This window comes from Devosia sp. 1635, from assembly GCF_013185955.1.
Taxonomy (GTDB): Bacteria; Pseudomonadota; Alphaproteobacteria; order Rhizobiales; family Devosiaceae; genus Devosia.
Map to the genome: position 1 here is coordinate 695,713 of NZ_JABAOM010000003.1, position 57,671 is coordinate 753,383.

The following is a 57,671-nucleotide window of genomic DNA, read 5'->3' on the forward strand; positions in this document are numbered from 1 at the left end:
GACGGGCGCAGCGAAGCGCAGGCGCTCGAGCGCGCGGTGCGGCGCTTTGATGTGCGCGCGCGCGATCCGTCGGTGCCGGTGGGCAAGCTGTCGGGCGGCAATCAGCAAAAGCTGATGCTGGGCAAGACCATGGAAAGCGAACCCGACATCATCATCATGGATGAGCCCACGCGCGGTATCGATGTGGGCACCAAGCAGCAGATTTATCACATCATCGCGGCGCTGGCCGCCGAGGGCAAGGCGATCATCGTCATCTCCTCGGAAATGCAGGAAGTCATCGGCCTTTCACACCGTGTCGTCGTCATGCGCAACGGGCGCATGGCCGGGGTGCTGGAAGGCGCTGAGATCACCGAGGCCGAGATCATGCGTTACGCGGCCGGCATCAAGCTGGGGGTGGAAAATGAGCGTGTCAGTGCCTGAAACCGCAAGCAAGCCGGCCAAGAGCTTCAAGATCGATCTCAAGATCCTGGGGCCGCTGCTGGCGCTGATCCTGCTGATCATTCTCGGCTACAGCCTCAACCCGCTGTTTTTGGGCGAGGGCAATGTCACCAATCTGCTGACCCGCTCGGCCTTTATCGGCATCATCGCCGTCGGCGCGACCTTTGTGATCACGGCCGGCGGCATCGATCTGTCGGTCGGCTCCATGGCCGCCTTCATTGCCGGCATGATGATCATCATCATGAACTCGGCCGTCGACAGCATGGGCGCTTCGATCTGGACCGTGCTGCTGGGCGTGGGCTGTTCGCTGATCCTGGGTTTGGGCGCCGGCTTCATCAACGGCTTTTTGACCACCAAGGCCAAGATCGAAGCCTTCATCGTCACCCTGGGCACGATGGGCATCTACCGCTCGCTCGTGACCTATTTCGCCGATGGCGGCACGCTCTCGCTCAACAGCGGCGCGCGCGAGATCTACCGGCCGGTTTATTACGATAGCTTCCTGCGCATACCCTATCCGGTCTGGGTGTTCATTATCGTCGCTGTCGTCGGCTGGATCCTGATGAACCGCACGGCCTTCGGGCGCTATTGCATGGCCATCGGCTCCAACGAGCAGGTGGCGCGCTATTCGGCGATCAAGGTCGATCGCGTCCGCACCTGGACCTATGTGCTGCAGGGCCTTTGCGTATCGCTCGCCACCATCATCTATGTGCCCCGGCTCGGCTCGGCCTCCTCGGCCACGGGCGTTCTGTGGGAGCTCGAAGCCATTGCGGCCGTGATCATAGGCGGCACCATGCTCAAGGGCGGTTACGGACGAATTGGAGGCACGGTGATCGGCGCGCTGATCCTCACCGCCATCGGCAATATCCTCAACCTCACCGATATCATCTCCAACTACCTCAATGGGGCCGTGCAGGGGGTGATCATCGTCGCCGCCGTCTACCTGCAGCGCGGCAGCTTCAAGCGCGCCATCCGCAAAAAGGCTGAATAGCGAAATTTCCCGGCCCAAGTGGGCGGGGCAAAACCGGCGCACAACGCGCCACACAAGGGAGGACTACCCATGTCTATCAAGGCATTGACCCTGGCTCTGGCCGCGACCACGGCCCTCGCGGCCCCGGCGCTCGCCCAGGACCAGGTCAAGATCGGCGTTTCCATTCCGGCGGCCACCCATGGCTGGACCGGGGGGCTCAACTACCACGCCAACGAAGCCGAAAAGCGCCTCGAAGCGCTGTATCCCAATCTCGACATTACCATCGTGACCGCCGACAGCCCTGCCGACCAGGCCGGCGATATCGAGGACATGACCTCGGTGCAGCAGATCGACGCCCTGGTCGTGCTGCCCTTCGAGTCCGACCCGTTGGTTGAGCCGGTGCGCCAGGCCAAGGAAGCGGGTGCCTTCATCACCGTGGTCGACCGTGGCCTGCCCGACGAAACCATCCAGGACGTTTATGTCGCCGGCAACAACACCGAGCTGGGCGCCACTTCGGCCGAATATTTTAAGACCCGGCTGGGCGAGGGCGACAACATCGTCATCCTGCGCGGCATCCCGACCGTGATCGATACCGAGCGCTTCGACGCCTTCATGGCCGGCATCGAAGGCTCGGGCATCACTGTGCTCGACAACGAGTTTGCCAACTGGAACCGCGATGACGGCTTTGAAGTGATGCAGGACTTCCTGTCGCGCTTCCCCGATATCGATGGCGTCTGGGCGCAGGACGACGACATCGCCATGGGCGTGGTGGAAGCCGTGCGCCAGGCGGGCCGTGAGGGCGATATGTTCATCGTCGGCGGCGCCGGGATGAAGGACGTGATCAAGGGCATCATGGATGGGGACGAGTTGATCCCGGTCGATGTGCTTTATCCACCCGCCATGATCGCCACCGCCATGGACGTGACCGTCGCCAATTTCATGTCCAACGCACCGGTGCAGGGGCAATATATCCTGAGCGCGCCGCTCGTGACCCAGGACAATGCCGAGCAGTTCTACTTCCCCGACAGCCCGTTCTGATTTTCCGAAGCAGTCTCAAGATTGTGGGGCGCTTCAGAGGCGCCCCATTTTGCTGAATCAAGCGCCGCTTAGCGGCCGGCAGCTTCTCTGGTCAAGCTTCGCCGATGTCAGAGACAATCTGCCCCGGGGCAGCGAGATCGATCGGTTGGGGGCCCAGAAGGGCAACGAGGCTGCCTTCCAGCCTCGACAGTTCATCGGCGCCGATCTGGCTTGCCCATCTTGCGCGCAGTTCTTCAAAGATCGCCTCGCCTTCACGCATCACGCCGTATCCCGCTGGGGTGACTTGCACGAGTTTGCGCCGCGCGTCCGCAGGATCGTCGGCCCGGGTGAGATAGCCGCGCTCCTCCAGCAGGGCAATGGTCTTTGCCGCTGCCTGCTTGCTCACCCCTAGTCGGCGGCCCAGATCTGAAGCGTTGGAAGCGCCAGCCGCAATGGCGCGCATGGCAAAGTCATGGGCCGGACGCACATCCTCGTAGCCGCGTCGCGCCAGTTCCGCAGTGGCCGCATCGGCCAGGAAGCGGAAGCCGCCAAGAAGCAGAAGTGCAAGATCAGCGCCGGTCCGTGCCATAGCCGGAACCTACAATTGCGCGCCGGCAATGACAACCAGGTTGCCGAACCCTAGACAACGACAACTAGGTTGTCTATGTTGGTGAAGAAAGACAACAAGGTTGTCTAGCAGAGGTCGACATGGACTTTTCTCCCGTGAGCTCAACCAATGCCGCATTCAGCCACCAACTGGTGAGATTTGACGGCACCGACATCCATTATGTTTCAGCAGGTACCGCGGGATCGCCAATCCTGCTGGTTCACGGTTTTCCGGAAACCTGGTGGGCGTTCCACAAGCTCTTGCCTCTCCTCGCCGAGCATCATCGGGTCTTTGCCGTCGACCTGCGCGGTTTTGGCGGCTCCCGCGGGGCGATGCAGGATTACGACAGCAGAGCGGTGGCCGAGGATCTACACCGGTTGGTGGCTCACCTCGATGTTGGCCCCGTGCATCTGAGCGGGCAAGACATTGCTGGCGGCGGCGTTTTCCGGCTTGCTGCGACCTATCCCGAGCATGTCGCGAGTTTCACCGGCATTGAAATGGGCTTGGCTGGATTTGGCCTTGAGGCGCTTGCCGATGTTACCCTTCACCCCGGCTCCTGGCATATCGGCGTGCTGGCCGCTCCGCAAATTCCCCAGCTGTTGCTGGCTGGGCGCGAAGAGGCATTCCTGCGGGTCATGTTCAGCTCGATGTCCGCTACCGCCGAGGCCGTGTCGGACGCCGACCTTGCCGAATTCGCCCGCAGCTATTCCCGTCCGGGCGCCTGGGAAGGTGCCGCCAAACTGTACCGATCCATGCTGCGCGAAGGGGCAGATATTCGCGCCATTGCCCAAGATAAGGCTTTGACAATGCCCGTGCTCGCAGTGGGCGCGGGTGGTGGCGAGTTCACGGCCACGACCATGGCCAAGGTCAGCGCGGGCACCGTGCGATCAGTTCTTCTCGCTGGAGTAGGGCACTACCCGGCTCTTGAAGCGCCGGAGCGGTTGGCCCAGGCGATGCTGGCTTTTGTTGCCGAAGTTGATGCCAGCAGGAGGGATATTGCCAGCGCTTATTCGTGAGATGCTGCTTTTAGCAGCAGCTCGAAATGCCCTGACTGAACACAGGCAAGGACACGCGCAAGCTAACATGTTACGAGGAAAAGAGCATCCTCCCGCCGCCCGGACCTTCCAAAGTGAATCTTACCGCCAGCTCGTCAGTGACTCATCTCGCCGGCAAGACCACGCTGCCCATCATCATTGCTGTAAGCGTTTGCCACCTCATCAACGATGTCATGCAATCCATGCTGTCGGCGATCTATCCATTGCTCAAGGTCAACTATCAGCTCGACTACATCCAGATCGGGTTGCTGACGCTGACCTTTCAATGCGTAGCGTCGCTGCTGCAGCCGGCAATCGGCATGTATACCGACAAACGCCCGTTGCCCTATTCCCTGCCCGTCGGGATGGCGGCGAGCCTATTGGGTCTGATCATCCTCGGCATGGCACAGACATACTGGTTGTTGCTGATCGGTGCCGCATTCGTGGGACTAGGCTCGGCGATCTTTCATCCTGAATCCAGCCGAGTCGCCCGCCTGGCTTCGGGCGGCCGGCATGGTTTGGCCCAATCGATGTTCCAGGTTGGTGGCAATGCCGGCTCGGCCATCGGACCATTGCTGGCCGCTTTCATCGTGCTGCCGCGCGGGCAATGGAGCATCAGCCTGTTCGCTGCCGGCGCCCTGCTCGGCATATTCATCTTGTGGCGGGTGGGCAACTGGTATGCCGAGCACCAGCGCAGCAATGCTGGCAAGGCGCCCGCAAGCAAGTCGTTGATGTTCGGTCAGCGCACCACCATGATTGCGCTGACCGTGCTGACGGTTCTGACCCTGACCAAGAATGCCTACACCGCCAGCCTATCGAGCTATTACACCTTCTTTCTCATCAACAAATTCCAGGTCGGGGTGCAGGACGCGCAGTTGCTGCTGTTCGTTTATCTCGGTGCTTCGGCTGTCGGCGTATTCCTCGGCGGACCGATCGGGGACCGGTTCGGGGCCAAGTTCGTAATCTGGTTTTCAATCCTGGGGGTGCTGCCGTTCACGCTTGCGCTGCCCTATGCCGACATGACCTGGACCGTGATCCTCACCATCATCATCGGGCTGGTGTTTTCCTCGGCCTTTTCCGCCATTGTGGTCTTTGCGCAGGAGTTGATGCCGGGCCGCATTGGGTTGATCGCGGGCATCTTTTTTGGCTTCGCGTTCGGCGCTGGCGGGATCGCTGCGGCGGCACTGGGTGCCGTCGCGGATTTCACCAGCATCCAGCACGTCTTCTGGCTCTGCTCCTTCCTGCCACTCGCCGGCTTGCTGACGGTGTTCCTGCCCGATATGGGCAAGGTCAGGTAGCTGGCGGGGGCGCCAGGTGGACAGGTTTGGGCCGGAGCTTCAGGAAGGCGAATGGCCGAAATCAAATCTGTCGTCCACCGGGATGCCGACCCTGGCTCTCAACCCTACGGGTTACTTGGCCCGCCAGATACGTATTGGCTGGACGTCGGGATGGGCAGTCGGCCAATTTCGGGCAAACTGGTCAGTTCCTAGGTTACGTCGCCCGCCCGGACCACTCGCGCTCATTCATTCTTGCGCCTCTTGGATCATGTCCGCGAGCAAAGAATAAATGAGGTCGGTATTGCCAAAGATCTCCTGCGGATTAATCAGGTCGTGCGGCAGGTGGTTGGAGAACTCCAGCCGTTCGGTTGAGACGTCCGGGTCCCGCGAGCGCCACAGATTGACCAATTGGTCGGTCAACTGGTTGTTGACGGCAACATCGGCCTCGTTGAGCACAACCGAGATGCGCGCGACTGCGGGTGGCTCCCGCGCGGCATCATGCATCACCGCCTCGCCCAGCCGCATCACCTGGGCCAAGGTGTGGGTCGATGGACGAGGGAACACATAGTCGGTCTGTGGGGCGGTCACCGGCGCCAGCGGATTGATCCAGAACATCATGTTGGGCAACAACAGGAGCAGGTTGGTCGCCGCCGTGTTGGCCCAGGGCGGCACGATATAGGGGCCAAGAAAGGGCGATACCGGGACGGCCAGGCGAATGTCGGATCGGTGCTGTGCCGCCCAGGTGACGATCGTACCTCCGGCGGATAGACCGACAACCACCACGTTATCACCCAGCCCCTGCGCCAGATCGGTTGAGCTATTAGCCAGATCCACCAGGTGCTCGGCGGTGAGAGCGGCCAGGGAAACGGTGTCGGGATCGGCCTCGCCATGGCCGAACATGCGGGGCAGATACACATTGTAGCCCAATGCAAAGACCGAGCGCGCCAGCGCCTCGCCCTGGGCGGGGCAACTGGTAAGGCCATGGAAAAAGACCACGGCAATGGTGGTCTTGCGGCCATGGGTGAGGAGTTGGGAGGAGCAGCGCTTATGAAGCGCCAGTTCGCCTTCCGCCCCCCGCACCGCGTAAAAGGCCGCGAATGCCTCTTCATAGCTTTGCGCCGGCGCGGTGGCTGATGGCCTTGCGCTTAATCCCTGCACCGGCACAGGGGTGAGGGAGAGAATGACAAAGGAGCCGGTCAGGCCGACAGCAAAGATCAGGGCGCCGACCCGGGCTGCCCGACGAAGATTCCGGGAAAGCGTCCTAACAGACCGGGACGGGCGATTTCGCGCCGCGTCGTGCGGCCTGATGAAGGCAATCAGCGCCCAGGCCAAAATCCCGCCCGCCAGCCCCAGCGCCATCGCGGCGGCAAAGCCCGTGGTCATCAGGCCAAGGCCCGCAACCCAAACCACCCATTGGATGCCGCCAGTGGCCGGAGTGTCGGAGACCACCATTTCGTTGAGGCCGAGAACGACCGGATAGGACAGGGTTGCCGCCAGTATCCCCGCTGCAGTGCCGGCGAGCGGGGAAACCCTCGTCCAACTAGGCATCAATAGCCACCAAACCAACCAGCCGCATAGGAACACCCCGGCAAGCAGCACCGGCCAGGGCACGCTCCCCGCCCTGTTGGGAACGGCTCCTCCGATGTTGAGACCGAGTAATGGGGCCAGCCCCAAGGCTAAAAGGGCGAAAAGCAGTCCGGCGGCAAGGGTCCAGGGGAGGTACCAAGCGGCGCGGCGTTGAGGAGCGTCTGTTGACATCAATAGGCTCCCCACCCGATGCAGGCAGGCAAGGCGGGGCCCATACTGAACAGTGCTGCCATGGTGCCCACGCCCAAGCTCATTTGCTATCGACCGCAATCATGTCGAGCAGGATTGGGTAGACAATGCTCACCCCGCCATGCGGTTCGCGCGGGTCAATCACATCATGGGGCAATCCGTCCGCCTGGGGCAGGAATCGCAAGTCCACTGTTCGTCCATCCTCGCGCCACTGCGCCACCAACTGCTGGGCCAGTGCGTTATTGACCGAGTGATCTGCCTCGTTGAGGAGAACACCGATGCCCTGCGCAGCGGGGGCTTCCCACGCCGCCTGGGCCGCAGTGATCCGCCCCAGGCGCATCAATTCGGCCACGGCGCGGGTAGCAAAGCGTGGATAAACATAGGGCATGCGGGGGGAGCTATAGGGCGTTTCGGGGTTCCACCAGAGCATCATATTGGGCAAGAGGAGGAGCAGGTTCGTTGCGGCCTGCGTTGCCCAAGGCGGCAAGAAGGCCGGCCCAAGAAAGGGCGCCACCGAGATTGCACCCGCCAGGGTGCTGTCGTTCTGTGTCTCGAAGGTGGTGATCGTTCCCCCTGCCGAAAGGCCGGTGATGATCACCTCGTCGCCCAGGCCCTGCGCGAGAGCAATGGCAAACTCGGCTGTATCGACGAAGTCTTCGGCGGTGACACTGGCCAATGCCAAGGTGAGCGGATCGGCTTCGCCATGTCCCGGCAGGCGGGGTACGAGGACGTTATAGCCAAGGCCGAAGAGCCGGGAAGCCAGTTCGTCGCCTTGGGCCGGGCAACTGGTCAAGCCGTGGAAATAGATCACGACCCCCGCGACCTTGTCCCCATGCGTTTGCAACTGCGAGCGGCATTCCGGCCGCAGCGGCAGAGTGGCTTCCTGCGCCTGGATGACGGCAAAGCCGGCCAGGGCCTGCGCATAGCTTTCAGCCGGGCGAGGGGGCGTGCTTGCGGCGAGCTGAGGGGTGGGCAGCACGGTCAGCCCGACAAACACGGCAACTAGTGTGACCACTGCGAAGGCGGCGCAGAAGACCAGGCCTCGAAACATCCGCCGCAACAGGCCCACTTCCCGCTTCGTTCCGCGCGTCGACGGCGCGAGGTAAACGGCAGAGCGGCGCTGCAGGAAGGCGATCAGCATGCCTGTCAGTGCCAGCGCGATGGTAGAAGCAAAGCCGGTGGTGACCAAGCCCAACGCGGACTGAACCAGAACATAGCCGAGTTGGCGCAGCAGGGACGCAAGGTCTGCGGCCACGCGCGCGTCCGAATGGAGGAACTCGGCCAGCAACAGCACGGCAGGATAGGAGAAGCAGGCCACCAGCACGCCCGCGACAGCGCCCCTGACCAAGCTGACCTGCCCCGGCCGAATAACAAGCAGCCACCAGACTAGAGAGCCACAAAGGAAGACACCGAGGAGAATATTGGCGACGGTGATTTCGCCGCTATTGCCCAAGGCTGCCGGGTTAATCCGCAACTGGGCGGAGGCGCTCGCGAGCAAGGCGGTTACAGCAAAGGCGAGGCCAGCAAGGAGGCTCCAGAGCCAGCGCTGTGCCGCCAAAGGGCGGGCAGAATTCTTTTCCACGCTCGTGCTCATGGCTTGCCTGCCGGATAGGAGGCCATGCGTTCCTTGAGTTCGGCAATGCTGGCATCGTTCCAGCCGGGCGGGTCGACGAGGGCGCGCCAGGCGTCGATGTAATCATCGATGGCGTAGTTGTGGCCATAGCCGATCGGGGAGGTCTGGGCGAGAGCCATATCCATGCCCAGTTGCAGCCAGGTGACCAGGGGATACCAGGTCAGGGCCGAGGACACCCCCGGGCCGCGCTGGCCGATCATCCAGGCCGGTTCGGTGCGATAGCTCGACCATTCGAAAAAGACGATGGGGTCGCTTGGATATTGCAGAAAGGCGATCCGCAGCGGTCCCCAAGGGGTGCCAGGGTCAGCCAATTCTGCGCCGCGATTGGCAAAGCGTACCGTCGATGCATTGCCAAAGCGGGGCCGCCATTCGGGGGAGCCGGGATCACGATTGGCGGTGGCATAGCCCCAGATGGAACTGGTGAAAGGCGGGCCTGCCCAAAGTGCACCATTATAGGGGTCGGCAAAGAGGTCAAGGATCTGCGCCGAGGCCTGGGAGCTATTGGCCCCAAGGCTGAGGCCATTGAGATAAAGCCTTGGCCGAGTATCGCGTGGTAGCTTGGTCCAGTATTGATAAACGATAGAAAAAAGGGCCTGGGCCGCCTCTGTGCCGTATTCAGGTTGAACCACTAGGGAAAGCGGACTGGTGAGATAGGAATATTGCAGCGCAACGCTGGCGACGTCCCCCGCCATCAGATATTCGAGGCTATCAATGCTGGGCGGATCCACCCAGCCCGTGCCGACCGGCATGATGACAACGAGCACGGACCGGTCGAACGCGCCCACTCGAAGCATTTCCTCCAAAGCGAGGCGGGCGCGCTCTTCAAGGGTCGCAGCCGAGCGCAGGCCGACATAGACACGCAGTGGCTGTTCGGCAGGCCGCCTGATCATGGCGGCGATAGCAGACTGGCTGGGGCCCGACTGCACATAAACCCGGCCATCCCGCCCGATCGTGTTCCAGGCCACGAGCGAAGCGGCGCTGCCTGACTGGAGCGGATTGGCGGGTGGTTCGCCAAACTGGCCCGCGACCTGGTCAAGCTGCTCAAAGAAGCGGTCCGCCGAAGCGAGGGAAAAGCGCAGCAGCACGCCATTGAACAGCACGGCGGTGACCACGCCTACTAAGGTGATACCCAAGAGGAGCGCCACCCGACGTGGCACATAGCGCTTCATCCGCCGCGCCACGGCCTGGACACTGTGGACAAGGAGGGTGCCCAGGGTAACCAGCACAACGGCGGGCAGCAGCGCTACGAGCACCACCTGAAACGGGTGGCCGCGATGCACGGGTGGCTCGCCCATGGCTGCGCGCACCGAGTTTTGCCAGGGCACGATCTGCACCAGGCTGTAAAGGACCAATGCGGCGCAAAGCACGGCGACAAGGAAGCTGACAAGGCGCGTATAGGCGCCAAAAGGGCGGCCGAGCTCGATATAGTCCCACAGCCACTGCAGCGTCGCGCCAATGGCGTAGCCGAAGGCAAAGGTGGTGCCCGAAAGCAGGCCTTGAATTGGGGGTGTTCTGGGCAGCAGCGAAGGGGTTAGCGACAAGCAGAACAGGATCACCCCAACCACAAGACCTGCTCGGGACAGATTGCGATCGATCAGGGGCAGCAGCGAGGTCGCCCGCAGGGCTTTTTCCATGGCGTCATCCCTCCACTTGCGACCCCGCTCATGGTTCCTGATGGATTGTTCCTTGCCGTCCAGATGTGATTGGCCAGCTGCGGCCGGTCAATGAATGGCTTCAAAGCGGGTGAACAGGGGTAGTGTTTGTGTCCGGCAGAATTGCTCGACCGTGGATAGAAATTTTAGCGTAATTGCTTCGCCTCAAGCTAAGCAATCGGAAGCTCAAGCCGATGTGCGCCGCAGGTAGCCGCAGAATGGGGGCCGGTCGCTGGCCCGAGTGGCAGCTTCAGCCGCACTGGTAGCGCTGGTTGGATGACAATACCCTTACACGCAACCGGAGAGATTTTCAGAAATGTTTCAAGCACTTAGTGGAACGATCGGGCTGTGTAAGGGTTGGGTTGTGCAAACAAGAGAACCACAATGAACAAGCTCCTCACTTTCATGACCGCTGCCACTCTGGCGACCACCGCCTTTGCTGGCATCGCTGCGGCGCAGAGCCCGACATCAACAGCCACGACCACAGCCACAGCTGCAACGGATCTCACCATCCGCTCCGGTCCCGGGCCGCAATATGCGTCAGTAGGCTTCATTGCCGCTGGGGAGAGCGCGACGGTGGGTGGTTGTCTGCAGGGCAGCAAGTGGTGCCAGGTCAGCTATGATGGTGCCACCGGCTGGTCCTATTCGGATTATCTTACGGCCGATCTTTCGGGCGAAGCTGTGGTGCTGACGGAGCGTTACTCCGATGTGGGGCTTGCGACCGTCACCTATGAGGATGAAGGTGCTGCTCCCGGCGGCGCGGCAGCTGGTGCAACCAGCGGTGCTATCGTTGGCGCCCTTATCGGCGGCCCCATCGGCGCGGCCATTGGTGGTGTTGTCGGTGCAGCAAGCGGCGCCACCGCCGGTGCAGTGATCGATCCGCCGGAAGTCGCTCGCACCTACATCACCTCCAACCCCAAGGAGTCAGTTTATCTGGATGGGGAGGTCGTGATCGGCGCCGGTGTTCCTGAGACGGTGACCCTGCAGGCTATCCCTGAATACACGGAATACCAGTACGTCTACATCAACGGCCAGCCCGTTCTGGTTGACCCCGCCACCCGCCAGATCGTCTACGTCGTTCGCTGATCACGCGCCGGCTGGTTCAGATAACCGGCCGGCTTCCTCTCGACTGCGCTGCCTCTCTTTTCACCTCTGGTGGTGTGTTGAACTGCTCGGGGCCGTCGCTGACTGCGGGTAAGCGGCTCAAGCGCTACAGCCTATGCGGGTTGAAAACCCAGGGGCCGCGCGGTTCCTGGTCCCGCAAATTTCAGATTCGGCAGGCGAGACCATGCGGCTTTCCCGCTACCCGAGGCCCGCTCCGAACTTGCCTGCGGCTTTGCTCTCCAACTTCAGAACAGGGCCGACCCGCGAGCGCGTTGAGACGTAAGTGTCTTCCCACGATGAACCCGGCATGCCCTCGCTGAGGCGGATCCGCGACCTGCCAATGGTCAGCTGATTGGTCAGTAAAACGGCACCAGAAGCGCGGGGGGATACTTCTGGCGCCGTTTTCTAGCTGACGCTCCAAGAATGGGCAATCCAAGAAGGCATGGGACCTTGGAAGTCAACGCTACCACCATAACCCACCTGCCGTGACCCATCGGTGATAGGCTTTGTCAGGTGTTTGTCAGGCAACAAGGGGTACAATTTCGTTATGCCAATTCGCACCCTCATTGCTGCGCTTGCTCTTTTCGCCCTGCTTGGCCAGCCAAGCTGGGCGCAAGGCAATGGAAATGGAAATGGGAATGGGAATGGGAATAGTGGAGGGGAAAGCCGGGGCAGCGACAGCGGGACTGGCGGGAACTCCGGTGGAGGGAACGGAAACGGAAATGCTGGTGACCGGGACGGCAACGGCAATAATGGCAACGGCAATAATGGCGGCGGCAATAATGGCGGCGGCAAGGGGAACGGCAATGGCAATTCGGGTAGTGCCGGGGAAGCAGGTCCGTCCAATCCGGGCAACGAAAACGCTGGGCCTGGCAACAATTCGGGCCATGGGGGAGGAGGGATTGGCAGCAACGGGCGCGCGAACGCTGGAGCGCCGGGTCAGTCGCGATCCAGGGAAGAGCCGGTTGGGGAAAGCCCGGAACGATCAGCTCTAGAAGCAGTGCGCTCCGGCAAGGCAGTTCCACTCGAAAGCTTGCTCCCCGATGTGAGGGCCAATACTGGCGGCGAGGTTATCGACGCTGAGTTGCTAACCGTGGACGGCTTCCTGCTATACGGCATCAAGGTACTGACGCCGGCTGGCCGCGTCAGCGTTCAATATTACTACGCCAATTCGGGCCGACCCGTGAGGGACCGCTGATGCGGGTGCTGATTGCCGAAGATGACGATCGGATCGCCGAGACGCTCGTTGCGGCGTTGAGCCGCGCCGGCTTTGCCGTAGAGCGCGAAAGCGATGGTGAATCGGCCTGGTTCCGCGGGGACTCCGAGGCGTTCGACGCCATCATTCTTGATCTCGGCTTGCCGCAAATGGATGGGTTGACAATACTCAAGCGCTGGCGCAACGCCGGGCGCCTGACGCCGGTACTGATCCTGACGGCGCGGGGCCAGTGGGAAGAACGCGTTGACGGCATCGAGGCGGGAGCTGATGATTACGTGGTCAAGCCCTTCCACATGATGGAGATCATCGCCCGGATCCGCTCCCTCGTTCGAAGGTCCGCGGGCCTTGCCTCCTCGCGCATTGCCTTTGGGCAATATCTGCTCGACACGCGCACCATGCAGGTCACCAATAATGGCACTCCCGTTGATCTGACGCCGCAGGAATTCAAGCTGGTTGCATACCTCGTGCACCAGCGCGGACGGGTTGTGTCGCAACTCGAGATCACCGAGCACATCTATAACCAGGATTTCGAGCGGGACTCCAATGCCATCGAAGTTCTTGTCGGGCGCGTACGCAAGCGTTTGGGCCCCAATGTGATCAAGACCAGGCGTGGCTTCGGCTATGTGCTGGGTGACGAGGGGTGAGACCCAGATCACTTCGCCTGCGCATGATGGGATTGGCCCTGATCTGGGTGGTTCTGTCCCTTCTGGGCGCAGCGCTGGCTCTGCAATTCCTCTTTACTCTCAATATCGAGCGCACCGCGCGCGCCGAAATGGCGGCAGCATTGAACCGGCTGGCGGCAGAGATCGTGCCGGAAGTGGCGACGCCCGCAATCGGCACGCCCCTGCCGGACCCGCTTTACTCAACCCCATTTAGCGGCCGATACTGGCAGATCGAGGCGCTCGACAATGGCGGGGTCACCCGGTCCAAGTCACTTTGGGACTTCGTACTGCCCACACCGCCGGTCGCCACTGGTGGCGAGCTACTGCATCATGCCGAAGGCCCAGAACAGCAGCCGCTAATCCTGCTGACCCGCAGACTGGAGCTGGAGACCTCGACCGGTGAGCGACCCTTCCTAGTCACGATTGGGGCGGACCGATCCGCCCTTGATGCCGCCAAAGTGGAATTCGCCTGGGACGCAGCCAAGGTGCTGGCCCTGCTGGGCGCCATTATCGTGCTGGCGGCCTGGGTCCATATCAAGCTGGGCCTCGCCCCGGTTCAGTCAGTGCGCCGCGGAGTGGAGGCGATCCGCCGGGGCGAGGTGGAGCGGCTGGAAGGGCCCTATCCCAGCGAGCTTGAGCCGCTGATCGATGAAGTCAATGAACTCCTCGCCACGCGCGATGCCGCTACAGAAAAGGCCCGCTCGCGGGCTTCCGACCTCGCGCACGGACTGAAAACCCCCCTTGCAGCCCTTACCGGAGTGGCCGAACGGCTGCGCAACAGGGGTAATCCCGCCGACGCGGACATGATCGAAAGCCTGACGGAGGAAATGGCCGAACGCATGGATTATCAATTGCGGCTCGCCTCCCTGCGCGTGCGAACCGCCGCCCATGCCGCCAGCGCGTCCCTGAACACCGCGGTGATCCGCACAATGACAGTGCTCAAGAAAACCGGCCACGGCGAACATCTGCACTGGGTGGCGCAACTGGGCGATGATTGTGACGTCGACATGCACCGCCAGGATCTGCTGGAGCTGGTTGGCATTACCCTCGAGAACGCGGCGAAGTGGGCCCATAGCAGGGTTTCGGTGCACAGCCGAAGGGATGGTGGTTTCGCGGTGCTCGAAATTGGCGATGATGGCCCGGGCATACCCCCCGAGCAGATTGCCCAGCTTGGCATTCGGGGCCGCCGACTGGACGAGAGCCGGCCAGGAACTGGCCTCGGCCTTGCCATGGCTGCACAGATTCTGGACCTGAATGGCGGCTCAATGCAGTTCGGCCGCGCCGATGCAGGTGGGCTTTGCGTCACACTACGAATGCCGCTTTCGCTAGCTCGACGCCGCGCAGGACCTTAAGCGGCCGCGACTGCTTCGTCTGGAGTGTAGGCGTTCTGGTTTTGATTGGCCGCTACGTCAGCTGCGGGCGCTTGCCCCAATTGGGCGCTGATGATGAGCCCTGCCGCAGCAAGGCAGCCAAGGGACAAACAGCAAAGGATCATAAATGCGGTGACCATGAGAGTGCTCGCTTGCGAATAAGGATCGGCCTGACCAAGAAGGACGAAGCCTGGTTTTATCCAGGCATGACGGAAGAACGAAGCAAACTCGCCAGCGGTTGCGTGTATTTGTTAATTGTCTATCCGTGTGTAGCCTGACAAATCGATAACCGGACCGTCATGATCATGACAGGAAGTGCGCTGCCAAAACAATACCGAAGTAGTGCGTTAATATATATCATTCGCCATCGACGATTAATCAACGAACGACACAGTGCGTTAAGCCGTATATTGTAGGCGTCTCTCCGGACGCTGTTCCACTAAGATGTGTTTGGTTATCACGCCCTGGTCGAACCTACGGCTCGAGCAGCCTGGCAATTCGGAGCGGAGCCAACTTGAGCAGCTATTCCACTGCAGGCGAGTAGTTAAGGGCATGCGTGTCCATCGCAGGCATGCAAGCGTTGACGCGTGTGCTTACAATCTAGTCTGCGCGAGCGCCGGAGAGCATCAGCCCCGGGCGTGGCAGCGCTGCAGTCATTGCCTCCTATGATCTAAGTGCAAGCCCAGGCAACGTTTCCGCACCTGTCCAGTTGACCAACACCCCTATCGGTTCAATCTGGGACATGAAAATGGCAACGGAAAAGACACTCAGCGACGCTTTCTACGAAGCTCTCAAGGATGTTTACTTCGCCGAGCGCACCTCGGTGCGGGCACTCAAGAAGGCCGCGAAAGCCGCCAAGCAGCCCGAGCTCAAGCAAGCCCTGGAAAAGCATGGCGAAGAAAGCGCAGAACAAGTCGAGCGCCTTCAGCAGGTGTTCGAAATCTTCGGAAAGGCGGCGCGAGGCAAGACCTGCGAGGCTATCCAGGGTTTGATGGCTGAAATGGAAGAGCATCTGGAGGACTTCAAGGACAGTGAAGCCTCGGATGCCGTTCTTATCGGGAGTGCCCAGGCAATGGAGCACTACGAGATTGCTCGTTATGGCATGCTGAAGTCATGGGCGCAGCAGTTGGGACTGCAGGATGCTGCGGACTTGCTGGAGCAGACCCTCAACGAAGAAAAGAACGCAGACCAGTTGCTCACTGAACTTGCGGAAAGCTCCGCGAACCAGCAGGCCGCTTAACCGGAGCTAGCTCAACACCGATTTGGGCCCGCTTGCCTCGGCAAGCGGGCCCACTGTTGCTCAATGAGCATCGCGCGTCCGCGCGCTCTGCCCATACCAGGCTCAGGAATGGGGAGCTAGCCGACGAGATCATTGCATCATGCGTCGGACGTGTGCCCCACCACAGACGGGAACAGCTGCCGTTTAAACGACGGCCGGGCCGATCCCGCGTATGAGGCGAATTCGGCGGCTCAGGCTGCCGCCAATCTTGAGAGCAGCCCTGCCGCGTGCCCAATTGCATCACTCGAACCCAGCACACGGTGGCAGCGGCTCGCGTGGTTTATGACAGGGCTTTCATGCCGTTGTGATGGTTGCGACATGCGAGGTGACTAGGAAGAAGCGTCAGTTTCTCCTGGAGAATACAATGCTTAAAGCTCTCGCGCTTGGCGTCAGCCTCAGTTGCCTTTCCGCTCTCGCCCTGGCTCAGGACGGCGCAGAAGGTCCGGCAAAGTTCGACGCTGTGCTCAAGGCTCATGCGCAATTGCCCGCCCAGACATTCCTCCCGGTCCCGGCCGACGCGCCTCCCGGCCTTCAGCTTTCGGGCCGTTTTACCTCTGGCACGCGGGTCGAGACGCCTTACGGCTGGGACAATCCGGCTTCGGGTATTGCTATGCCTTTTCCGGGTCAGCCCCTCCAGGGCATGAGCGGCGTGCGTTCGCTCGGCAATGACCGCTTCCTGTTTCTGACGGATAATGGCTTTGGCAACAAGGCCAACTCCGCCGACGCGATGCTGATGTTCAACATGCTCAAAATGGACTGGACCGCCGGCAAGGTTGGTATCGAGGAAACGATCTTCCTCAAGGACCCCAATCGGGTCGTGCCGTTCCCGATCGTCACCGAACATAGCGACAGCCGGTATCTTACCGGGGCTGACTTCGACCCTGAGTCGATCCAGCCTGTGGGCGAAAACTACTGGATCGGCGACGAGTTCGGCCCTTGGTTGATCGAAGTTGACGGCGAGGGCGTCGTGTTGCAGGTCATCAAGACCAATCCTGGCGGCATCGACTACAGGTCTCCGGACAACCAGTTTACCTCGCAGCCTGCGGCGGGCGCGACCGTCACCGGTATCAACACCGGCCGCTCCGGTGGCTACGAAGGCATGGCGCAGTCAATGGACGGGAAAACGCTGTATCCACTGCTCGAAAAGCAGTTCTACGATGAAGAGGCGGGGTCGCTGGAGACCGTAGACGGGCAGCCGGTTATTCGCATGCTGGAATTTGATGCCGCTGGCGCATCCTGGAGCGATACGGTTCGCCGCTATCCGCTCGATGATGCCGGCCACGCCATCGGAGACTTCAACCTATTTGAGGGCACCCGTGGCCTGATCATTGAGCGTGACAATAATGAAGGTGACGATGGTCGCGAAAAGGCCGCCGCCTTTAAGCGCATCTATCTGGTTGATCTCGCCCGTGCAGACGAGAACGGCGTGCTTGAAAAGATCGCCTATATCGACCTGATGGCCATTCAGGATCCCGATGGCATTGCCCCGCGCGGCAGCAAGGACGGGGTCTTCACGTTCCCATTCGTGACCATCGAAGACGTCGACTTGGTCGATTCCACCACCATCATCGTCGCCAACGATAACAACTATCCCGGCTCCACCGGTCGTGAAGCCGGCCGCGCCGATGACAATGAGTACATCCTCCTGGACGTCGCCGACTTTCTCGCCGCCCAATAGGCAAATTGCAAGGTGAGGAGGTCTCCTGACCTCCTCACCTTGCTCAATCCTGGACTGGGTAGTGCCTAGCGGTTCTAGTCGCCAACGCTCTCCAGGCTGCAGCCTGGTCGTCATTTCTGCAGCGGCACCAACGCCGAGCGTTTTCTATTTACAAGAAGGGAGCCAGGGAACCGCTCCTCGTCCCGTACTCGCCTTAGATTTCTGCCGATACTGCTGACACCAGTGCCCACGCGATTACGGCGAGGCCGGCCAACAATCCGCCGCCTTGCCGCTTCTTTGGAGCCGTGGCCTGATCCTTGCTCGCTGACGGAGCGCGCACATTCTTTTGCATCGCAACCTCCTCACTTCGTGCTCGACCTTAGCGGGAACGATGATGCGCTTGCCGATGGCCCAACTCAACACACTGTTGTTCACAGTCGCTAGAGCAGGGAAGCTGATCGACGCCGGCATTGCCAATGATGTTGCTGAGTTCAGGTCCAGCCGCAGGCCGAGATCGACACCGTGTTCCGCAAGGTCTAGCTCGACCTGTTCTCTTCCTGGGGCTCTCCTGCCCGGCAGGCAATCTCTTCAACAACGCTCTGGGAGCGGTTATTTCACCAGACCAAACATCGGTCCAAAGCCACCATGCCATGAGTAGTCACGCCGACCCGAGGCTGGATCGTAGATGCCCGTGCCTCGCCCCCCATCAAGGAAGAGCGCATTGGGACACTGAAGATGATCCCGGAACAGTTCGGCAAAGTCATGGAAGTTGACATTGCCGTCGCTGATGGCGAGGCGCACTTCGCCCTCTTCGCACACACCGATGCCGCTTCGGCGGGTTCGATCGGAAGAGCCGGGGATCAGGAGCGGATGGATCTCGCCCTCGATCACCAGCATGGGGCCGGACTGGGTGGCGAAGCGGGCAGGGGGGCGCCCTGCTTGGAAGGCTTCGGTGGTTAGAACGCCCGCGCCTTCCTCGCTGAGGAAAAATACTCCGTTCGGCTTCTTGTAGAAATTGGGCACTCGGCCAGGTTCCGCGTTGACGGAGTTGGTGTTCAGCGGCCGCAATTCCTTACCGTCTTCAACGTAAAGCCCCGAAGGGGTGAAATCGGGCAAGTACATCCCGGCGTTCATCGCGAAACCCAGCTTCTCTCCTTGACTCTCCACGGCGTCAGCGAGTTCGCGAAAATGCCGGAAGGGACGCCCATCTGGGGACCGCCAGTACAGGCGCAAATCATCGCTCGCCGGGTCCACGGTGCAAACAAGGTATCCGTTGCCTGCAAATTGCTGCGATGCGCAATGTTGTGCCTGCGCGCGTTGAGACGACAGCAGCAGCAACAACAACAGGAACGTTCCTCGCAGTATCCACGCCATGCTCGTTCCTTTTGTTCTAATCGCATTGACCGCACTGATGAGGGACTGAGCCCTACGCTGGCAGATCCGACACGATCTGCAGTCGGTTGCCGAAGGGATCAAAGACATGGGCATAGGTGACCATGCCCGGTACGGGAACCGGCTCTCCGCATTCGACGCCTCTGGCCCGGAGCGCTGAGACCGCTTCAGCACAGTTCTCGACGTTCAGGACCAAGGTGGTGTGATGCGAGGCAAGGAATTCACCAGTCTCGGGCAAGGTGATCGCAAGGTTTCCGCCGCTCCCGCCAGTCGAGAATTCAACCCAGGCGATCTCGGGAAGATCATAAACGGGCTCACCGAGCCCAAATATGTCCCGGTAGAAATCGCGTGCAAGGTCAAGGTCAGGCACTGTGATGGAGACAACGTTGATGCCCTTGAACATGGCAGCTCCTCACGACTGCGTGGATCGGTCCGACGCGTCAAAGCCTGCGCAACTTTGCGGATACTGAAAGCGATGACTCGGCAGGGTTCACCATCTTAGTAGTCCGCAATGAGACAAAGTGGAACAACCGCGGTGTTGTTCGTCCACCCGTCTTGGGGCGCCTATCGTTCTTTTTGGCGATACTGGCAATTGCGGGAATGCTGCGCCAGCCGCAGAGGCAACAAGCTTGGCGGCTATGCGTGAAACTGCTCACCCGCGGCAGTGAGACGACGGATCAAGTCTCCGACCGTGTCCAAGCTATATGGCTTGCCTACGAAAACCCCGCGAGGCGGCAGGTCGTCATGCGTTACGTTGCGGTGCCCGGATGTCACTATGACCTCGATCGGCGGCCAGGCGTCCTTTACCATTGTCGCCAGCTCCAGACCATCCACATCACCGGGCATGTCGACATCGGTAAACAGGCATTCAAAGCGCTTGCCGGATTGGAAAATGGCAATGGCTTCCCTGGCGTTTGCCGCTTCTACCACCTCAAGCCCTTGATCCGTCAGCTCCTCGACAGTGTTCATTCGGAGCAGGGCTTCATCCTCCACGACTAGGACGGTGATCTTGCTGGTCATGGCTTCCTCGATGCACTGGGTACAGGGCAACGCAGGACCTGTAGGATCGATCCTTGTCGGCACAAGGTTGGTGTCCGAAGGGTCGCTTTTTGACAGGTCCGGGCGGCGGCAGCGTTTCAAGTCAACCATTTGGATCAGCGGCGGCATCCCGGATTTCTTCACCTCATCTCGAGGGAACAGGAGCATCAGCTCGCAGAAGACCGCGCGCTTTCAATTCAGCCCAGAAGGCAACAGGTATGTCCCGCAACATATCGCTGTGGTTCCGAGAGGGGTGGGCGGGTTCTACTCCCCCCGGAATAACTGAAGCCACAAGCGGATGGTGCAGGGGGAATTGCAGCGCTGCGGCGGCTAGAGAAATCTCGTGATCCCGGCAAACCTCTTCCATCCGGCGTACTCGCTCGCTCTCCTCGGAGGTCGGCTCGTGATAGTTGTATCGAGCTCCAGGGACAGGGCCCGTGGCCAGAATGCCTGATGCAAGCGGGGCGCCGACAATGATACCGACCGCTTTTTCCTCGCACAGGGGGAATTCCCGATCGAGTGCAGGCTGCTCTGCCAAGGTGTAAGGAAGCGCGACAAGGAAAAAGTCGAGCTCTAGGCATTCGAGGAACAAGGGGATGGTGCCGATCCGGTTGACCCCCGCTCCAATCGCTTGAACTCGCCCAGTTTGCTTCAGCTCCTTGAGCGCTCTGATGCCCCCGGTGGCGAGTTGGGCAAGGTGGGCCTGCACCAGGGCATCGGTGCCAAAGCTGGTGCGATCGAGATCGTGGATGATCAGCATGTCGACCCGGTTCATGCCCAGCCGCTGGAGGCTATCCTCATAGGACCGCATGACGCCCTCATAGGAGTAGTCGTGGTAGTAATCGAACGGCAGGGCAGTTGGGGCGAACCGATCCGAGCTCCGGAAGGCGCGGATATTGGCGGGCGCGACGAAGATGCGACCGACCTTGGTCGAGAGGATCAGCTCGTCGCGCGGCTTGCTCGCCAGCACCGTCCCAATCCGGCGTTCGCTCAGCCCGCGTCCATACCACGGGGAGGTATCGTAGAAGCGAACCCCGGTCTCCCAGGCCGTTTCAACTGTAGAGGACGCTTGGGTCTCCGACACTTCAGTACTGCCCAGCCCGGCTGCACCGAACCCCAGCCTGGGCAGCATGAGGTCTGACCGGCCAAGGCGTTTGAGTTCGAAAGGCTCCATGACTGGTCCTAAGAATGAGGGGGCCGTTCAATCAATGGGCTTTTCCCTCATGCGTTCCGCGGGTCAGCAGATCGGCGGTTCGAACCATTGATAGGGCCGCTAAGAAGCCGTAGGAACGGTTGTACGCGCCGATGCGTGGTCCAGTTCGGTCAGGCCTGCATACTGGCTCGGCGGCAGGCCAACGAACCGGGAAAACGCGACGCTGAATGCACTTGCGGAGCCATAGCCGATGCGGCTGGCGATTTCTTTCATGCCCCCATCCCTACGCCGCAGCATGTCCTTGGCGAGGGCCATGCGCCAGGAGAGCAGGTATTCCATCGGCGCCATGCCGGTTTGCTTTTGAAAGCGATCAAAGAACACCGATCGAGACAACATGGCCGCCTTCGCCAATTCATCGATCGTCCACGCCTTGGCTGGTGTTCCGTGCATGAGGCGAATAGCTGGGCCCAGATGGCGGTCCGCCAGGCCACGCATAATACCCGGCGTTTCCGGGCTCGCGGAGTTCGATCGCAAGGCTTCGATCAACAGCAATTGCAACAGGCGCTCGAGCACGATGTCTTTCGCTGGTCGGGTGTCTTGGGCTTCGTTGCGGAGCATCCGGACCAGATCGGTAAGGCGAGCCTGGCCCCTGACAAGAAGCACGCGCGGCAGCAAGGCCACAATGAGGGTTGAGTCTGGAGAGCCGAAAGACAGCCGACCCACCAACACCCGCATATTCGGATGCCCACTTGGGTCGCCGTGCCGGGTCTCCTCCCCAAGCCGGGTCACCCGCAGGGGATCAACACCTTCCTCCACGTCGGCTTCACTGCTCGACATGGTGAAGCGACAGGATGCCGGAACGAGCACGAAGTCATTTGCTTTCAACTCTGCTTCCGGTTCCCCATCGACGCTGAGCCTCGAAGAGCCGTCCAGAATGACGGCGAAGAACGGGCTGCCTTCAGCTGCGCCCTCCACGCGCCAACTGCCTGAACCACTGGCGGCCTTCGAGAAGGGCATGCTCGGCTGCAGCATGGTGACAATTTCGGCAAGGGGGTCGATCAATCGGACGCTCGCTAATGCAAATAAGACGCTCTATCGTAGCGCGTCCTCCTTGGCACGTCCACATAAGCAACTTCGAACTTCGCCAAGGGATCTTTCCATGAATACCGTTCTCATCACAGGCTGCTCGTCCGGCTTTGGTCTCGACATCGCCAAACACTTTCTGGGCCATGGCTGGAAGGTCATTGCCACAATGCGGTCCCCGCGCCCGGATCTGTTCCCGACCTCGGAGAACCTGGTGCTGCTGCCGCTCGACGTGACCAAGGACGACAGCGTAGCCCGCGCGATCGAGGCCGCAGGTCCGATCGATGTTCTCGTCAACAATGCCGGTATCGGCTGGCTAAACGCTCTGGAGGGCACGCCGATAGATGTCGTGCGGTCCGTCTTCGAGACCAACACCTTCGGAACGATGCGGATGGTCCAGGCCGTGCTGCCTCAGTTCCGGGCCAGAAGGGCGGGGCTCATCATCAACGTGACCTCGAGCGTCACGATGAAGCCGCTGCCTCTGCTGTCCGTCTACACCGCAAGCAAGGCCGCCGTGAACGCATTTACCAAATCCCTCGCCATGGAGCTTACGCCCTTCGGCATCGCGGTGAAGATCGTTCTTCCTGGTGCCGCACCTGACACCAGCTTTGGCACCACGGCTCTTTCCCGCCTGGAGGACCATGGTGGCTTCCCCGACGCCTACGCCGATTTTGCGGAAACGGTGTTTACGGCCATGAGGGCGCCTGGGGCTCCTAAAACCCGATCCTTGGACGTGGCGGAGGCAGTCTGGTACGCGGCAACCAACCCGGCAGCACCAGTGCGTATTCCGGCCGGCGCCGATGCGCTTGCGCTCGCTGACTAGTCGGAGCTTCGAGAAGTCCGATGCCGACCGTTTAGGTCCGCATCGGATCGAGGATGAGCTTGATGGAAGCTTTCAGAATTGAAAACTCGTTCCGCATGGCCGGAGTGAGCCACTTGCCGCCAGGGGGCACTCCCACTCTGCCTTCGCGTTGCGATGGTATATTTCAGCTCCAACAGCGTCCCAACCGGCAAACATCGCCGGCTATGTCAGCTATCCAGCGTGTGTTCCGGAGCCCCATGGAGGAGCTGGGACTCCGGGGCTTGTGTAAGATGAAGGTAGCGTTCGAACTGTGCCAGCACGTCGGCAATCAGCTGATCGCGATGTAAGCCCATGACATCATAGCCGCGCCCACCACTGGAGAAATAGGTGCGCGCCTCATAGCGCGGTTCTGGTTGGCCGGTCGCGAGAGGGGCAAAATTGGCGACTGGCTGGGATGCAACGCTGACGCCGTAAACAAAATCGCGCACCCCTTGGGCAGGAGAACGCAAGGCAACAGCGCCAGCTTCGTCCGCTTCAACCCAGGCGGGCCGACCACGTGCGGCCAATTCACGTGCGACCTGTTCGAGCGCGGGTCGAACCTCTGTGGTGATGAAGCTTTCAACTTCTTGCTTGCTGGGAGCCCGCATCATCAAGGCTAAGCGGCGTTGCCAGGTTAGCCCCACAGCCGCATGGGCGGGCACGGCAGCAGCGCCACCTTGGGGATAAAGCTGTGCCAGGTCGGCGCGCATTCCGAGGTACAATGACCAAACCAAGCCCAGCATGACGAAGGTGAAGGGCAGGGCGGTGGCAATCGTTGCCGACTGCAATGCGCCCAAGCCTCCGGCCACGAGGAGCGCTGCGGCAACAATTCCTTCCATGAAGCACCAGAAAACCCGCTGGCCGGTGGTGGTCTGGGTTTCGCCACCTGCGGCGATGGAATCAATGACCAATGAACCTGAGTCTGCTGAAGTAACGAAGAAAATGGCGACGAGCAGTATTGCCAAAATAGAGGTGATGTTGCTGAACGGAAGGTATTGGAAGAAGTGGAAGAGGCCAGTTGAAACGTCCGCCGCAATAGCCTGTCCCACCGCGCCTGCTGCTATACCCGTGTCGATGAAGATTGCCGTGTTGCCGAAAACAGTCATCCAGATGAAAGTGAAGCCGGCGGGAATGAAAAGCACCGCAGTCACAAACTCCCGAACGGTGCGACCGCGGGAGATACGGGCGATAAACATCCCGACAAAGGGAGACCAGGAAATCCACCAGGCCCAGTAGAACAATGTCCACTCGTCGATCCAGGGTGTCGGCTGGTAGGCGTAGATATTGAAGGTACGCAGTACCAGGGTATCGAGATAAAGCCCCAGGTTCTGTACCAGATCACGAAACAACTGTGTGGTTGGCCCGACGACTAGCACAAACAGCATCAGCAGAATCGCCACTACCAGGTTGGTTTCCGACAAGATGCGCACGCCTCGGTCCAGTCCAGTGGCGACCGAGACGGTCGCCAGCGCCGTTACCAGTGCGATAAGCGGCAGTTGAACAACAGGACCGATGGGAACACCCAGCAGGTAAGCCAGCCCTGCATTGATCTGGGAAACACCCACCCCGAGTGAGGTCGCTATGCCGAACATGGTGCCGACAATCGCAAAGATGTCGACCGCATGGCCGATGGGACCGTTGATACGCTCCTTGAGCAGCGGATAAAGACCCGAGCGAATAGTTAGCGGCAGGTTGTAGCGGTAGCCGAAATAGGCAAGCGACAAGCCAACCACCGCATAGATCGCCCAGGCATGGATGCCCCAGTGAAAAAAGGTGACGGTCATTGCTTCGCGCATCGCGGCAATAGAGCGCGGCTCGGCGGTCGGGGGCGCCATAAAGTGGGTCATCGGTTCGCCCACGGCATAGAACATCAGGCCAATCCCCATGCCGGCGGCAAAAAGCATGGCGATCCACGAGGTGAACCTGAAATCGGGCGTGGAATCATCGGGGCCGAGCTTGAGGCGCCCATAACGGCCAAAGCAAAGGAGCACGACGGTGATAAGGAAAATTCCGACGGCCAGCAGGTAGAACCAGCCGAAGCTTTGCAAAATACCGGCCTGCATCGAGCCGAAAATGTCGTCAGCTTGGGTCGGGAAGAAAACGCCGATGGCGACAAAGGCCCCTATGACGAGAAGGGACCCGAAGAATACCGGCTTGTTGATGATGAAGGGCGTTAACATGCCGCCATGTCCTTGAGCGTCGTGTCAGCGCATGACCGAGCCCAAACGCTGTCAGCTGCGGTGGTGATGTTCAGGGTGTAAAGCGTCGACAAGGCAGAGGTTCCGAACCGGCCCTAGGCGGAGACGCCACCCGTGCCCTGCCCTGGCGGACCGTCAGAAGTGGTCCTGGACAGTTCGATCCATCCTGGTAGTGGCGGGTTTACCAAGGAAGACGGCCAGGTGATCGCCGCAGACAGCCGGCCCTACTTGGCGTGCTTGAGTAGCAGGTCACGCGCCTGGTTGATCTTGGCTGCCAAATAGCTCGAGCCGCCATGGTCCGGATGCACCGCCTTCATCAACTCGCGATGAGCGGTGCGGATTTGCTCTTCGGTCGCGTCAGCCTCGAGACCCAGAATGGCGTAAGCTTCCTCCAGTGGATCGCGTTCAGGGGCAGCTTCCCCGGTTCCACCGCTGTCCTGTTGGGCGAAGTACTCGCGCCAGCCGCTGCGGTTGGCGTCAAGCCAGCTCTCCAGCAGGCTGAGGCTGTCGGCATCCCCCGCTACCTCGGCCAGAAGGGTGCGTGTGTCAGCCTCGCCGAGATCAAGCAGGTCCATCCCAGCGAACTCACCGTTAAGAATCCTGCCGGAAACGGCCCCGGTGTCGTGATCCAGCTCCATCGCGAAGCGGTAGCTGCGCACTTTGGAGATGTTGTGGGCTGGCCCGAGTGGTCCTTGGAGGGAAAAGGGGCCAATCCGGCCAGTACGCAGCACTGCAAATGCCGCCGCCCCGACAAACAGTGCAAGATCCAAGCGCCGGGCCACGAGCAAAAGGCTGGCGATTGCAACGCCCAGGCCGCCCACCACCCAGCGAAGTCCACGTCTGAGCAGTTGAGGATCGTACCTTTTGATCTGGTTGAAGATGGCCAGTGTGGCGAGCAGCGCCAGGCTGCCCAAAAGGATATAGGTCATGGACGCAGTTGCGAGAGCAGCGCTTGGGCCTGTGGACTGGCTTGCAGCCTCAGCATGTCGCTACCGCCCCTCGCGTAAGCTGCCACCGCCTTGAGCAGCGCTGCGAGCTCTTGGGGCGCCGACGAGTCGAAACGTGCATATGCGCCCTTGCTTAGTCGGGCAAACTCTCGGAAAGCCCGCTCCACCTGCGCATCCCGCCCCTCTTGAAAGATGAACAGGGGCAGACCGAGAAGGCCTAGTTGTCCGGCGGTCTCCGCCAGCTCGTCCACACTCTCCTCCACCGCGTCCCCCACATAGATCACGGCATTGATGCGGCGCCTGGCGTGCTCCGCACGGGCATGGGCGAAGGCCTTGGAGATCTGCGTCCGCCCTCCCTGGCACTGAATCCCGCTCATGAGCTTGGCCAGGCTGCCTCCATCGACCACCCATTTGCTGGCGCGGCATTCGCCAAAGCCGCGAAAGTAGAGCAGTTGGACCTGAAGTGCGCTGGCCCTCGGGATCGCCTCAAACATCTCCGCCTGCAGCGAACAGGCGAGATCCCAGGTTGGCTGGCGGCTGAGCGTCGCGTCGAGCGCGAAGAGCACACGTCCGTCATGGCGGGCGCTTGGCCTCGCTAACTCCCTCACGTTCCTGACGAATGCAGCAACCTCACCGCTCACTCCTGGTTGGAGAGCGGTGCCGTCGGCTTTACGCCCTGATGGGTCTTTTCCTGCCATTCTCCGAATATGTGTGTGTCAGAGAGCGCCCGCAAGTGCCGGACCGACTAGTCACGCCATCGTGGAAGGGCAGGATACTACCGAAGTTTCACCATACCCGCTGGAATGCCGTCCACCAAGCGGGGGTGTATCCCCGCCGGTGGAGGGCAAAGGCATAACCTTGGCTTAAAATGTAGCGCCGCTTTGGATCAGAAGAGCCGGAGCAAATATCACGGCTTGCGAACGCAGATCGCAAAGCGGTCCTGGGTAAGCCGCTCCAGCCCGCGCCAGAAGCTCATCTTCCGGGCTTGGGGCCAGTGAATGCCGATGAGCTGGCGGTCGATGACCGGATCGACAAAGCCGACTTTGAGCAGTTCGGCGACCACCGCTTCAGCGGGCATTTCGCCGGAGAAGTGGACCTGTTCCCGGATGCGCTGCAGCCGCTCGGCCATGCCCGGGGCGAGGTTGCCGTGGCCGGGCTTGCCGCCAAAGCGTAGCCGGAGCCGGGTGACCCAGCTCTTGCGGCCCATATTGCCATCGACGATCAACAGCTTGCCGCCCGGCTTGAGCAGCTCGAACCACTCCTCGAAGGCGGCCGGCGCATCGACCAGCGTCCAGACCAGGTGGCGATTGGTAATGACATCGTAGCTGGCGCGCGGCTCCTGCGTATTTTCCGCGTCGCGCATGATGAAGCGAATATTGGAGCCGCGCTGGAGCGACTTGGCGCGCGCCTGGGCCAGCATGGCTTCGGACCAATCAGCACCGGTCACTGCAAAGCCCATGTCGTGCAGCAGGTGGGAAATAACGCCAGTGCCGCTCGCCAGATCGAGCGCCTTTCTTCCCGCGCCATCGCCCAGATGCTTGCGGATCAGCTGGTGCCAGCCGCGGCGCTCTGCTTCCGAGAAGATTTCATGCCCAACGCTCTGGTCGAAGGTCGCTGCGCGTTCGGACCAGAATTCCCGGATTTCATCGCGGATAGAATAGTTTGCGCCGAAGCCACTCATGTTTCTGCCTAACACCTTATAATTGCTCTAAAAGATAATTCTTGATCTTGGAGTTCATCTTTTATAGCTGACTCTGCGTATCAAGTTTTCCGAGAGACAGCAAAATGAAAATGTCGCGTCTGATGCTCGTGCCGGCGCTGGCCGTGTTGACGTCGTTCTCTCTGCCTGCGTGGGCCCAAGCGTTCACGATTACTGATGTCCCGGGCGCGAAGTCGCCTTTGATGCGCCCGTCGAGCGGGTCATCCTGGGCGAAGGGCGTATGCTCTATTCGCTGGCCACGATCGAAACCGAGAACCCCTTCGCCAAGGTCGTGGGTTGGCGCAATGATCTGTGGACCACCGATCAGAAGTCCTTCGATGCCTATGCGGCCAAGTTCCCGGAGGCCAAGGACCTGCCATTCCTGGGTAATCTGACCGATGGCACGCTGCAGACCGAAACCGTGGTGACGCTGGATCCAGACGTCCTGATCCTGCCCATCGGCAACAAGACCGCAGCCGACGAGGTCAAGCTCGAGGAGATGCTCGAGGGCATCGGGGTCAAGATCGTTTATGTCGACTTCCGCGAGCACATCATCGACAACACCGTGCCCAGCCTGCACATCCTGGGGCAGCTGTTTGGCAAGGAAGAGCGCGCCCAGGAAGTCGCCGACTTCTGGCAGACCGAAATGGACAAGATTGCGGCCGTGCTGGCGGCGAACAATCCCGAGCGGCCCGACGTTTTCATGTATCGCGCTGCCGGTTTGGTTGAATGCTGCGGCACCTTTGGTCCCGACAATTTCGGGCTCATGGTGGAGCTAGCGGACGGCAACAATCTCGGTTCCGATTTCCTGCCCGGCTATACCGGCTCGATCAATCCCGAACAGGTCATCGCCTCGGACCCCGACATCATCGTGGTGACCGGCTCGGACTGGACCAATTCTCCCGATGCCACGGGCTTTGTCAGCGTCGGCCCGGGCACTGCCGATGATGCCGAAGCGAGCCGCGCGATCCTTGCGTCGCTGGTCGAGGCGCCGGCCTTTACCGGCTCCACGGCGGTCGCCGAGGGCAATGTGCACGCCATCTGGCACCAGTTCTATACGAGCCCCTACCAGTTCGTGGCGATTGCCGAGATGGCCAAGTGGTTCCACCCCGACCTTTTCGCCGATACCAATCCTGACGCCACCTTCAAGGCCTTCTATGATCGCTTCCTGCCCATTGCATACGAGCCCGGCTCCTGGCTGTCGCTCAAGGCCGACGAGTAAATCATGGCCGCCGCGGATAGCTCTCTGCTGACGGAAGCGGTGGCTGAAGGGCGCGGTGAATATCGCGCCCGCACCCGTCGCAAGTTGCTTATCTTGGGGGGGCTGAGCCTGGCGCTTTGCTTTTCCTTTGCGGTCGACCTCGCTTGGGGGCCGGCACGCTATGGTCTCGATCAGGTGGTGCTGGCGCTGTTCAATCCGGATGCGGTGTCGGCGCAAGTACGCACCGTGGTCTGGGACATCCGTATGCCCGTGGCCGTCATGGCGATCATCGTCGGCGCAGCGCTATCGGTGGCCGGCGCACAGATGCAGACCATTCTCGCCAATCCCCTCGCCAGCCCGTTTACGCTGGGGATTTCGGCCGCGGCGAGCTTTGGCGCCGCACTGGGCATTGTCACGACCGTGCCACTCATCCCGGTTGCTGCCGGGCTGATCGTTCCGGTCAACGCCTTTGTCATGGCGCTGCTCGCCACGCTGTTCATCCATTTCGTGTCGCAAATGCGCGGCGTCACCGTGCAAACCGTGGTGCTGCTGGGCATCGCCCTCGTTTTCACCTTCAATGCGCTCCTTGCGTTTGTGCAATATTTGGCGTCCGAACAGGCGCTGTCGCAGGTGGTGTTCTGGACCATGGGCAGCCTGACCAAGGCGACCTGGCCCAAGATCTGGATCACGCTGGCCGTGTTGCTGGTGGCGCTGCCGCTGTTTGCCCGCAACGCCTGGGCCCTGACGGCCATCCGGCTGGGCGAAGACAAGGCGGCGAGCTTTGGCGTCAATGTGCGCTATATCCGGCTCGAGACCATGCTGATCATTTCGCTCCTGGCGTCGGTGCCGGTGAGCTTTGTCGGCACGATCGGCTTTGTTGGCCTCGTTGGTCCCCATATTGCCCGCATGATCCTGGGTGAGGATCAGCGCTTCTTCCTGCCGGGCTCGGTGCTCGCCGGAGCCTTGCTCTTGTCGGTCACCTCGATTGTCTCCAAGTCGATCATTCCCGGGGTCGTTTTCCCCATCGGCATCATCACCGCTTTGGTTGGCGTGCCGTTCTTTATTTCGCTGATCCTCTCCAATGTGAGGCGCTCATGGTAAGCCTTCAGCTCCGGGACCTGGGTGCGTCTTACGGCAAGAAGCTCACCATCGCTGCCGTCAGCACGCCCGAATTCCACTCCGGCGAAATCATTGCGGTGATTGGCCCCAACGCGGCGGGCAAGTCGACGCTGTTCAAGCGCATTGCCGGGCTCCTCAACGGGCCCGGCGAGGTCAGCCTTGCCCATACCAGCAAGGGCAAGAAGGCGATCAGCTATATGCCGCAGGACACGTCGGCCAATGCGGTGCTGACGGTCTACGAGTCGATCCTCTCGGCCCGCAAGCAAGGCAGCCGCTGGTCGGTGGACGATGCCGATCTGCGGTTCATCGACCAGGTGATGGCGGCTCTCAACATCAAGCCGATCGCCTTTCGCGACCTTGGGGCGCTCAGCGGCGGCCAACGGCAACTGGTATCCATCGCCCAGACCCTCGTGCGCGAGCCCGACGTGATGTTGATGGACGAGCCCACCAGCGCCTTGGATTTGCACCGGCAGGTGGAAGTGCTCAGCTTCATGCAGGCACAAGCCCGGCAAAAGGGCATGATCGTGTTGATCGCGATCCACGATCTCAACCAGGCGCTGCGCTTTGCCGACAAGGTCTTGCTGATTGCCAATGGCAAGATGCAGGCTTGCGGCTCGCCTCTCGACGTCATCAATGCCGACATGCTGCGCCGTGTCTATGGCGTGGATGCCCGCATCGAGAAGTGCTCGCGCCAGTTCGACCATGTCATTGTAGATGGCGTTGCCGCCTAACGGCCTGTTCCGTCGTTGAAGTTAGCTTACGCAGCAAAACAGACCCCTTGCTGGCAGCAGGCGCCCGTTCATGGCTGTGGTCATTAGGCCCAGCCCTCGAGCAATCCGCCGGTGTTCTCGTTGGACCTAATGCTGGACGACATTGGTCGGTGCCGAGGATGGCGAAACGGTCATGCCCTGGGTCAGTGCAGTCGAGACCAAGGCCACCCCAATGGCAGACCGACTCGAGGGATATCCGCAGACGGCACGAGGGTCTTGCATGCCGTGCGCCAGAGCGGCGGGCTCGTTATGGCGGTGAGCGACCAAGAGCTCGACGCAGCCAGAACAGCATTGTTACGGCACGACGGTCTGGACGCAGAAATCTCCGCCTGTGCGGGTGTGGCTTATCTGATGAGAAATCCCGGCGTGGCACGCTTAGGCACCGTTTGCTTGATCACTGCCTCAGGGTTCAAGCACACGTTCACAGGTGAAGTGCCCTCGCCGAAATTCGACCTCGCGGCCGCTGAACGGGTCAGCACCTTTTTGTCCGCTGAGGGGATCAGCGGCACCTTGCTTTGACACCGAACATCGGCCCCTCTGAACCATGCTCTGGCTTTCCAAGCTCTGATGGCGTCAAGGCGCGCCGTTTCCGCCGTGCAGTGTACCGACCTGACATCTCGAAAGCAGGCGGTCCGCTATCTCGACGCGCGCGTCGTCCTTATGCTGGAGACGCCAGGCAATGCCGAGGCCCCTAAGTATCTGCTATCGACCGCCCGCCTACACAGCCGGCATCCCGCTCCGCCCCGGTGCATCCGCTCCTTGCGCGTCGGTTACCTCCGCAGGTATGGCGCACATAAGATACTTTGCACAAGCTTGGCATTCGAGTTGCGGGACAGGAAAGTCGCCTGATGATTGCTCATGTGCAAGTACAAGAAGGGTGTAAGACCTGGATTGGGAATTTAAAATCCACCTCTTCGTTGTGCGAAAGCACACTCATCGCAGTAGCCGCTGAGGTTCTTATTGGCTAACGATGGACGGACGCAATTACCGCGGCCGAGTTCCGGCACAAGCCGAGGTAACTTCCACCGCAGTAGGCAAGTGGCCCCAACGGCGAGACTTGCAGCGCGTCAAGGCGCTCGGCTCCGAGATAATCCTATGCGAACAAAGACCCCATGAACATCAAACATGCTCCCGACAAGCTTACCATCCTGATTGCTTCGCCATTGGAAGACCAGCATGTCGAGCGAATCAAGGCCTACGATCCGGCTCGATACGAGGTAATCCACCACCCTGATCTGCTCGCCAGACCACGCTATGTCGCTGACCATAATGGAGCGCCGAGGACGCTGAGCGAAGACGAGCGCGCTCGCTGGTCAGAACTGATGGCTCAGGCTCATATTCTGTTCGACTTTGATCGCCTAGATCCTAGCAATATGCCTGTCAACGCGCCCAACCTGCGCTGGGTGCAAGCGACTAGCGCTGGCATTGGAGAGTTCCTCCGCCGTACCGAACTTGACCAAAGCAACATCATCTTCACCACGGCGTCAGGTGTACATGCTCGGCCCCTGGCGGAGTTCGCCTCGCTTGGGCTCCTCTACTTTTTCCGTGACGTGCCTTATCTCGATGTTCGGAAGCGTGAGCATCATTGGGAGCGCTACACCGTCCGGGGTTTAGAAGGGGCGCGCGCGTTGATCGTAGGGCTCGGCTCAGTTGGGCGGGAAATCGCCCGTGATTGCGCTCATTTCGGGGTGGAAGTCTGGGGTACTCGGCGCACAGGCGGCGCAGCACCAGAAGGGGTCAGTCGCATGATTGATCAAAAAGACATTCGGCGGGTCTTGCCCGATGTAGATGCTCTGGTCCTTGCCTGCCCATTAACGGAGGAAACACGCTTGCTGATCGACAAGCCCGAACTCGACGCTCTTAGACCAGGTGCCGTTATCGTCAATGTTGCCCGCGGCCAGGTGATCAACGAAGCTGCCATGTATGAGGGGCTCAGGTCAGGCCGCATCAAAGGCGCCGCCCTTGATGTGTTCGAGACCGAGCCGCTACCCAAGGAGAACCCGATGTGGGACCTTCCAAACGTGCTGATCTCCCCTCACTCGGCGAGCACCGTTGACGCCGAGAATAGTCGGATCGTGGACATCTTCATCGACAATCTGGGCCGTTTTGCTCGTGGGGAACCCCTGCGCAATGTTTATGAGTCAGAGCGCGGTTACTAAGACCGACATGATAGATGCGGAGTGGAGGGCCGGCGGCCTGTGCAGCCATGCCGCTGCCGGGGCCGCCGTTTGCTCATCCGCGTTCCGTTTTGCGTGAAGTCTGCGCTCTCCGCGAACCGAGGTAAGAAGTGTATAATACGGGTGCTTACTTGGTGAGCAGCTGTTTTTGTGAGTTGATTTCGGAGGCAGGTACGTATCTGCTGTTATTTGGGATGATGCTCCCGTCCGAGGTGAACACCGCAGGGTGAACAGAAGGGCTGGAGTATTCGGAAAGGCAGAACCATACCGGATGACTGACGCCTACACGCCTAGTGCACGAGTTGATGCTCGCAGCGGTCGGGCTATTAGCGCAACTTCTGCGAGTGCCCCCGATCTCAGATCTGCCGCCGCTCCCGGAGCGAAGGTCCTAGAAGTTCGAGGTCTTGAGACCAAGTTTTATACCGTCGATGGTGTGGTGAACGCCCTTAACGGCATCTCCTACACCGTCAACAAGGGCGAATGCCTGGCCATTGTGGGGGAAAGCGGCAGCGGCAAGACAGTTGGCGTGCTGTCAATTTTGCGTCTTATCCAATCGCCGCCTGGACGAATCGTCGGCGGCTCCATTCACTTCAATGGCGTCGACCTGCTTTCATTGGGCGACCGCGCCATGCGTAATGTGCGCGGGCGCGAGATTTCGGTGATCTTCCAGGATCCCATGACATCGCTTAATCCGGTCATGCGGATTGGAGCCCAGATCACGGAAAGCATTCAGGCGCACGAGAATCTGACGCGCCGCCAAGCCCGCGCCAAGGCCGCAGATTTGCTGGGCATGGTGGGCATACCCACGCCGGCAAAGCGCCTCAATGACTATCCACACCAGTTCTCGGGGGGCATGCGCCAGCGCGTCATGATCGCCATGGCGCTGTCGTCCTCGCCTCAACTGATTATCGCCGACGAGCCAACCACGGCATTGGACGTGACCATCCAGGCGCAAATCGTGGAGTTGATCAAGAAACTGCAGGCGGAGTTGGGCACTGCGGTGATCTGGATTTCGCACGATCTTGGAGTTGTAGCCCGCCTGGCCGACAATGTTGCGGTTATGTATGCCGGTCATATCGTGGAAAAAGCGCCGGTGGACGAGCTTTATGCCCGTCCTGCTCATCCTTACACTATCGGGCTGCTGAATTCGCTGCCGCGGCTGGATGCGCGCGACAAGCGTAAGTTGCAGGCGATCGGCGGCTTGCCTCCCAATATGCTTGGCACCATCACCGGGTGCCCCTTTGTGCCGCGCTGCCCCCATGCGACCGAGATCTGCCGGGGAGAAATGCCGCCCTTGGCAGAAGTGGCACCTGGCCATCTGGCTGCCTGCTGGCATGATCGATTGCGGCATGGGGATACACGTCAGTGAGCGCCCAACCCCTTGTTCGCGTCAAAGACCTGAAGATGCATTTCCCGATCCGCGCCGGCGTCCTCAATCGCCAGATCGGGGCTGTAAAGGCTGTTGATGGCATTACCTTCGACATCCAAAAAGGCGAAACGCTGGGGCTTGTAGGGGAGAGCGGTTGCGGAAAGACCACTGCCGGCCGTGCAATCCTGCAGCTTTATCGTCCCACTGCCGGGGAAGTCCATTTCAAGGGCGCTGACTTGCTGAAGCAAGATTCCGGAAAGATCCGCCAGGCGCGCCGGCATATGCAGATGATCTTTCAGGATCCCTATGCTTCGCTCAATCCACATATGCGGGTAGGGGAGATCATCGCTCGGCCGCTGCGCGTGCATGGCCTGGTGAAGAATCCCCGGGAGGAAAAGGAGGTGGTTGCCGACCTGATGGCCAAGGTCGGGCTCAGGACTGCGTTTCGCGACCGCTTCCCGCACGAGTTCTCGGGAGGGCAGCGTCAGCGCATCGGCATCGCCAGGGCATTGGCAACTTCCCCCGACTTCATTGTTTGCGATGAGCCGATTTCCGCTCTCGATGTCAGCATCCAGGCGCAGATCATCAACCTGCTTGAGCAGTTGCGCGAGGAATTGGGGCTGACTTACCTCTTCATCGCCCATGACTTGAGCATGGTGCGGTACATCTCCACTCGCGTCGGGGTCATGTATCTGGGCAAGATGATGGAGCTAACCGAGAGCGACGAACTCTATCAGCATCCGCTACACCCCTATACCAAGGCGTTGCTGTCGGCCATTCCCATCCCCGATCCGCCCCTGGAACGGCAGCGTCAACGCATACTGCTGCAAGGTGATCTTCCCAGCCCTGCCAATCCTCCCACAGGCTGTCAGTTCAGCACGCGCTGCCCCTTTGCGACCGATCACTGTCGCGCTGTCGAGCCGGGGTTCCGGGAAGCCGCTCCTCGTCACTGGGTTGCATGTCATTACGCCGAGACCCTGGATGGGGTATCTCCGGGTCAGCAACAAGGCGTCCCCCGGCAGTGAGTTACGTTATCCGCCGCCTGCTGCAGTCTCTAATCGTCGTCGTCGGAGTGAGCGTAGTTGCGTTTGGCATGCTGTTTGTCACCGGGGACCCTACCGAGGTGATCCTGGGCGAAGCGACTGATCGAATGACCGTGGAGCAGATCCAGGAGTATCGGGTCAAGATGGGGTTCGACCGCCCTTGGTTTGTTCAATATGGCAGCTTTGTCTGGAACGCGCTGCATGGAGACTTTGGCTACTCCTTTGTTCGCCATCAGCCTGCGTTTCAGGTGATCATGGACAAGTTGCCCGCTACGGTGACCCTCGCGGCGGTGGCTTTTGTACTATCGCTGCTGATTTCCATACCACTTGGCGTCTTGTCTGCAATTAAGGCCCACAAGCCCCTGGACCATGTCGCCACCTTTTTCGCCTTAGCGGGCCAATCCATCCCCAGCTTCTGGCTCGGCATTCTGCTGATCCTGTTGTTTGGGGTACAGCTGAAATGGCTGCCGATCTCCGGTAGCGGCACCTGGGCGCATATGGTCATGCCAGCCCTTACGCTGGCTGCCTTTCCCATCGCTCGCAATATGCGGCTGACGCGCTCGTCCATGCTGGACTTTATGCAGCGCGACTTTACGCGCACCGCCCGGGCCAAGGGCATCTCCGAAAACCGCGTTGTTTATGCCCATGTGCTCCGCAATGCGCTTCTGCCGATCGTCACCGCCATAGGGCTGGAACTTGGCTTCCTGCTTGGTGGCTCGGTGATCACGGAAACCATCTTCGGCTGGCCGGGCGTTGGTCGGGAGATCGTTTCGGCGATTGGCTCCAAGGACTTCTATGTCGTGCAGGCCGGCGTGATCATGCTGGCCCTGATCTTCGCAGGCGTGAACCTGCTCATCGATCTGGCTTATTCCTGGATCGATCCGCGCATCCGGTATGGCTCATGACCTTGATCCAACAACCTCCTAATGGCGATGCCTTGATCCCAGCCGAGCAGGAGGTTCTGGCGTCATCTGCCGCCTTGGAGGTAAATCCCGCCTCGAAAAGTCAGTTCCTGCCGCGCTTGTTGCGCAGCAAGGCAGCCCTGGTGAGCGTGTTCATTCTCCTGCTCGTCATTCTTGCCGCGCTCACTGCACAGTGGCTGGCGCCCAGCGATCCCTATGCCATCAAGGTTATTCAACGGCTGAAGCCCCCCGGCTACCAGAACAGCGCTGGCGTAACCTTCTGGCTCGGCACCGACACACTTGGCCGTGACGTGTTGAGCCGCATCATCTATGGCGCGCGCGTATCATTGACGGTCGGGATATCCGCCGTCGTGATCTCAGGAACGGTGGGCCTGCTCGTTGGGCTCTTGTCCGGCTACTTTGGCGGGATCGTCGACGACGTCTTCATGCGCATTTGCGATATCCAACTGTCATTCCCCACAATCCTGCTGGCTTTGACCATCATGGCCGTGCTCGGCAGCGGGCTCGATAAGCTCATACTGGTGCTGGGGTTGACCGGCTGGGTGCAGTACGCCCGCATTGTGCGCAGCCAGGTGCTGTCGATCAAGAACGACGAGTTCGTGCTGGCCGCGCGTGCGACTGGGGAGCGCCAATGGCGCGTTCTGTTCCAGCATATCCTGCCCAACATCTGGAGCCCGATCATCGTCATCGCCAGCTTCACGGTCGCCAGCAATATCGTGGCGGAGGCCTCATTGAGTTTTTTGGGCGTCGGCGTGCCGCCAAGCGTGCCGAGTTGGGGCACCATCCTGGCGGATGGGCGCCAGTATATCGGAGTGGCAGACTGGCTGACGATCCCAGCCGGCCTAGCGATCTCGTTGACGGTTCTGGCTATCAACATCATCGGAGACTGGCTGCGGGATTACCTTGATCCGCGCCTGAAGAACATTCTCCAATAAATTCGTCAAAGCGTGACATGCACGCCATCGCAGCTGAAGGGGAGTAGAATGAAACCACGCGGTCTTTTACGAACGGCGCTCCTTGCGCTCAGCCTGAGTGTAGGTGCTGTTGCATCTTCTCCGGTGATGGCCCAGAGCAAGCCGGTTATCTTCCTTGAACGTGCCGAGCCAGTCAGTCTCGATCCGATGTTCACGCAGGCTGACGCCAATGTCATCCTGTCGATCCATGAAACACTGTTCCGCCTCGACAACGCAGGCGAGGTGGTGCCCGCGATCGCCGAGACGATTACCATGATCGATCCCTTGAACTGGGAGATCAAGATCCGACCCAACTTGGTGTTCCATAATGGCGAACCGATCAACGCCGATGCGGCGGTGTTCACATTCGGTCGCGCAAAAAAATTATTCGAAGCTGGGGAGGGCGACCTGACCTTCGCGCTCGGGGCGCTGAAATACGACCACATGGAGAAGGTGGATGACCTAACCGTGAAGCTCGTGATGACCGCGCCCGATCCGATCATCACCTCGCATATGGTCAATCCTGAACTGTCTCTTCTCCCACCTAAATACTACTCTGAGCATACGCCCGAGGAGGTCGCATTCGCCCCGGTGGGTGCAGGTGGCTACCAGTTCGTTTCGTACCGGCCAGGTGAGGGTCTGGTACTCAAGGCTTTCGAGAAGTACCGGTCGGGCAAGCCGCCGGTAGACGACGTTGTGATCAGGGCCGTGCCGGAAGTCGCGACCCGTATCAGCGAGATGAAGGCCGGGTCTGCCGATCTGATGGTGGGGGTCCCCGCGGACCTCAAAGCAGACCTCGAGAGTTCAGGGGTAAATGTCATCGTTGCCGCGAGCTACCGCCGCTTGTTTGTGGCTATCAAGCAGGGCCGCCACCCGGCACTAGCTGATGTCAAAGTGCGTCAAGCGCTGAACTACGCTATTAACTGCGAAGAAATGGCCGACGCTCTGCTTGGCGGAATGGCGGAGTGTTCCATTGACCTCGTCAATCCGCCCCACCAAGATCCCGACCTGAAGCCTTATGCTTACGATCCGGAAAAGGCCAAGCAGCTCTTGGACGAAGCGGGCTGGGTGGTTGGAAGCGGCGGTGTTCGCGAAAAGGACGGAGTGCGACTGTCGCTCAACTTCGACACCACAAACGGCTCCTATCTGATGGACAGCGACATGGCGCAGGTCATGGCGGAGTACTGGAAGGAAGTGGGAATCGAAATTGCTGACCTGCGGGTGATTGATGCCTCGGTCAGCTCACAAATGCGGGCGCAGCAAGGTGCCGGTTACCGCGACCTAATGAACAGCTCGTCTGGTCCCGATTATACATGTCAGGGCGATCTGCTTCTGGTGCAAAAGGATTCCGGCTCGAACCGTATGAGCTGGGTGGACGACAAGTTCGAAGCAATGTTCGTGGCCTTCAACCAGGAATTCGATCAGTCCAAGTGGTCCGAGATGTGCAACGCCGCCCAAGCATATGTCGCTGAGCAGGCGCCCGTGGTGTGGTTGTTTACTGAACCGACCTTGTACGGCGTGGCCCCACGTCTGCAATATGAACCGCGTCGCGACGGCCGAGTGTATCTCAACCTAGTGCTCAAAGGCGTTCAAGAGTAACCAGACGGTAAGCTGATAGCCTGGGTTACAAAGCCCAGGCCGTCACCAGATCTGACGGATGGCGCGCGGTAAGTTGCTTTGTGTCAATGGCCTTAAAATGCTCGCACTGGTGTTCAGAATGCTGGTTGTTTCGTCAGCATCGCGTTCCGAAAAATCGGCAGTATTTCTGTCCTCGCGCCGCATATGTTGACCATCTTCGAGACTGCAGACACTGTACCAACCTAGCAATGGTGCGCACCGCACGGAGGTTCGATCGTGCCTCTATGGTTTGTTATCGGCCTCTACTTCTTCTTTGGCATGTCCCCCCAAAGCTTGGCAGGTGACCTAAGATCGCCCGGCTTAGAGCCTAGGCTTGTCCTACAGCAGCCGCCGAACAAGTTGAACCCGCCTCTTATTCCGATCGGAGTAGACGCATTTCGGATGTGGGATCGCTGGCACCATCTGCGCATCGGGGCGCGTGCTTACATGCGAAGCACCTATGACCGAGCTGGTGGTAATCACCACGCCGATGCCAGCCACTTTCTTTATCAGCTGGCCGACGACCGCAACGTCACCCTTGACATCCAAGGCCCCGCCATCCTGGCCTTTGTTCGCCACAACCATTGGCATGGCAGTCCCTGGCGCTATGTCGTGGATGGCGCGGAATATGTGGTCGAAGAAAGTTCGACTTCGACACCCCACAATCCAGTGCCGAATTCCGTGTTTCTACCTTTGGCGGCATTCCCCAGTCCGCTGACCTGGACCTGGTCGCAAACCATGGGTGCAGATTTGTCCTGGGTACCGATACCGATCGAACGTTCTTTTCAAATGGAGTATAGCCGCACTCATTATGGGACGGGCTACTATATCTTCCACCAGTTCGTTCCAGGTGCCAACCTGTCCAGCCCCATCCGCAGTTGGGACGCTTCTCCGCCACCAGCCGAGGTGCTGGAGCTGATTGGGCGCTCGGGAACCGACATCGCGCCCACGCAGGACTCCCTGGCGGGCAAGCGGCTGGGACTAGAAGAGCTCTCCGGTACTCTCGCGCTTGAGGGGAAGCCGAGGGATATTGCTTTCCTGAGCGGCGCTCAGCGCCTTCTCCGGGCTTTCAAAATTTCCATCCCGCGCGAGCGGGCACTGGATCTTGCCAAGGTTCGGCTGAAGGTGACTTGGGATGGAAGGTCGCAACCCTCTATAGATGTGCCGGTACCCCTCTTTTTTGGGACGGGCTCGCTCTACAACCACGACAATCGCGAATTTCTCGTCAAAGCTTTTCCCGTCACAGTGCGGTTCGACAGTGAGCGGATCGAGCTTGCCGCCTACTTCCCTATGCCGTTCTTTCACTCGGCCCGCTTCGAACTGGTGCCCGAAGCCGGCCTGATCATACCTGACCTGCGCTGGTCGGTTCGTACCCAGCCACTAGATGCACCTACCAACCACGTTGGGTATTTCCATGCGACCTATCGAGACTTCCCAAACCCCGAAAGAGGCAAGGATCTGGTCCTGCTTGACACAACTGTGGTCGAGGGCGGCGGCGACTGGGCGGGTCACCTCGTCGGGACTTCGTTTATATTCTCTCATCAGGCGAACCTGACCACCTTAGAGGGCGACCCCCGGTTCTTCTTCGACGACAGCCGTACACCCCAAGCGCAGGGAACTGGCACCGAGGAGTGGGCCGGGGGTGGCGATTACTGGGGTGGGCAGACCGTGACGCTGCCGTTCGCCGGCCACCCAGTCGGAGGACCACAGGGCTCGCCGCGCTCGGAGGCTGACAAGATAGAGTCGGCTTACCGGTTCCTGTTGGCGGACCTGATGCCATTTGGGCGCAATGCTCGGGTTCAGCTAGAGCACGGCGGGCTCAACGAGTCAGTCGAGCACTACCAGACGGCGACTTTCTGGTATGGACTGCCTAGCGCATCGCTGGTCAAGACTGACGAGGTGGACATCGGCAATGCGGAAAGTGAGCAAGGCCACGCCTACTCTTCGCCACAGGCAAGCCAGAAGGTAGAGCTGACGTCCCGCTTCGAGTTGGGTCCCGACAGTCTGGACGGGGTGGAAATCTACCCTGCCCACACCGAGGACGGACGGACCACGACGGGCACATCCGAGTTTACGCTTAGGATTGATCCAGACAATGTCGGAGTTCTTTTGCGTCGAACGTTAGATTATGGCTTTCCAAATCAGCGGGCGAGTATTGCGGTCGCTGACGCGAGTGAGCCGGACCAGCTGTGGGATGATATTGATTTCAAGTCAGCCGGCATTTGGTATTTGGCAGGCTCAAACCTATCCGTCTTCTCGGATCCGCCCGATGAACTAGGGGCGGCTGAGCACGTGGTGATGGTATCGAACCGCCGGTTCCGAGAGGACGAGTTCCTCTTACCCAAAGCCTTTACAGAAGGCCGATCAGCTATCCGGATCCGCATTACCTTCGATCCTGTAATGCAGCCCCTGTTTCCTGGATATCCAGTACCGGAGCTGGCTTGGAGCGAACTAGACTATGCGGCTTACTCGTTTATAGTGCCCAAGTTATGACGTTACAGAGTTAAGCTAAAGTTAGTCGTTTCAGGTCGTGGTGAACACTGCAGGGTATATTCCACCTGGCGCTAGATTGATGGTGCTGGGTGCACACGTTATCGACAGTTGCTGTTGAAAAAACAAGCAAAAAAGGAGCGGCATTGATGATCATGATGCGGGTTTTTCTTGCCTTGCTGCTAGTGGCCGTCGCGACACATCCAGTTACTGCTCAGACTAATGTTGTATGTCGGCCGTTCAACACAGCATCCGCTCACCCCTACGTGGCTTATGACGAACGCGAAGTTCCTGCGGTCGGCAATCGGGACCGATTTCTTGCGGGCCAAGTTCGCGATTGCCCGCGCTGCAATCTGCAGGGCGCTCAACTACAGCAATGGGATTTGTCAGGTGCCGACCTGAGAGGCGCTGACCTCTCAGGAGCAGTGCTTCACCGCGCGGTGTTGGCTGAAACGCAACTAGACGGTGCAATTCTAGTCCGTGCGAACCTTAACAAGACAGATCTGCGAGGTGCCTCTCTTGTGGAGGCAAAGCTGAACGGAGCTCTGCTTTATGGTGCGGACCTGAGTGGCGCGACCATGGTGCGAGCGGACTTAACCGACGCCCGCCTGCAACATGCGCGCTTGATGCGGGCTCGCCTCGAAGCGGCCGTACTTGTTCGTTCTCTAGGACGTGATGCTAATCTTGCCGCAGCTGATCTGCGACAAGCAGATTTGCAGCTTTCCAACTTCCAGAACGCCAGATTTCAGCAGGCTGTTCTGCGACAAGCCAACCTAGCCAATGCAGGCTTTGTGGGTGCGGATTTTACCTCAGCCGACCTTACACAGGCCTCAGCCTTTAATGCCGATTTTCTGGCAGCGACATTAACAGATACGCGTTTGGTCAACGCGGATCTTCGGAATGTCCGGATTGATGGCGCGGAGCTGGTTTGTGCGAATTTCGACAATGCGGTCATTGGACCGGCGGTGCCTTAATTATCGATCGTCACTTGTCGCCGCTGTGGCCATCAATTCGAACCGACTGGTGCTGACGAAGTAAGTTGGCTGCACCTTGCCGAACTCGTCCGTGAAGCTTTCTCCCCTGCGGTGATAATAGTCCTGCTCGACTTTGAGCGACGCATCTGCGGTCAGCTTGGTGCATCGCCTTTTTACAAAAAAGCTCGTTATGGCGGTTTCCCGTTCAGCCAAGGGCAGTTCTTGGCAGTCCCAATCTGTCTCGCCAAAATGACGCATGAACAAAGCTCCAAGACGCCAATGATCGTTCCGAGTTCCTGGCTCGACGCCTCTTGGATCCGTAACAACCCTGATGCCACGTAGAACGCCAGCACCGTCCAGCAAGGCGGAGGTCATTACATCAAAGCCGTAAACTCGGGTGCCGCGCAGCCGTTCTATATCATGGGCCTGCTCTAGGGCCCGAGCCACATACTCGCCCTCGTCGTTGTATCGGAAGTAAACTTCATAGAGTTCGTCGCCACTAGGCCTACAGCTAAGGTAATCGGTGAAGCTCTTTAGCGGCCGTGCTGGTGGCCCTCCATTTGTACCGCAGGCTAGTTCGACGAAGTCCCGGGGCAGGGTGGTGGCTGTCTGACCGAGTTGGAGGTCCCAGACGCTGTGCCGCTCCTCGGCGAGGACCGGTGAACATGTGAAGGCAATAAGAAGTGCAGCGCAATTTTGCGCAATTGCCTTCATTCGACGGGAGCTCCTACACCGAGGACGACAAGGACAAATAAGGCCTCGTTCATCTTCATCTGCTCGGGTTGGTAGGATAGATCCTTGTTGAAGCGGTTCCCCCCAACAACCACCGCCAATAGCTGTTCTCCATCGACCTCGAATGTGATTGGAGGATTGGGCGTCAGGGTTCCGAAACCCGCGGACCAAAGCGTTTCTAATGTCTCATCATGCAGAGCATGGAGCGTACCCTCAGCCGTCGTAGTGAAAACCAGTCCTCCTGCGGTCGCGAGGGCGCCTGCATGAAGCGGAAAATCGAACAGGCGCTGCTCCACCACTCGCCCACTTGCCGGATCCACCGCGGCTAGCATCCCAAGTGCATTGTCCACTCCTGAGTAGTATGCCCCAAGCCAGCCGGGTGCGGAGGTTGTGACGATCGGCCGAACGCCTGGATGACATCCATCGGCTGCGGCGCCATACGCCAAACCGGTGCGCGGGCTGAAAGCAGAGGTGAAGCTGGGTGCGCTCCGAAGGTTTGGGCATCCAGGGGACCACACAGGCTGCGCAGAACTGAGTGGGACTACTACCCCGGCCTCTGCCGGACCTTGAGCGGCATTCGCTACGGCCTGCCAGTCGCTTGGGAGATACTCCGTTTCAACGCGGCGCTCGAGAGTTTGAGAGTCGAGCGAATAGAACCGACCATCGGTGCCAAAGTGGGCGACGCCGCTTCCGAGTGGTGGAGCCCCCGGAGTCAACAGGTAGCTGGATGCCTCAGACAGCATATCGGGTGTGGTATCTGGATAATTGAACACGTTTTGGACTTCGCCCGTCACCAAGTCGAGCGCGACAACGGCGTTGGTGCTGGGCAGAGCCAGTCCTGCATCGGCTACACTAAGCTCCGGCCGGCTCGTCCCCCAAATGGTCGTATGCGTCTGATTATCATATATACCAGTCTGTAGGAATGCACCCGCCCAGCCCTCGCCGGGTTTTGGGTGGCGTTGCCACAACCGAGCTCCAGTACGGGCATTTATGCCGTCAATCTGCGTCCTAGCTCCGCGATCCGCTCCTGATCCTCCCACGACGATGGTGTCACCGACGACTAAGGGGGGTGCTGAAATGGTGTAACCCTCAATTGGATTTCCCACCTGGACAGATCGGGTGATTTCACCGGTGCCCTCATCGATCCAGTGCAGTTGTCCGTCGGCCGCGATGGACAGCAACGAGTCCTCGTAAAAAGCCAATCCACGACTTGCCTGTAGCCAGGCATCAAGATTGTGTTGGCCCGCATCCTTCCGCCAAATTACGCGCCCCTGAGCCGCAAGATCGATCTTGGAGACGGCTCCCCAGCCATCCACCACATACAGGAAGCCGTCCTTGACGAGGGGGCTGATCGGCAGGGTTGCATCGGTATTTCCCGCTGCATCCATCAAGCCTCCAAGCACTATGCTGTAGCGGACCTTGAGCCCGGCTACGTTTTCTTGATTGATGCTTTGCAATGTAGAGAAGCGGTGTCCTGCGGGACCACCTAGATTGCTCAACCAGTTCTGGGAGGACACACCGGGCTTGGTTAACTCTTGCGCCGAGGCTCCCGCCGTCCAGGGGAGAAGGACAGCGCAGGAGGTAACTAACAGCAAGATGACAGTAGCGCGTAGACGGATGGCAAGCACAATTAGCCCCGGCCGGTTGGGAGCGGGATGTTCACCCCGCTCCTGTGTTCACTAAAGGCCGGACTCACTTCGAGGCGGTAGTCTGCGTGGGTTGATCTTCCACTTCAAAGACCCAGATCACCCCGCCGATGGGTACCGAGGTTCCGGACTTGAAGCGGTCTGGATAGCTCGTAGCCAGGCGTGTTTGCATTCCAGCCGCATCAATACCCCAACCGGCCTGGACAGCGATGTACTGCTTGCCATCTGCTTCGAAGCTTGAAGGAACGCCGATGACTCCCGAGTTTAGCTGCATTTCCCACAAGACGTCGCCGGTCTTGGCATCAAAGGCCCGGAACATCTTGTCATTGGTTCCGCCCCCAAACACCAAGCCCCCGCCGGTAGTCAGCAGCGGACCCCAGTTGGCCGAGTTGGGGAAGGTATGCGTCCAGACCTTCTCCCCTGTCGTCAGGTCCCACGCCTGCACTTCCCCGATGTGATCGGCTGTCTCGGTGAGATAGAGCTCGGAGAGGTCCCCTTGCGTGCCGCGAGTAAAGCTGGCCCCGGGCCGGTACTCAACCACCGTTCCGCCTTGCATTCTGGTGCACAGATTTTCGTTCGCGGGGATGTAAACATAATTGGTTTCTGGGCTGTAGGCGATCGGCGGCCAATCCTTGCCACCCCAGAACGAGGGGCAGAAATCTCCCAGAATACCAGTACCAGGCTTGGTGCCTTCGTTGTATTCGACCTTTCCGGTTTCCGGATCCATGCTCTTGATCCAGTTCTCCGCGACGTAAGGCGTTCCTTCGATGAAGTTGATAGGACCCTCATCAGTGCGCTCGAGCATCCAGAGCACACCATCGCGTGCAGCGTGAACGAGGCCGGGCACTTCCTGACCATCTTTTTGCAAAGGCACCAAAATAGGCGCAGCGACTTCGTCCCAGTCAAAGGAGTCGTTGGGATGGTATTGGAAGTGGCCTTCAATTGCGCCGGAGTCGGCGGCGAGCGCCACCACAGATGTCAGGTAAAGATTGTCGCCGGGCCTCTGGTCACCCATCCAGGGTCCACCATTTCCGGTGCCCCAATAGATCAGTTTAGTTTTTGGATCGTACTGTCCAGTAATCCAGCTCGACCCGCCCCCGGTCTTCCAGGCATCCTCATGTTCGTCGCCCGGTTGCGGCCATGTTTCTGAGCCGGGCTCACCCGGCGCGGGCACCAAGAAGGTTCTCCAGGCCTCCTCACCGGTCTCAGCATCGAACGCAGCCACATAGCCGCGAACCCCGCGTTCACCACCCGAGGTGCCAACCACGATCTTGTCTTCTACAACAAGAGGAGCCAGGTTGGCGTAGTAACCGTCGCGGTAGTCCTGCACGGTCGTGGTCCACACTTCATTCCCGCTTTTGGCATCAAGCGCCACAAGAATGGAGTCACGGGACATCCAGTACAGTTTGTCGCCCAGCAGCGCCACGCCGCGATTAGTGGGATGAGAGCCCAGCATGTCGGCGGGGAGTTCGCGGCGATAACGCCATAGGATCTCTCCAGACGCCGCATCGATCGCCAACACCTGGTTACCTGCGGTAGCTGCAAACATGACGCCGTTGACTACGGTTGGGGGCGCCTCGTGACCTTCAGAAAAGCCCGTGGACAACATCCAAGCAGGCTTCAAACCGGCCACATTTTCCGTGTTTATCTGGTCCAGCGGACTGTAACCCCAGCCGTCATAAGTCCGACGGTACATGGGCCAGTCACCATCAGCGGGGTTGGTCAGCATGTCCAATGTCACTGGTGTATAATCAGGAATTGTGACTGGAAGCTGCGGAACTGCCGGCGGGGCGGCGCTCGTTGCCGCAGGCGGCGGGGTTGCAGCTGGCGCTGCGGGGGCAGGGGCCGCCTGCTGAGCCAGAACGCTGCTGGTGAGCAGCGCCAGGCTCAATGCGGCAAGCATCGGGCGTGTTGATGCAATCATGGTAACATTCCTCCTAGTGTTGAGCGGCACCACGATGTTTCGCTTGGACCGCGGACAGATTATTCGGCGTCGCCACCCAGACGCGAATCGAATGCGCCGGCAATAACCAGCCTGTCGCCCTCGAGCCCGAGAGCGATCGAGGGTAGCTTGCGGGTCGCTGGTCCCTGAACCACCGCCCCGTTCCTCTTAGGATCAAATTGCGACAGGTGGCATGGGCATTCGATAATCTTGGCATCGGGCAGCCAATCGGTGACTTCGCAGGCTGCATGGGTGCAGATTACGGTGTTGGCGACCACGCCACCCGCAGCATTGGGCAGCGTATCAGGGCTGAGTTCGGCATCATCCCAGCGCGACAGCACGAGCAGGTTAAACAAGGAGCGCGACCGCGCCTCTCCAGTGACTGGATCGGCTGGCCAAGCCTGCAGAGGGCCGCCGCCAACCTCCAGATCAGACGGAGTCAGCGGCGTGGTTTGATCGTCGCCGGAGGCACGTACAAGAAGATCGCCGGGTTGCGGAGGTAATCTGTCTGCCTCTTGGCTCAAGGCTCCGCCTGCCATACCGTAGACAGCAACTCCCGCGAGCCCCGCCAGAACCGCACGCCGGTGCATCTGGCAGCATTGAGTCCCGCTATCATCGTTCTGTTCTTGATCGGCCAATTTTCTCTTCCCGTTGATATTTCATGTCATTCAACTGCGGGCTCGGGCGCTTCGCCCTTGTTTCCTCGCATTAGTTCAAGGCTAGCACACCAGGCCTGCGGAACAAGCCTCGATCACCTTAAAGCTCGAATTTACTACAAAAGTACTAGAAGGGCGCGGCGCATTAACTGGTTGGTCGACGGACGAGTCTCTGCGCATAGTAAGGTTGCTGAATGGCGTGGAGGAGCACGTACGCCCTCGGGCGGCAGCAAGGATAAGCGATAGCCATCTATCCCGAACCAAGAACAACATGATGAGAGCAGAGGAAGCGCTATGAAGTCCCTTACATCGGCAACACTGTTGGCTGCACTGATGCAGTGCGGTCCTACCCTTGCACAGCAAGCACCCGACCCCGCAACTCAGCCTTTTGAGGCTGGTCTTCCACTCGGCGTTGTCCAAGATGGCGAGACAATCCCCATCTCGGACAACGTGAAAGTCTTCGGCGCGATCGTCAACGCCGAGAGCTGTGTCTACGACGAGACACGTGATCTGATACTGGCGGTCAACCGCGGCGTGAACCAGAACCAGGTGGCAAATGATGGCTTCGTGTCTCTGATCAATCACGACGGTTCGGTTCACACTGCCCGTTGGATCGGGGTAAATCGCAACGGCCTGACACTAAATCAGCCGTTCGGCAGCGATATCAGTGGTGGCAAGTTATACTTGGCAGATCGTGACGGGGGGACAAGCGATGCCGACCCGAGCGTTTCGGTGGTCCGCATCTTCGATATCGCGACCGGGGCGCCTGCCGGCGAGTTAAGAACGGCTGAGTCGACAGGCTTCAACGACATCGAAGTGACTGATGACGGCACCATCTATGCCACGCAGACGGGAAGTGGCACACCGCCCGATCCGACCACGTTTAAAGTCTTCAAGGTCACGCCGGACGGGCAATCGTCCGTGGTGGTGGAAGGTGCCCCCCTTAATCGACCTAACGGCATCGCCCTAGATGGGGCGGGCAACCTGGTAGTCGTCAATATTGGCGACAAGGCCGTCCTAACCTTCTCAGTAGATGGGGAGCTAGTTGCCACGGAGGAAGCCGCACAGGACGGGAATGATGGCCTGGTGATCATGCAGGACGGTACCAAATATGTCAGCAGCGTCTTGAGGGGAGGCGTATCACGAATACCCGCTGGTGGGGGCGCTGCCGAGCTGATCGCGACCGGTATCCCGAGTGCTGCCTCGATGTGCTATGATGCAGGTGCCAATCAGCTGGTCATCCCGATGAACCCCAATAACGCTATGGCTTTTATTAAGCTCGACTAAAGCAGATTTTCAGCCTGACTTTGGGACGCGTGGCGCAGCTCACTTGCTAGAATAGTATCAAGCGTCCCAAGTCTACGTCATTCGTAGCAGAAACCGGAACTGTGGTTAGGCAAGGGCATTGATCCCGGATCAGGGTAGGCCCAACGCACTACCCTAGAAAAAGAGAGGAGCCTACAATGAGGATGAATACCCTGGTGCTCGCCATAGTGCTGAGCATGCCCTTTGCCGCGACTGCACATGCGCAGTCTGCTAATTCTACCGGCCAGAACGCCGGAACGACGACTGCACCCTCCGCTGATGTTACAAGCCAACAAAAAGGCGAGTACCACGACTTCAGCGCTTTCCTGGAGACCTTTGGAAACGCGGATTTCACCGCAGCCAACACTGCCTTAGAAGGAACGTCCACCTATACAGTCGTGTCAATCGCATCACTTGCAAACGCTGACAAGGCGAGCCTGCAGACGGAAATTGACAAACATGCGCAGGACATCGAGGCCTTGCGAGCTTTGATCTCTGATAATCAGGAGGCTGTCGGCTACCTTGAGGATGAGGGGCTAACCCCTGAGCATGTGGTCTGGGCCGAAAGCGCGGATAACGGGACAATCCTGCTCTTTGTATCCGATTTTGACGGCGTGTAGTGCCGACTTGGCCGGTCTATGAGTACCATCAGGCTGGGCAAGGCCCGGCCTGTTCAATTCCTGCATGGAGATTGGCGGTCGAGCTGATTGGCGGGCCGCAATGAGCCCGGTTATGCGGCTGCGACCTACCTAGTCAGGGCGCTAGGGCGTTTAATCCGGCGAATGGCACCAGTGTGTGCATCGTAGCCCCTCGCCGCTAGGACAAACGCGATGAAAGCCGATCCCGCGACAACCGCAGCAGACACAACGTTGAACTGCCCGTATGCCGCAAAGCGCATCAATTCGACGGCGTGGGTAAACGGATTGCACAGGGACACGTAATAGATTGCCTCCGCTCCGGCCTCCCTCAACTTCCACAGTGGGTATAGGGCGGATGACAGAAAGAACATCGGGAAAACAACAAAGTTCATCATCCCAGCAAAGTTCTCGATTTGCGGCGTATATACTGACACCAGCAGCCCAATTGAGCCCAGCATTATGCCGGTAAGGATCATGGCAGGCAAAACTGTTAGGTAGCCCGCGCTTGGCAGACCGGTGTCCAGGACGAGCGCAACGATCAAAAAAGCATAAGCCTGTAAAACTGAGAGGATCGTAGCTGCAGCAATTTTAGCGAATAGCAAGAAGCTCCGGGGTAGGGGGCTGACTAGCATTACTCGCATGACGCCAGCTTCACGGTCATAAATCATGGATAGCGCCGACTGCATGCACTGAAAGAGGATCACGATCCCCATGAGCCCGGGTAATATGTACTCCTGGTACGGCGTGTAAGTTCTATAAGGAGGGATTATCGATACCCCAAGGAGGTCGTGCAGCCCCGAAGCAAACACAAGCAGCCAAAGTGTCGGGCGTACCAAGGCCGCCAACAACCTCTCGGTCTGACGAACGAATTTCGCAATTTCTCGGCGTGTTACCGCCCACAAGCCGAGCCATAGATAGGCAGCCGTTATTCGCACTGATGTTCCGGTTCGTCCGTGCCTAGCGTATCAAGATCGTTGATCTGGTGCGCAAAACCCTCAAGCGGTGCTTGCACAATGACGGCGTTGTGCGTCGCAAGCATGAGTGGCATCCGCATCTGCCCGTCCCAAGAACGGAAGCCCAGCTGCACACCCTTCGAACCGTCCAGTTTGAAACGGGAGCTCCGCATATACTCTGCAATTTTAGCAGGATCATCGGAGCGCGCTTTAGCGTAGGCGGTGACGATCGCCTTCGCTGCCATCCAGGTGGACCAATCAGAGCCGGCCATGCGTCTCCCACTAGCGAGGTCCGCAAAGCGCGATGTTACCTGTGGTGCGCCGTAGCGTTCGGAGGACCACTGCCATTCGGAGGATATCAGTCCTGTCGATCCCAGAACCGGTCTCGGCAACTGCGTGGCATAGGGTAGATAACGTGCAAACTCTCCGTCCGAGTCGGCGACATAGATCACGTCGTAATCCGCGCCACCCGTAATCAGGAGCGTGTTGTTAGCCTCCCGACTTGCGGGGTCGGTCGCGAGCGTGAAAGAGCGGGTATCCACCACATCGAGTCGCAAACGGTCGGCCGCCCCCTGGAACGCTTCGGCAATTGCCTTGTCACGTGATTGCTCGCCCACTAGAACAAGAACCCGGGTCCAGTTGCGCGTGCGCAGATATTGGGCAATGGCATCCGCGTGCATCCGGTCTGAAGCTGCCGTGTGCAGCAGGTTTGGATAGCAGCGGTTGCGCAGGAAGTCTTCAGGGGCTGTGGCGTTCACCAAAGTCACCGGAAGATCTCTAGCAAACGCTGCAAGCTGGTCCAGCAAAGGAGCGGGCAAGTCTAGGATGACAAAGCTTTCGCCACCCTTGACCATCTCATTGAGCTTTACTGTCAGCCCTGCTAGTTCAGAGGCTTGCTGGTGATCGAGGGCGAATGCCCGCCCTGAAGCTTCGGATATGATCTTGAGATCTTCGATTCCCAAAATGGCGCCCTCGACCGGGTTGCCGCCGGGAGCAACCTCAATACGGGCATAGACCACATCGGGATCGTACCGAGGATCGTCTTCGCGGCCGAGATATCCGATCTTGACTTGCTGCTGACCCAAGGCCGTTCCCACCACGCACAGCAGAATGGTGGCTGACACAAACAGTGCTTTGGCGCTAATCATCGATGACCACCGAATGGGGGACGCGACCCACCGGAATTGAGCGAATTGGTTCCATGGAGGCCATGTCGACTATTGTTATGTCGTCGGAAAGCCCGTTCGCTACGATTGCCGTCTTCTCGTCGCTAGAGAGGTCAACTGACCATGCGCGGCGACCAACCAGAACATACTTTAGAACTTCATAGGTGCTGGTATCCACAACGGCGATGTGATTGGCCCGACCAAGGCTGACCAGCACCTTGCTGCCATCGAGTGTGATGGCCATTCCGACCGGGGTAACGTCTTCCTCGCGGAACCCAGGTGGCACGAATACCAAGCTATCGCCTTTGATTTCGTTCGTCGCAGTATCTATGATGTAGATCTCGCTCGAAAGCTCGCATGACACCCAAAGCTCCGATCCATCGGGTGTAAGAATAAAGCGCCGAGGACGGGTGCCGACCACAATGTTCTCGATCACCGCACTCGTGGCAGTGTCGATCACATGCACCATATCGGCAACTTCGGAGGTGACGTAGGCAGTCTTGCCGTCGGGTGTGACCAACACCCCCTCGGGTTCTGCTCCTGTAGGTATGTTGCTGACCGTCAAGCGGGATTCGAGTTCGATGGCCTCCAGTGCAGAGTCTTCTTCGTTGGAAACGTAGATGATCTTCTCGTCAGGCGTGAAGGCAAACACTTCTGGACTCGGCCCTGTGGGTATGGAGTCCACGACCTCGAGTGTGGCGACATCGATGATGTCGATGGCGTCATCGTCCCCGCAGGCTACATAGAGCAGTGTCTTCTCCGAGTTGAAGTGCATGTCTCGTGGTCGGCGTGACGTCGGAATGCGCTTGATGATGTTGTGTTCCTGGTCGAGGACGACAACTTCGTTACCCTTCTCGGCGGACACGAACATCAGCCCCGTGCCTGCGGCTTCGACACCTATGACCGCGACAAGCATTAGGAAGAAGGGGGTGAGCAGGCGAATTGCCAGTTTCATTGCAGTGCCCTCTACATCACTTAACAATGAACTTGCCGGCTAAGCCGCGATTTTCGTAGCCGGGCACATAAAAGGCATACTCACCGGGTCTAATTGGCACAAAAGAAACGCTGATAGTGCCTGCGTCGTCGAACTCGACCGAGTAGAGACCGAACGCCTTTACCTCCAGATCGTTGATCACGATCTGATTAATCCAGGCATTGCGGAAAAGCTCGGGCGCGACCACCGAGAACTCCTCACCCCCGTCGTGCTCAATGTTCCAGTTGTAGTACTTGCCAGTTTCGAGCCGGTATTCCGTGCTAGAGAAAGTCAATTCGTCACTATTGATATGTAAATCCAGAGCGGTGGGGTTCGAGGCTAAATTGCCTTCAGCCACAGCTGGTGTGATTGCCGAATGGCAAGCAAGGGTTACGCTCAGGGCAAATAAAGCCCTGCTCATCAGGTTTGTCATTTCGCCTCCCGGTCGTATGTTGCATTTGCAACAACTATTTTTTATGTCTGCTCTTAGGTCTCTTGTGTTAGCCTGACCCTGGTAAGCTTAGCAGCATAACCTGGAGGCGCAACCTTAACAAAGCCAAGCCAAGCTGCACGGTTAGGTTGCTACCGCGAAATCTTGCCTGTTTCACGATACAGAGTGGCCCGCGAGCATGATCAGCAAACCGGTTCTTCAATTGATCGCCATACGAAAGTCATATGGCCAGACTGAAGCATTGCGGGGGATGAGCTTTTGCGTGGGAACCTCGGAGCTAGTAGCATTGCTTGGTCCAAATGGGGCAGGAAAGTCTACTTTGTTTCAAATTGCTGCCGGCCTATTTCGACCTGATTCTGGTGAGGTGAAACTCTTCGGCTCTTGTTACCGTAAGAGCAGCTCGGCAATTCTCTCCAAGTTAGGTGTGGTGTTCCAGAGCCGATCGCTCGATGTCGAAATGACTGGGCAAGCTAACCTTTCCTTTCACGGAGCGCTGTTCGGCCTTGCGGGACGTAACTTGCGGGCACGGATTGGTGAACTGGCGAATCTTTTAGAAATCACGGACCTTCTTGACCAGCCGGTCCGGACATTGTCCGGCGGCAACCAGCGGCGGCTCGAAATAGCCCGCGCGCTTCTCAATCGGCCTAAGCTCTTGCTGATGGATGAACCTACCGTAGGCTTGGACATCCCAACAAGGCGCCTGTTCGTGCGCCACATCGAAACCATCCGCAGGGTAGAGGGGACTTCGATCCTTTGGGCCACCCACCTGGTCGATGAGGTAGAGGATGCGGACCGGGTCGTGCTGATCAGAAACGGTTCTGTGTTACACAACGGCCCGCCGGCGGAGCTGAAGTTGATCGCCGGGACCGACTCTCTCACACAAGCCTATGTTGCGCTCGCGGGGCCGTCCGGCAGCGAGGCTGATCTATAGCGCAGGGCACACAAATGTGGTGCGGGCAGCGGCCGCGTTACGTTTCTCCAAATAGCATTTGTTTCTAGTCAGAAGGTTCCTTAGTAGATCCTTACAAAAGCACCCCCTGGCGGTCAACTCGGTGAGGGTCAGCAGGGGAGCCGACTTCGGCAGTTTACGTGCCCATCAGAATGACGGCAATCAAGATTCCAGACGCTGTCCGTCAGTTTTGCCCCCATTTCAGATGAGGTGGATGGCTTCCGCTCCCGGCATCTGAGTGCCAAAGTGGGTTTGCTATCAGGCAACCCGAGCAAAGGAGCCATCCGCCACGCAGATTACCACTAGATCTGGCCAAGAGTGTTTTTCAGGTTCATGCCGTTAATGCGTCTGGAGGTGTTGTTGTACGCAAAACACTTCGGCGATCGCAGGTTCTGCCGTTCTTCACCAGGGTACCACCCTGTCTGATCGGCATTGAGGCGTGTGGCACATCCCACCATTGGGCTCGCCAGCTGACAAACCTTGGTCATGAGATCCGTATCATGCCGCCGGCCTAAGTCCCTATGTGAAGCGCAGCAAGAACGATGCGGTGGACGCGGAAGCGATTTGCGAGCCCGTGACCCGCCCCACCATGCGTTTCGTGGCGAAGAAGTCGACCGAGCAGCAGCAGCATTGTCGGTGCATCGGGTACGCGATCTTCTGGTTAAACAGCGCACCCTGTTGGTGAACATGATCCTCGGCCTCTTGGCCGAGGTCGGCATCGACATCCCAGTAGGTCTGGAGCGGGCGCTTGGGCTGGCGCGTCAGATCGCGGTCAGTGAATTCGAACCAGATGTGCCCGTTGTAGCCAAGCAGATTCTCGATCGTCTCTGTGCTCAGGTCCTCGACACCCATGTCCGTTTGCAGGCGATTGACCGCGCGATCATCGCTCTGCAGAGAACTGACCAGGTGGCGCGACGACTATCGACCATTCCTGGCATAGGTCCTGTTGGCGCCACAGCACTGGCGGCATCGGTTGCCGACCCGGGACAGTCCCGTTCTGGTCGAGAATTCGCCGCCTGGCTGGGACTGACACCCTCGCAGAAGTCGAGTGGTGGCAAGGACCGGCTCGGTCGCATCACCAAAATGGGCGATCGGTATCTGAGGAAGCTCTTGGTGATCGGCGCGACCTCTCTGGTCCGCCGGGCCAGGTATAAGCCCGAGGCAGCCGATCCCTATCTACTGGCGCTCCTTGCCCGAAAGCCGGCGCGTGTTGAGAGCGTGGCCATGGCCAACAAAATGGCCCGTGTTGTCTGGGCGGTCATGGCTCGCGGCGAGGTCTACCAAGCTCGCCGTGCCCGCAGCCTTGCAGCGTAAAACCAGGAAAAGATTGTAACTTGAAGCAAGATCCAGTTTGAGCCGATCAACCGGCTCCATGAGGTTGTGAGAGCGAAGCGATGTGATGGCGAAACCGGTCAGGCCGGAACAGAGACAACCCGTCGAACGACCGAGGCGCAATAGCCTGAATTTCAGATTGGGACCTTGTTTGCCGACCCCATCAAGGCCAGCAGTCTCTACGGCTGCATCAACAGGCCGCACAGAAGACTGCACCCGACCAACGCCAGAACGTCGAATTATCTCTTGCAATGCGGGAGCCATCCACAGAGGCCGTTCAGAGACCTCAAGTCCCTTCCTAAGAGCGGACATTGGCGCAAGGCATGATGGGCCACGAACGACATGATTCCGATCGCACAAGGACAAGAGAGATGATGTTGCGTGCGATAGCGACCTGACATCTGTCGCTACCCTTTGCTGGCGCGGCTCTGGCAAAGATCAATGAACGCCCTTAACGGCGCGCTGGCGAAACGGCTGGGGTAATATAGGCGGGGACCATCGAATGCCATCCAGCAATCCTGCAGGATGGGTACCAGCGTGCCGGATTGAAAATCATGCTTACACCAATTGCTGAATGCACCGATGATCCCCATGCCGGCACGAGCATAGGCCAGACCACTGTCCAAGGCGTTGACGCTGATGACGAGTGCGGTCCTCGGCTCCACGGTAGCGATGTCTGCGGCATTCCGCAGTCGCCATGGCAACAACGCCCCTCCTGCGAGCCGGTACCACTGACATCTCGGCGGCCGCTAGGCGGAGCTCCTCCTATTCGGCCTCGATGCGGGCCACGGTCTGCTTGTAGATGCGCGCCCCGATCCTGGGGTCGCGAGTACCGAGGGTCTTTCGGACTTCCGTCCTTCCCACGATCGGTTGCAGGTCCACCGGCACCCAAAGACGGGCATAGAGGATTCCGCTCTGAGGATGCTTCCAAAGGGGAGAGAGTTTTAGAGTCATTCCTGTATCACCTTCCTGTATCGATCAGGTGCGGCAAAGCCTTGCTATACAAGGACTTCCAGGATTTCTATGGATTTTTACGGAAAATGGCGGAGAGAGAGGGATTCGAACCCTCGAGACGGTTCCCCGCCTACACACTTTCCAGGCGTGCGCCTTCGACCACTCGGCCATCTCTCCGCATCGCCTGTACCCTTGGTGTTGAGCAAGGGAGACCGGTCTGGAAAGCCCGGTGCGAGCGAGGCGCAATATACCCATCGGCTCTGCCGACGCAAGGGATCACAGTACGGTAAACCCAATTGTTTTATGGCTCCAGCATCCCCATCTTGTGAGGACAAGCGCTAGCGTGTCACAAGGAGCGGTGTGCGATGGCAAGCGCTCGTCCTAAGCGCTAATCGAGCTTCCGCAACGCCATAGAGGTTCCAATGCGGCTTTTTGTTCGGATCGTGGGCACCTGGTTGATCGGCTTGGCCCTGGTCCTGTTGGTGGTCGATGGAACCAGGTCGTTGGCAGCCAACGCACTGCAATTTACCAGCCTCGCCCAGGCCTGGAGCGGTTGGCACCTGCCAAGTCTCGTGGCCGTCCAAGAATTCTTCGCCAGCCGTTTCTTTGCTGATCTGCTCGGCACCGCCTTGGCGGTCCTGCTGACCTACCCCGCTTTCGCGGTGATTGGCGTGCCAGGCATTATTCTGGCGGTGATGGGCCGCACGCCCAGAACAGAGCGCTTTGTCCGTCAGAGTCAAATTTGACGCCTCTTCAAAGCACAAAAGGAAAACCGATGTTCTTTAAAACCAAGCCGACGAGCCTGCCTACTGCTGCCGAGGCCCTGCCCGGCCGCGAGCAGCCCCTCGTGACCTCTGAAAATCATTATGTCAGCGGCGAAAAGCTCGCAGGTCCTTACCCTGCCGGCGCCCAGACCATTTATCTGGGGCTCGGATGCTTCTGGGGCGCCGAGCGCTTGTTCTGGCAACTCCCGGGCGTCATCGTGACGGCGGTGGGGTATCAGGGCGGGATCACCCCCAATCCCACTTATGAGGAAGTGTGTTCCGGCCGCACCGGGCATACCGAGGCGGTCAAGGTGGTGTTCGACCCCGCCCGGATCAGCCTCGAGCAGCTGCTCAAGACGTTCTGGGAGGAGCATGACCCCACCCAGGGCATGCGGCAGGGCAATGATGTGGGGACCCAGTATCGCTCGGCCATTTATACCACGACGCCCGAGCAGGCGGAGATCGTGCGCATGAGCCGCGACGCTTATGCAGCGCAGCTCAAGGCACGTGGCTTTGGCCCGATCACGACGGAGA

At 59.5% G+C, this 57,671-nt stretch carries 50 protein-coding genes, 1 tRNA gene and 2 pseudogenes (2 of these 53 only partly in view); 29 read left to right on the forward strand and 24 right to left on the reverse strand.

The genetic code is table 11. The features are described 5' to 3' along the window. The 3 genes from HRU92_RS15595 to HRU92_RS15605 all read left to right on the forward strand — a co-directional run. On the forward strand, positions 1 to 420 hold the 3' end of the coding sequence (locus HRU92_RS15595; RefSeq protein WP_172121881.1) for a sugar ABC transporter ATP-binding protein. Its footprint begins 1,122 nt before the window's first position; 420 of the gene's 1,542 nt are visible here — the last part of the coding sequence; the start codon falls outside the window, past its left edge; it ends in the stop codon at positions 418 to 420. Further along, positions 401 to 1,426, forward strand: coding sequence for an ABC transporter permease (locus tag HRU92_RS15600; protein WP_172121882.1), 1,026 nt, complete (start codon positions 401 to 403; stop codon positions 1,424 to 1,426). The genes HRU92_RS15595 and HRU92_RS15600 overlap by 20 nt, the downstream gene beginning before the upstream one ends. Before the next feature lie 69 nt (positions 1,427 to 1,495). Beyond that, the gene (locus HRU92_RS15605; protein ID WP_172121883.1) at positions 1,496 to 2,443 is read left to right on the forward strand and encodes a substrate-binding domain-containing protein; all 948 of its coding nucleotides are present in this window, start codon (positions 1,496 to 1,498) and stop codon (positions 2,441 to 2,443) included. Between the two features lie 91 nt (positions 2,444 to 2,534). Here the strand turns inward: HRU92_RS15605 and HRU92_RS15610 are convergent, their stop codons facing one another. Beyond that, entirely contained in the window at positions 2,535 to 3,011 is a 477-nt protein-coding gene (locus HRU92_RS15610) for a MarR family transcriptional regulator (protein ID WP_127751640.1), read from the reverse strand. Positions 3,012 to 3,130: 119 nt separating this feature from the next. On the opposite strand from HRU92_RS15610, the gene HRU92_RS15615 reads away from it, so the two are divergent. Continuing rightward, positions 3,131 to 4,045: an alpha/beta hydrolase gene (locus HRU92_RS15615; protein ID WP_172121884.1), complete on the forward strand. Its 915-nt coding sequence runs from the start codon at positions 3,131 to 3,133 to the stop codon at positions 4,043 to 4,045. A 113-nt stretch (positions 4,046 to 4,158) separates the two neighbouring features. Then, a complete protein-coding gene (locus HRU92_RS15620; RefSeq protein WP_349236659.1) occupies positions 4,159 to 5,361 on the forward strand; it encodes an MFS transporter in 1,203 nt (400 codons plus the stop codon). A 225-nt stretch (positions 5,362 to 5,586) separates the two neighbouring features. On the opposite strand, the gene HRU92_RS15625 is transcribed toward HRU92_RS15620, so the two are convergent. The 3 genes from HRU92_RS15625 to HRU92_RS15635 all read right to left on the reverse strand — a co-directional run bounded on the left by HRU92_RS15625 (position 5,587) and on the right by HRU92_RS15635 (position 10,383). After that, the gene (locus tag HRU92_RS15625) at positions 5,587 to 7,098 is read right to left on the reverse strand and encodes an alpha/beta fold hydrolase (RefSeq protein WP_172121885.1); all 1,512 of its coding nucleotides are present in this window, start codon (positions 7,096 to 7,098) and stop codon (positions 5,587 to 5,589) included. Positions 7,099 to 7,177: 79 nt separating this feature from the next. After that, complete coding sequence (locus HRU92_RS15630; RefSeq protein ID WP_173088467.1) at positions 7,178 to 8,710, reverse strand: alpha/beta fold hydrolase; 1,533 nt, start codon at positions 8,708 to 8,710, stop codon at positions 7,178 to 7,180. Further along, complete coding sequence (locus HRU92_RS15635) at positions 8,707 to 10,383, reverse strand: alpha/beta-hydrolase family protein (RefSeq protein ID WP_172121887.1); 1,677 nt, start codon at positions 10,381 to 10,383, stop codon at positions 8,707 to 8,709. Before HRU92_RS15635 ends, HRU92_RS15630 begins: the two co-directional genes overlap by 4 nt. A 402-nt stretch (positions 10,384 to 10,785) precedes the next feature. On the opposite strand from HRU92_RS15635, the gene HRU92_RS15640 reads away from it, so the two are divergent. Continuing rightward, the gene (locus HRU92_RS15640) at positions 10,786 to 11,487 is read left to right on the forward strand and encodes a DUF1236 domain-containing protein (protein WP_248307161.1); all 702 of its coding nucleotides are present in this window, start codon (positions 10,786 to 10,788) and stop codon (positions 11,485 to 11,487) included. 538 nt (positions 11,488 to 12,025) lie between these two features. Here the strand turns inward: HRU92_RS15640 and HRU92_RS15645 are convergent. Then, complete coding sequence (locus tag HRU92_RS15645; RefSeq protein ID WP_172121888.1) at positions 12,026 to 12,394, reverse strand: hypothetical protein; 369 nt, start codon at positions 12,392 to 12,394, stop codon at positions 12,026 to 12,028. Between the two features lie 308 nt (positions 12,395 to 12,702). Between HRU92_RS15645 and HRU92_RS15650 the strand changes: the two genes are divergently transcribed. From HRU92_RS15650 to HRU92_RS15665, 4 genes are all read left to right on the forward strand, one after another. Then, positions 12,703 to 13,365: a response regulator transcription factor gene (locus HRU92_RS15650; RefSeq protein WP_172121889.1), complete on the forward strand. Its 663-nt coding sequence runs from the start codon at positions 12,703 to 12,705 to the stop codon at positions 13,363 to 13,365. After that, positions 13,362 to 14,735: a HAMP domain-containing sensor histidine kinase gene (locus tag HRU92_RS20890; protein ID WP_172121890.1), complete on the forward strand. Its 1,374-nt coding sequence runs from the start codon at positions 13,362 to 13,364 to the stop codon at positions 14,733 to 14,735. The genes HRU92_RS15650 and HRU92_RS20890 overlap by 4 nt, the downstream gene beginning before the upstream one ends. A gap of 766 nt (positions 14,736 to 15,501) precedes the next feature. After that, complete coding sequence (locus HRU92_RS15660; RefSeq protein WP_172121891.1) at positions 15,502 to 15,993, forward strand: DUF892 family protein; 492 nt, start codon at positions 15,502 to 15,504, stop codon at positions 15,991 to 15,993. A gap of 403 nt (positions 15,994 to 16,396) precedes the next feature. Next, entirely contained in the window at positions 16,397 to 17,710 is a 1,314-nt protein-coding gene (locus HRU92_RS15665) for an esterase-like activity of phytase family protein (RefSeq protein ID WP_172121892.1), read from the forward strand. 588 nt (positions 17,711 to 18,298) lie between these two features. Here HRU92_RS15665 and HRU92_RS15670 read toward each other — a convergent pair. The 5 genes from HRU92_RS15670 to HRU92_RS15690 form a co-directional block, all read right to left on the reverse strand. Next, the gene (locus HRU92_RS15670) at positions 18,299 to 19,063 is read right to left on the reverse strand and encodes a phosphodiester glycosidase family protein (protein WP_172121893.1); all 765 of its coding nucleotides are present in this window, start codon (positions 19,061 to 19,063) and stop codon (positions 18,299 to 18,301) included. Between the two features lie 52 nt (positions 19,064 to 19,115). Beyond that, positions 19,116 to 19,484, reverse strand: coding sequence for a VOC family protein (locus HRU92_RS15675; protein ID WP_172121894.1), 369 nt, complete (start codon positions 19,482 to 19,484; stop codon positions 19,116 to 19,118). A gap of 233 nt (positions 19,485 to 19,717) precedes the next feature. After that, complete coding sequence (locus HRU92_RS15680; RefSeq protein WP_248307162.1) at positions 19,718 to 20,248, reverse strand: response regulator; 531 nt, start codon at positions 20,246 to 20,248, stop codon at positions 19,718 to 19,720. A gap of 16 nt (positions 20,249 to 20,264) precedes the next feature. Beyond that, complete coding sequence (locus HRU92_RS15685; protein ID WP_172121896.1) at positions 20,265 to 21,293, reverse strand: aldo/keto reductase; 1,029 nt, start codon at positions 21,291 to 21,293, stop codon at positions 20,265 to 20,267. 99 nt (positions 21,294 to 21,392) lie between these two features. After that, complete coding sequence (locus HRU92_RS15690; protein WP_127751655.1) at positions 21,393 to 22,334, reverse strand: AraC family transcriptional regulator; 942 nt, start codon at positions 22,332 to 22,334, stop codon at positions 21,393 to 21,395. A gap of 97 nt (positions 22,335 to 22,431) precedes the next feature. Here HRU92_RS15690 and HRU92_RS15695 point away from each other — a divergent pair, with 97 nt between their 5' ends. Then, positions 22,432 to 23,178 carry an SDR family oxidoreductase gene (locus tag HRU92_RS15695; protein WP_173088469.1) on the forward strand — a complete coding sequence of 249 codons (747 nt, stop codon included), beginning with the start codon at positions 22,432 to 22,434 and terminating at the stop codon, positions 23,176 to 23,178. A gap of 206 nt (positions 23,179 to 23,384) precedes the next feature. Here HRU92_RS15695 and HRU92_RS15700 read toward each other — a convergent pair whose 3' ends face one another. The 4 genes from HRU92_RS15700 to HRU92_RS15715 form a co-directional block, all read right to left on the reverse strand. Continuing rightward, positions 23,385 to 25,376, reverse strand: coding sequence for a BCCT family transporter (locus tag HRU92_RS15700; protein ID WP_173088471.1), 1,992 nt, complete (start codon positions 25,374 to 25,376; stop codon positions 23,385 to 23,387). A gap of 242 nt (positions 25,377 to 25,618) precedes the next feature. After that, positions 25,619 to 26,323, reverse strand: a complete 705-nt coding sequence (locus HRU92_RS15705) for a DnaJ domain-containing protein (RefSeq protein ID WP_172121898.1) — start codon at positions 26,321 to 26,323, stop codon at positions 25,619 to 25,621. Further along, on the reverse strand, positions 26,320 to 26,907 hold the full coding sequence (locus HRU92_RS15710; RefSeq protein ID WP_127751659.1) for a VWA domain-containing protein: 588 nt from the start codon (positions 26,905 to 26,907) through the stop codon (positions 26,320 to 26,322). The genes HRU92_RS15705 and HRU92_RS15710 overlap by 4 nt, the downstream gene beginning before the upstream one ends. 341 nt (positions 26,908 to 27,248) lie before the next feature. Further along, positions 27,249 to 28,022, reverse strand: a complete 774-nt coding sequence (locus HRU92_RS15715) for a class I SAM-dependent methyltransferase (protein WP_172121899.1) — start codon at positions 28,020 to 28,022, stop codon at positions 27,249 to 27,251. A gap of 122 nt (positions 28,023 to 28,144) precedes the next feature. On the opposite strand from HRU92_RS15715, the pseudogene HRU92_RS15720 reads away from it, so the two are divergent. The 12 genes and pseudogenes from HRU92_RS15720 (at position 28,145) to HRU92_RS15775 (ending at position 42,676) form a co-directional block, all read left to right on the forward strand. Then, positions 28,145 to 29,262 (forward strand): annotated as a pseudogene (locus tag HRU92_RS15720) (ABC transporter substrate-binding protein). Positions 29,263 to 29,265: 3 nt separating this feature from the next. Then, the gene (locus HRU92_RS15725) at positions 29,266 to 30,342 is read left to right on the forward strand and encodes an iron ABC transporter permease (protein WP_172121901.1); all 1,077 of its coding nucleotides are present in this window, start codon (positions 29,266 to 29,268) and stop codon (positions 30,340 to 30,342) included. Further along, the gene (locus HRU92_RS15730) at positions 30,336 to 31,091 is read left to right on the forward strand and encodes an ABC transporter ATP-binding protein (protein WP_173088473.1); all 756 of its coding nucleotides are present in this window, start codon (positions 30,336 to 30,338) and stop codon (positions 31,089 to 31,091) included. Before HRU92_RS15725 ends, HRU92_RS15730 begins: the two co-directional genes overlap by 7 nt. Before the next feature lie 288 nt (positions 31,092 to 31,379). After that, a complete protein-coding gene (locus HRU92_RS15735) occupies positions 31,380 to 31,649 on the forward strand; it encodes a hypothetical protein (RefSeq protein ID WP_173088475.1) in 270 nt (89 codons plus the stop codon). A 593-nt stretch (positions 31,650 to 32,242) separates the two neighbouring features. Further along, positions 32,243 to 33,289 carry a D-2-hydroxyacid dehydrogenase gene (locus HRU92_RS15740; RefSeq protein ID WP_172121903.1) on the forward strand — a complete coding sequence of 349 codons (1,047 nt, stop codon included), beginning with the start codon at positions 32,243 to 32,245 and terminating at the stop codon, positions 33,287 to 33,289. 454 nt (positions 33,290 to 33,743) lie between these two features. Continuing rightward, complete coding sequence (locus HRU92_RS15745) at positions 33,744 to 34,676, forward strand: ABC transporter ATP-binding protein (protein ID WP_349236660.1); 933 nt, start codon at positions 33,744 to 33,746, stop codon at positions 34,674 to 34,676. A 35-nt stretch (positions 34,677 to 34,711) separates the two neighbouring features. Next, positions 34,712 to 35,701, forward strand: coding sequence for an oligopeptide/dipeptide ABC transporter ATP-binding protein (locus HRU92_RS15750; RefSeq protein WP_127755121.1), 990 nt, complete (start codon positions 34,712 to 34,714; stop codon positions 35,699 to 35,701). Continuing rightward, the gene (locus HRU92_RS15755; protein WP_206524676.1) at positions 35,698 to 36,624 is read left to right on the forward strand and encodes an ABC transporter permease; all 927 of its coding nucleotides are present in this window, start codon (positions 35,698 to 35,700) and stop codon (positions 36,622 to 36,624) included. Before HRU92_RS15750 ends, HRU92_RS15755 begins: the two co-directional genes overlap by 4 nt. Then, entirely contained in the window at positions 36,621 to 37,577 is a 957-nt protein-coding gene (locus HRU92_RS15760; RefSeq protein ID WP_172121905.1) for an ABC transporter permease, read from the forward strand. The genes HRU92_RS15755 and HRU92_RS15760 overlap by 4 nt, the downstream gene beginning before the upstream one ends. 48 nt (positions 37,578 to 37,625) lie before the next feature. Next, on the forward strand, positions 37,626 to 39,194 hold the full coding sequence (locus HRU92_RS15765; protein ID WP_172121906.1) for an ABC transporter substrate-binding protein: 1,569 nt from the start codon (positions 37,626 to 37,628) through the stop codon (positions 39,192 to 39,194). Between the two features lie 465 nt (positions 39,195 to 39,659). Then, positions 39,660 to 41,705 (forward strand): DUF2961 domain-containing protein, encoded by a 2,046-nt coding sequence (locus HRU92_RS15770; RefSeq protein ID WP_173088477.1) that lies wholly within the window; start codon positions 39,660 to 39,662, stop codon positions 41,703 to 41,705. 89 nt (positions 41,706 to 41,794) lie between these two features. Then, on the forward strand, positions 41,795 to 42,676 hold the full coding sequence (locus HRU92_RS15775; RefSeq protein ID WP_172121908.1) for a pentapeptide repeat-containing protein: 882 nt from the start codon (positions 41,795 to 41,797) through the stop codon (positions 42,674 to 42,676). Here HRU92_RS15775 and HRU92_RS15780 read toward each other — a convergent pair whose 3' ends face one another. The 4 genes from HRU92_RS15780 to HRU92_RS15795 form a co-directional block, all read right to left on the reverse strand. Further along, on the reverse strand, positions 42,677 to 43,390 hold the full coding sequence (locus HRU92_RS15780; RefSeq protein WP_172121909.1) for a hypothetical protein: 714 nt from the start codon (positions 43,388 to 43,390) through the stop codon (positions 42,677 to 42,679). It abuts the gene before it with no gap. Further along, positions 43,387 to 44,907 (reverse strand): PQQ-binding-like beta-propeller repeat protein, encoded by a 1,521-nt coding sequence (locus HRU92_RS15785; RefSeq protein WP_172121910.1) that lies wholly within the window; start codon positions 44,905 to 44,907, stop codon positions 43,387 to 43,389. The genes HRU92_RS15780 and HRU92_RS15785 overlap by 4 nt, the downstream gene beginning before the upstream one ends. Before the next feature lie 193 nt (positions 44,908 to 45,100). Then, positions 45,101 to 46,978, reverse strand: a complete 1,878-nt coding sequence (locus tag HRU92_RS15790; protein WP_248307163.1) for a PQQ-dependent dehydrogenase, methanol/ethanol family — start codon at positions 46,976 to 46,978, stop codon at positions 45,101 to 45,103. A 59-nt stretch (positions 46,979 to 47,037) separates the two neighbouring features. Next, positions 47,038 to 47,352: a Rieske 2Fe-2S domain-containing protein gene (locus HRU92_RS15795; protein ID WP_172121911.1), complete on the reverse strand. Its 315-nt coding sequence runs from the start codon at positions 47,350 to 47,352 to the stop codon at positions 47,038 to 47,040. A gap of 594 nt (positions 47,353 to 47,946) precedes the next feature. Between HRU92_RS15795 and HRU92_RS15800 the strand changes: the two genes are divergently transcribed. Both HRU92_RS15800 and HRU92_RS15805 read left to right on the forward strand, forming a co-directional pair. Continuing rightward, a complete protein-coding gene (locus tag HRU92_RS15800) occupies positions 47,947 to 48,939 on the forward strand; it encodes an SMP-30/gluconolactonase/LRE family protein (protein WP_172121912.1) in 993 nt (330 codons plus the stop codon). A 176-nt stretch (positions 48,940 to 49,115) separates the two neighbouring features. Then, complete coding sequence (locus HRU92_RS15805) at positions 49,116 to 49,577, forward strand: hypothetical protein (RefSeq protein WP_172121913.1); 462 nt, start codon at positions 49,116 to 49,118, stop codon at positions 49,575 to 49,577. Between the two features lie 125 nt (positions 49,578 to 49,702). Here the strand turns inward: HRU92_RS15805 and HRU92_RS15810 are convergent, their stop codons facing one another. Genes HRU92_RS15810 through HRU92_RS15825 form a run of 4 tightly spaced genes read right to left on the reverse strand, consistent with a single transcriptional unit; the run spans position 49,703 to position 53,120 of the window. Further along, positions 49,703 to 50,524 carry an ABC transporter permease gene (locus HRU92_RS15810; protein WP_172124765.1) on the reverse strand — a complete coding sequence of 274 codons (822 nt, stop codon included), beginning with the start codon at positions 50,522 to 50,524 and terminating at the stop codon, positions 49,703 to 49,705. Then, positions 50,521 to 51,696, reverse strand: a complete 1,176-nt coding sequence (locus HRU92_RS15815; protein ID WP_172121914.1) for an ABC transporter substrate-binding protein — start codon at positions 51,694 to 51,696, stop codon at positions 50,521 to 50,523. The genes HRU92_RS15810 and HRU92_RS15815 overlap by 4 nt, the downstream gene beginning before the upstream one ends. Continuing rightward, a complete protein-coding gene (locus HRU92_RS15820) occupies positions 51,689 to 52,669 on the reverse strand; it encodes a PQQ-dependent catabolism-associated beta-propeller protein (RefSeq protein ID WP_173088479.1) in 981 nt (326 codons plus the stop codon). Before HRU92_RS15820 ends, HRU92_RS15815 begins: the two co-directional genes overlap by 8 nt. 16 nt (positions 52,670 to 52,685) lie before the next feature. After that, positions 52,686 to 53,120: a hypothetical protein gene (locus HRU92_RS15825; RefSeq protein ID WP_210258489.1), complete on the reverse strand. Its 435-nt coding sequence runs from the start codon at positions 53,118 to 53,120 to the stop codon at positions 52,686 to 52,688. Between the two features lie 196 nt (positions 53,121 to 53,316). Between HRU92_RS15825 and HRU92_RS15830 the strand changes: the two genes are divergently transcribed. Beyond that, on the forward strand, positions 53,317 to 54,069 hold the full coding sequence (locus HRU92_RS15830) for an ATP-binding cassette domain-containing protein (protein ID WP_172121916.1): 753 nt from the start codon (positions 53,317 to 53,319) through the stop codon (positions 54,067 to 54,069). A 326-nt stretch (positions 54,070 to 54,395) separates the two neighbouring features. Further along, positions 54,396 to 55,401, forward strand: a pseudogene (locus HRU92_RS15835) (IS110 family transposase). Positions 55,402 to 56,184: 783 nt separating this feature from the next. On the opposite strand, the gene HRU92_RS15840 reads toward HRU92_RS15835, so the two are convergent. After that, entirely contained in the window at positions 56,185 to 56,373 is a 189-nt protein-coding gene (locus HRU92_RS15840) for a DUF6538 domain-containing protein (RefSeq protein WP_172121917.1), read from the reverse strand. Positions 56,374 to 56,460: 87 nt separating this feature from the next. Further along, positions 56,461 to 56,550: transfer RNA gene (locus HRU92_RS15845), tRNA-Ser, on the reverse strand. A 245-nt stretch (positions 56,551 to 56,795) separates the two neighbouring features. Between HRU92_RS15845 and HRU92_RS15850 the strand changes: the two genes are divergently transcribed. Both HRU92_RS15850 and msrA read left to right on the forward strand, forming a co-directional pair. Continuing rightward, positions 56,796 to 57,119 (forward strand): hypothetical protein, encoded by a 324-nt coding sequence (locus tag HRU92_RS15850; protein WP_172121918.1) that lies wholly within the window; start codon positions 56,796 to 56,798, stop codon positions 57,117 to 57,119. 29 nt (positions 57,120 to 57,148) lie between these two features. Continuing rightward, positions 57,149 to 57,671, forward strand: the 5' portion of a protein-coding gene (msrA, locus tag HRU92_RS15855; protein ID WP_172121919.1) for a peptide-methionine (S)-S-oxide reductase MsrA. 134 nt of this gene lie beyond the right edge of the window; the window shows 523 of its 657 coding nt (coding positions 1-523); its start codon is at positions 57,149 to 57,151; its stop codon lies beyond the right edge, outside the window.

Bases quoted from the DNA above. Each gene is read 5' to 3' on its own strand.
- HRU92_RS15600 (WP_172121882.1), top strand. From the start codon at position 401: ATGAGCGTGTCAGTGCCTGAAACCGCAAGCAAGCCGGCCAAGAGCTTC.
- HRU92_RS15605 (WP_172121883.1), top strand. From the start codon at position 1,496: ATGTCTATCAAGGCATTGACCCTGGCTCTGGCCGCGACCACGGCCCTC.
- HRU92_RS15610 (WP_127751640.1), bottom strand. From the start codon at position 3,011: ATGGCACGGACCGGCGCTGATCTTGCACTTCTGCTTCTTGGCGGCTTC.
- HRU92_RS15615 (WP_172121884.1), top strand. From the start codon at position 3,131: ATGGACTTTTCTCCCGTGAGCTCAACCAATGCCGCATTCAGCCACCAA.
- HRU92_RS15625 (WP_172121885.1), bottom strand. From the start codon at position 7,098: ATGTCAACAGACGCTCCTCAACGCCGCGCCGCTTGGTACCTCCCCTGG.
- HRU92_RS15630 (WP_173088467.1), bottom strand. From the start codon at position 8,710: ATGAGCACGAGCGTGGAAAAGAATTCTGCCCGCCCTTTGGCGGCACAG.
- HRU92_RS15635 (WP_172121887.1), bottom strand. From the start codon at position 10,383: ATGGAAAAAGCCCTGCGGGCGACCTCGCTGCTGCCCCTGATCGATCGC.
- HRU92_RS15640 (WP_248307161.1), top strand. From the start codon at position 10,786: ATGAACAAGCTCCTCACTTTCATGACCGCTGCCACTCTGGCGACCACC.
- HRU92_RS15645 (WP_172121888.1), bottom strand. From the start codon at position 12,394: ATGGCCCGAATTGTTGCCAGGCCCAGCGTTTTCGTTGCCCGGATTGGA.
- HRU92_RS15650 (WP_172121889.1), top strand. From the start codon at position 12,703: ATGCGGGTGCTGATTGCCGAAGATGACGATCGGATCGCCGAGACGCTC.
- HRU92_RS15660 (WP_172121891.1), top strand. From the start codon at position 15,502: ATGGCAACGGAAAAGACACTCAGCGACGCTTTCTACGAAGCTCTCAAG.
- HRU92_RS15665 (WP_172121892.1), top strand. From the start codon at position 16,397: ATGCTTAAAGCTCTCGCGCTTGGCGTCAGCCTCAGTTGCCTTTCCGCT.
- HRU92_RS15670 (WP_172121893.1), bottom strand. From the start codon at position 19,063: ATGGCGTGGATACTGCGAGGAACGTTCCTGTTGTTGTTGCTGCTGCTG.
- HRU92_RS15675 (WP_172121894.1), bottom strand. From the start codon at position 19,484: ATGTTCAAGGGCATCAACGTTGTCTCCATCACAGTGCCTGACCTTGAC.
- HRU92_RS15680 (WP_248307162.1), bottom strand. From the start codon at position 20,248: ATGCCGCCGCTGATCCAAATGGTTGACTTGAAACGCTGCCGCCGCCCG.
- HRU92_RS15685 (WP_172121896.1), bottom strand. From the start codon at position 21,293: ATGGAGCCTTTCGAACTCAAACGCCTTGGCCGGTCAGACCTCATGCTG.
- HRU92_RS15695 (WP_173088469.1), top strand. From the start codon at position 22,432: ATGAATACCGTTCTCATCACAGGCTGCTCGTCCGGCTTTGGTCTCGAC.
- HRU92_RS15700 (WP_173088471.1), bottom strand. From the start codon at position 25,376: ATGTTAACGCCCTTCATCATCAACAAGCCGGTATTCTTCGGGTCCCTT.
- HRU92_RS15705 (WP_172121898.1), bottom strand. From the start codon at position 26,323: ATGACCTATATCCTTTTGGGCAGCCTGGCGCTGCTCGCCACACTGGCC.
- HRU92_RS15715 (WP_172121899.1), bottom strand. From the start codon at position 28,022: ATGAGTGGCTTCGGCGCAAACTATTCTATCCGCGATGAAATCCGGGAA.
- HRU92_RS15725 (WP_172121901.1), top strand. From the start codon at position 29,266: ATGGCCGCCGCGGATAGCTCTCTGCTGACGGAAGCGGTGGCTGAAGGG.
- HRU92_RS15730 (WP_173088473.1), top strand. From the start codon at position 30,336: ATGGTAAGCCTTCAGCTCCGGGACCTGGGTGCGTCTTACGGCAAGAAG.
- HRU92_RS15735 (WP_173088475.1), top strand. From the start codon at position 31,380: ATGGCGGTGAGCGACCAAGAGCTCGACGCAGCCAGAACAGCATTGTTA.
- HRU92_RS15740 (WP_172121903.1), top strand. From the start codon at position 32,243: ATGAACATCAAACATGCTCCCGACAAGCTTACCATCCTGATTGCTTCG.
- HRU92_RS15750 (WP_127755121.1), top strand. From the start codon at position 34,712: ATGCATTTCCCGATCCGCGCCGGCGTCCTCAATCGCCAGATCGGGGCT.
- HRU92_RS15760 (WP_172121905.1), top strand. From the start codon at position 36,621: ATGACCTTGATCCAACAACCTCCTAATGGCGATGCCTTGATCCCAGCC.
- HRU92_RS15765 (WP_172121906.1), top strand. From the start codon at position 37,626: ATGAAACCACGCGGTCTTTTACGAACGGCGCTCCTTGCGCTCAGCCTG.
- HRU92_RS15770 (WP_173088477.1), top strand. From the start codon at position 39,660: ATGCGAAGCACCTATGACCGAGCTGGTGGTAATCACCACGCCGATGCC.
- HRU92_RS15780 (WP_172121909.1), bottom strand. From the start codon at position 43,390: ATGAAGGCAATTGCGCAAAATTGCGCTGCACTTCTTATTGCCTTCACA.
- HRU92_RS15790 (WP_248307163.1), bottom strand. From the start codon at position 46,978: ATGATTGCATCAACACGCCCGATGCTTGCCGCATTGAGCCTGGCGCTG.
- HRU92_RS15800 (WP_172121912.1), top strand. From the start codon at position 47,947: ATGAAGTCCCTTACATCGGCAACACTGTTGGCTGCACTGATGCAGTGC.
- HRU92_RS15805 (WP_172121913.1), top strand. From the start codon at position 49,116: ATGAGGATGAATACCCTGGTGCTCGCCATAGTGCTGAGCATGCCCTTT.
- HRU92_RS15815 (WP_172121914.1), bottom strand. From the start codon at position 51,696: ATGATTAGCGCCAAAGCACTGTTTGTGTCAGCCACCATTCTGCTGTGC.
- HRU92_RS15820 (WP_173088479.1), bottom strand. From the start codon at position 52,669: ATGAAACTGGCAATTCGCCTGCTCACCCCCTTCTTCCTAATGCTTGTC.
- HRU92_RS15825 (WP_210258489.1), bottom strand. From the start codon at position 53,120: ATGACAAACCTGATGAGCAGGGCTTTATTTGCCCTGAGCGTAACCCTT.
- HRU92_RS15830 (WP_172121916.1), top strand. From the start codon at position 53,317: ATGATCAGCAAACCGGTTCTTCAATTGATCGCCATACGAAAGTCATAT.
- HRU92_RS15840 (WP_172121917.1), bottom strand. From the start codon at position 56,373: ATGACTCTAAAACTCTCTCCCCTTTGGAAGCATCCTCAGAGCGGAATC.
- HRU92_RS15850 (WP_172121918.1), top strand. From the start codon at position 56,796: ATGCGGCTTTTTGTTCGGATCGTGGGCACCTGGTTGATCGGCTTGGCC.